The sequence below is a fragment of the Paraburkholderia caffeinilytica genome (assembly GCF_046030355.1).
Lineage (GTDB): Bacteria > Pseudomonadota > Gammaproteobacteria > Burkholderiales > Burkholderiaceae > Paraburkholderia > Paraburkholderia caffeinilytica_B.
In genome coordinates, this window is the sequence record NZ_JAQQCQ010000003.1 from 287,163 (window position 1) to 344,833 (window position 57,671).

The 57,671-nt window shown below is 61.8% G+C and carries 52 protein-coding genes and 1 pseudogene (2 of these 53 cut by a window edge); 19 read left to right on the top strand and 34 right to left on the bottom strand.

What is annotated here, in order from left to right:
* Positions 1-555: the 5' portion of a TetR/AcrR family transcriptional regulator gene (locus PQQ95_RS05990; protein ID WP_408435766.1), read on the bottom strand. 12 nt of this gene lie to the left of the window's left edge; the window shows 555 of its 567 coding nt (coding positions 1-555); the start codon lies at positions 553-555; its stop codon lies off the left edge, out of view.
* Between the two features lie 149 nt (positions 556-704).
* Here PQQ95_RS05990 and PQQ95_RS05995 point away from each other — a divergent pair, with 149 nt between their 5' ends.
* Both PQQ95_RS05995 and PQQ95_RS06000 read left to right on the top strand, forming a co-directional pair.
* Positions 705-1,094: a DUF6232 family protein gene (locus PQQ95_RS05995; protein WP_408435767.1), complete on the top strand. Its 390-nt coding sequence runs from the start codon at positions 705-707 to the stop codon at positions 1,092-1,094.
* Between the two features lie 288 nt (positions 1,095-1,382).
* Positions 1,383-2,498 carry a hypothetical protein gene (locus PQQ95_RS06000; protein ID WP_408435769.1) on the top strand — a complete coding sequence of 372 codons (1,116 nt, stop codon included), beginning with the start codon at positions 1,383-1,385 and terminating at the stop codon, positions 2,496-2,498.
* A gap of 94 nt (positions 2,499-2,592) precedes the next feature.
* On the opposite strand, the gene PQQ95_RS06005 is transcribed toward PQQ95_RS06000, so the two are convergent.
* Complete coding sequence (locus PQQ95_RS06005) at positions 2,593-5,046, bottom strand: glycogen/starch/alpha-glucan phosphorylase (RefSeq protein WP_408435771.1); 2,454 nt, start codon at positions 5,044-5,046, stop codon at positions 2,593-2,595.
* Between the two features lie 727 nt (positions 5,047-5,773).
* Here PQQ95_RS06005 and PQQ95_RS06010 point away from each other — a divergent pair.
* A complete protein-coding gene (locus PQQ95_RS06010) occupies positions 5,774-7,141 on the top strand; it encodes an MFS transporter (protein WP_408435773.1) in 1,368 nt (455 codons plus the stop codon).
* 177 nt (positions 7,142-7,318) lie between these two features.
* Here the strand turns inward: PQQ95_RS06010 and ltaE are convergent, their stop codons facing one another.
* From ltaE to PQQ95_RS06030, 4 genes are read right to left on the bottom strand one after another with little or no spacing between them, the layout of a single operon-like run.
* Positions 7,319-8,326: a low-specificity L-threonine aldolase gene (ltaE, locus tag PQQ95_RS06015; RefSeq protein ID WP_408435775.1), complete on the bottom strand. Its 1,008-nt coding sequence runs from the start codon at positions 8,324-8,326 to the stop codon at positions 7,319-7,321.
* A gap of 40 nt (positions 8,327-8,366) precedes the next feature.
* Positions 8,367-9,140: a peptidoglycan DD-metalloendopeptidase family protein gene (locus tag PQQ95_RS06020; RefSeq protein WP_408435777.1), complete on the bottom strand. Its 774-nt coding sequence runs from the start codon at positions 9,138-9,140 to the stop codon at positions 8,367-8,369.
* A gap of 23 nt (positions 9,141-9,163) precedes the next feature.
* Positions 9,164-9,349, bottom strand: coding sequence for a hypothetical protein (locus PQQ95_RS06025; protein WP_408435778.1), 186 nt, complete (start codon positions 9,347-9,349; stop codon positions 9,164-9,166).
* Positions 9,342-9,653, bottom strand: coding sequence for a cupin domain-containing protein (locus tag PQQ95_RS06030; protein ID WP_408436118.1), 312 nt, complete (start codon positions 9,651-9,653; stop codon positions 9,342-9,344). The genes PQQ95_RS06025 and PQQ95_RS06030 overlap by 8 nt, the downstream gene beginning before the upstream one ends.
* A gap of 248 nt (positions 9,654-9,901) precedes the next feature.
* Between PQQ95_RS06030 and PQQ95_RS06035 the strand changes: the two genes are divergently transcribed.
* A complete protein-coding gene (locus PQQ95_RS06035) occupies positions 9,902-10,222 on the top strand; it encodes a hypothetical protein (RefSeq protein WP_054041885.1) in 321 nt (106 codons plus the stop codon).
* A gap of 169 nt (positions 10,223-10,391) precedes the next feature.
* Complete coding sequence (locus tag PQQ95_RS06040; protein WP_408435780.1) at positions 10,392-11,144, top strand: DUF2968 domain-containing protein; 753 nt, start codon at positions 10,392-10,394, stop codon at positions 11,142-11,144.
* A gap of 186 nt (positions 11,145-11,330) precedes the next feature.
* On the opposite strand, the gene PQQ95_RS06045 is transcribed toward PQQ95_RS06040, so the two are convergent.
* The 7 genes from PQQ95_RS06045 to PQQ95_RS06075 form a co-directional block, all read right to left on the bottom strand.
* The gene (locus PQQ95_RS06045; protein ID WP_408435781.1) at positions 11,331-11,648 is read right to left on the bottom strand and encodes a DUF4148 domain-containing protein; all 318 of its coding nucleotides are present in this window, start codon (positions 11,646-11,648) and stop codon (positions 11,331-11,333) included.
* Between the two features lie 265 nt (positions 11,649-11,913).
* A complete protein-coding gene (gnd, locus tag PQQ95_RS06050) occupies positions 11,914-13,323 on the bottom strand; it encodes an NADP-dependent phosphogluconate dehydrogenase (protein ID WP_408435782.1) in 1,410 nt (469 codons plus the stop codon).
* A 280-nt stretch (positions 13,324-13,603) separates the two neighbouring features.
* Positions 13,604-14,254: a DUF938 domain-containing protein gene (locus PQQ95_RS06055; RefSeq protein WP_408435784.1), complete on the bottom strand. Its 651-nt coding sequence runs from the start codon at positions 14,252-14,254 to the stop codon at positions 13,604-13,606.
* Between the two features lie 12 nt (positions 14,255-14,266).
* Positions 14,267-14,872 (bottom strand): pyridoxamine 5'-phosphate oxidase family protein, encoded by a 606-nt coding sequence (locus PQQ95_RS06060; RefSeq protein ID WP_408435786.1) that lies wholly within the window; start codon positions 14,870-14,872, stop codon positions 14,267-14,269.
* A 113-nt stretch (positions 14,873-14,985) separates the two neighbouring features.
* Positions 14,986-15,855 carry an NAD-dependent protein deacetylase gene (locus PQQ95_RS06065; protein WP_408435787.1) on the bottom strand — a complete coding sequence of 290 codons (870 nt, stop codon included), beginning with the start codon at positions 15,853-15,855 and terminating at the stop codon, positions 14,986-14,988.
* Positions 15,856-15,904: 49 nt separating this feature from the next.
* A complete protein-coding gene (locus tag PQQ95_RS06070; RefSeq protein ID WP_408435789.1) occupies positions 15,905-16,144 on the bottom strand; it encodes an oxidoreductase-like domain-containing protein in 240 nt (79 codons plus the stop codon).
* A 153-nt stretch (positions 16,145-16,297) separates the two neighbouring features.
* Positions 16,298-17,062, bottom strand: coding sequence for an SDR family oxidoreductase (locus PQQ95_RS06075; RefSeq protein WP_408435790.1), 765 nt, complete (start codon positions 17,060-17,062; stop codon positions 16,298-16,300).
* 238 nt (positions 17,063-17,300) lie between these two features.
* Between PQQ95_RS06075 and PQQ95_RS06080 the strand changes: the two genes are divergently transcribed.
* Positions 17,301-18,158: a polysaccharide deacetylase family protein gene (locus tag PQQ95_RS06080; protein WP_408435791.1), complete on the top strand. Its 858-nt coding sequence runs from the start codon at positions 17,301-17,303 to the stop codon at positions 18,156-18,158.
* A 100-nt stretch (positions 18,159-18,258) separates the two neighbouring features.
* On the opposite strand, the gene PQQ95_RS06085 is transcribed toward PQQ95_RS06080, so the two are convergent.
* Together PQQ95_RS06085 and PQQ95_RS06090 are read right to left on the bottom strand one after the other, a co-directional pair.
* Positions 18,259-19,671 (bottom strand): DUF2252 domain-containing protein, encoded by a 1,413-nt coding sequence (locus PQQ95_RS06085; RefSeq protein WP_408435792.1) that lies wholly within the window; start codon positions 19,669-19,671, stop codon positions 18,259-18,261.
* 73 nt (positions 19,672-19,744) lie between these two features.
* Complete coding sequence (locus PQQ95_RS06090) at positions 19,745-20,758, bottom strand: hypothetical protein (protein ID WP_408435794.1); 1,014 nt, start codon at positions 20,756-20,758, stop codon at positions 19,745-19,747.
* Positions 20,759-21,002: 244 nt separating this feature from the next.
* Between PQQ95_RS06090 and PQQ95_RS06095 the strand changes: the two genes are divergently transcribed.
* Positions 21,003-21,686 carry a Pr6Pr family membrane protein gene (locus PQQ95_RS06095; protein ID WP_408435796.1) on the top strand — a complete coding sequence of 228 codons (684 nt, stop codon included), beginning with the start codon at positions 21,003-21,005 and terminating at the stop codon, positions 21,684-21,686.
* 376 nt (positions 21,687-22,062) lie between these two features.
* Here PQQ95_RS06095 and mctP read toward each other — a convergent pair whose 3' ends face one another.
* Together mctP and PQQ95_RS06105 are read right to left on the bottom strand one after the other, a co-directional pair.
* A complete protein-coding gene (gene mctP, locus PQQ95_RS06100; RefSeq protein ID WP_408435798.1) occupies positions 22,063-23,544 on the bottom strand; it encodes a monocarboxylate uptake permease MctP in 1,482 nt (493 codons plus the stop codon).
* Positions 23,541-23,738 (bottom strand): DUF3311 domain-containing protein, encoded by a 198-nt coding sequence (locus PQQ95_RS06105; protein WP_093634922.1) that lies wholly within the window; start codon positions 23,736-23,738, stop codon positions 23,541-23,543. Before PQQ95_RS06105 ends, mctP begins: the two co-directional genes overlap by 4 nt.
* Positions 23,739-23,985: 247 nt before the next feature.
* Here PQQ95_RS06105 and PQQ95_RS06110 point away from each other — a divergent pair, with 247 nt between their 5' ends.
* From PQQ95_RS06110 to PQQ95_RS06120, 3 genes are all read left to right on the top strand, one after another.
* On the top strand, positions 23,986-25,401 hold the full coding sequence (locus PQQ95_RS06110) for a cache domain-containing protein (RefSeq protein ID WP_408435800.1): 1,416 nt from the start codon (positions 23,986-23,988) through the stop codon (positions 25,399-25,401).
* The gene (locus PQQ95_RS06115; protein WP_408435802.1) at positions 25,398-26,045 is read left to right on the top strand and encodes a response regulator; all 648 of its coding nucleotides are present in this window, start codon (positions 25,398-25,400) and stop codon (positions 26,043-26,045) included. Before PQQ95_RS06110 ends, PQQ95_RS06115 begins: the two co-directional genes overlap by 4 nt.
* A gap of 96 nt (positions 26,046-26,141) precedes the next feature.
* Positions 26,142-26,684 carry a hypothetical protein gene (locus tag PQQ95_RS06120; protein ID WP_408435804.1) on the top strand — a complete coding sequence of 181 codons (543 nt, stop codon included), beginning with the start codon at positions 26,142-26,144 and terminating at the stop codon, positions 26,682-26,684.
* Between the two features lie 24 nt (positions 26,685-26,708).
* On the opposite strand, the gene PQQ95_RS06125 is transcribed toward PQQ95_RS06120, so the two are convergent.
* The 11 genes and pseudogenes from PQQ95_RS06125 to PQQ95_RS06175 all read right to left on the bottom strand — a co-directional run bounded on the left by PQQ95_RS06125 (position 26,709) and on the right by PQQ95_RS06175 (position 38,625).
* Positions 26,709-27,947: an HlyD family secretion protein gene (locus PQQ95_RS06125; protein WP_408435806.1), complete on the bottom strand. Its 1,239-nt coding sequence runs from the start codon at positions 27,945-27,947 to the stop codon at positions 26,709-26,711.
* Positions 27,948-29,480: an efflux transporter outer membrane subunit gene (locus PQQ95_RS06130; RefSeq protein ID WP_408435807.1), complete on the bottom strand. Its 1,533-nt coding sequence runs from the start codon at positions 29,478-29,480 to the stop codon at positions 27,948-27,950. It abuts the gene before it with no gap.
* 8 nt (positions 29,481-29,488) lie between these two features.
* A complete protein-coding gene (locus tag PQQ95_RS06135) occupies positions 29,489-30,511 on the bottom strand; it encodes a glycosyltransferase family 2 protein (RefSeq protein WP_408435809.1) in 1,023 nt (340 codons plus the stop codon).
* A 10-nt stretch (positions 30,512-30,521) separates the two neighbouring features.
* Positions 30,522-32,129 carry a DHA2 family efflux MFS transporter permease subunit gene (locus tag PQQ95_RS06140; protein WP_408435811.1) on the bottom strand — a complete coding sequence of 536 codons (1,608 nt, stop codon included), beginning with the start codon at positions 32,127-32,129 and terminating at the stop codon, positions 30,522-30,524.
* Positions 32,126-33,466 carry a glycosyltransferase gene (locus PQQ95_RS06145; RefSeq protein ID WP_408435813.1) on the bottom strand — a complete coding sequence of 447 codons (1,341 nt, stop codon included), beginning with the start codon at positions 33,464-33,466 and terminating at the stop codon, positions 32,126-32,128. The genes PQQ95_RS06140 and PQQ95_RS06145 overlap by 4 nt, the downstream gene beginning before the upstream one ends.
* Positions 33,467-33,475: 9 nt before the next feature.
* A complete protein-coding gene (locus tag PQQ95_RS06150) occupies positions 33,476-34,045 on the bottom strand; it encodes a methyltransferase family protein (RefSeq protein ID WP_408435815.1) in 570 nt (189 codons plus the stop codon).
* A gap of 158 nt (positions 34,046-34,203) precedes the next feature.
* Positions 34,204-35,022, bottom strand: a pseudogene (locus PQQ95_RS06155) (alpha/beta fold hydrolase); the annotation flags it as partial.
* A 542-nt stretch (positions 35,023-35,564) separates the two neighbouring features.
* On the bottom strand, positions 35,565-36,050 hold the full coding sequence (locus tag PQQ95_RS06160) for a hypothetical protein (RefSeq protein ID WP_408435817.1): 486 nt from the start codon (positions 36,048-36,050) through the stop codon (positions 35,565-35,567).
* A 22-nt stretch (positions 36,051-36,072) separates the two neighbouring features.
* Positions 36,073-36,885, bottom strand: coding sequence for an H-NS family nucleoid-associated regulatory protein (locus PQQ95_RS06165; RefSeq protein ID WP_408435819.1), 813 nt, complete (start codon positions 36,883-36,885; stop codon positions 36,073-36,075).
* Positions 36,886-37,064: 179 nt separating this feature from the next.
* Positions 37,065-37,403: a hypothetical protein gene (locus PQQ95_RS06170; protein ID WP_408435821.1), complete on the bottom strand. Its 339-nt coding sequence runs from the start codon at positions 37,401-37,403 to the stop codon at positions 37,065-37,067.
* A 148-nt stretch (positions 37,404-37,551) separates the two neighbouring features.
* On the bottom strand, positions 37,552-38,625 hold the full coding sequence (locus PQQ95_RS06175) for a DUF6765 family protein (RefSeq protein ID WP_408436120.1): 1,074 nt from the start codon (positions 38,623-38,625) through the stop codon (positions 37,552-37,554).
* Positions 38,626-39,038: 413 nt separating this feature from the next.
* On the opposite strand from PQQ95_RS06175, the gene PQQ95_RS06180 reads away from it, so the two are divergent.
* The gene (locus PQQ95_RS06180) at positions 39,039-39,269 is read left to right on the top strand and encodes a hypothetical protein (protein WP_408435823.1); all 231 of its coding nucleotides are present in this window, start codon (positions 39,039-39,041) and stop codon (positions 39,267-39,269) included.
* Between the two features lie 184 nt (positions 39,270-39,453).
* Here PQQ95_RS06180 and PQQ95_RS06185 read toward each other — a convergent pair whose 3' ends face one another.
* Positions 39,454-39,801 carry an FKBP-type peptidyl-prolyl cis-trans isomerase gene (locus tag PQQ95_RS06185; protein WP_408436121.1) on the bottom strand — a complete coding sequence of 116 codons (348 nt, stop codon included), beginning with the start codon at positions 39,799-39,801 and terminating at the stop codon, positions 39,454-39,456.
* A 269-nt stretch (positions 39,802-40,070) separates the two neighbouring features.
* On the opposite strand from PQQ95_RS06185, the gene PQQ95_RS06190 reads away from it, so the two are divergent.
* Positions 40,071-41,360: an NRAMP family divalent metal transporter gene (locus tag PQQ95_RS06190; protein WP_408435825.1), complete on the top strand. Its 1,290-nt coding sequence runs from the start codon at positions 40,071-40,073 to the stop codon at positions 41,358-41,360.
* Between the two features lie 14 nt (positions 41,361-41,374).
* On the opposite strand, the gene PQQ95_RS06195 is transcribed toward PQQ95_RS06190, so the two are convergent.
* On the bottom strand, positions 41,375-41,902 hold the full coding sequence (locus PQQ95_RS06195) for a MarR family winged helix-turn-helix transcriptional regulator (RefSeq protein ID WP_408435827.1): 528 nt from the start codon (positions 41,900-41,902) through the stop codon (positions 41,375-41,377).
* Positions 41,903-42,085: 183 nt separating this feature from the next.
* On the opposite strand from PQQ95_RS06195, the gene PQQ95_RS06200 reads away from it, so the two are divergent.
* The 4 genes from PQQ95_RS06200 to PQQ95_RS06215 all read left to right on the top strand — a co-directional run bounded on the left by PQQ95_RS06200 (position 42,086) and on the right by PQQ95_RS06215 (position 47,612).
* Complete coding sequence (locus PQQ95_RS06200) at positions 42,086-43,657, top strand: sulfatase-like hydrolase/transferase (RefSeq protein WP_408435829.1); 1,572 nt, start codon at positions 42,086-42,088, stop codon at positions 43,655-43,657.
* A 114-nt stretch (positions 43,658-43,771) separates the two neighbouring features.
* The gene (locus PQQ95_RS06205; RefSeq protein WP_408435831.1) at positions 43,772-45,106 is read left to right on the top strand and encodes an MFS transporter; all 1,335 of its coding nucleotides are present in this window, start codon (positions 43,772-43,774) and stop codon (positions 45,104-45,106) included.
* Positions 45,107-45,424: 318 nt separating this feature from the next.
* A complete protein-coding gene (locus PQQ95_RS06210; protein WP_408435833.1) occupies positions 45,425-46,813 on the top strand; it encodes an FAD-binding oxidoreductase in 1,389 nt (462 codons plus the stop codon).
* Between the two features lie 208 nt (positions 46,814-47,021).
* Complete coding sequence (locus tag PQQ95_RS06215; protein WP_408435835.1) at positions 47,022-47,612, top strand: BPSL1445 family SYLF domain-containing lipoprotein; 591 nt, start codon at positions 47,022-47,024, stop codon at positions 47,610-47,612.
* Positions 47,613-47,659: 47 nt separating this feature from the next.
* Here the strand turns inward: PQQ95_RS06215 and PQQ95_RS06220 are convergent, their stop codons facing one another.
* Positions 47,660-49,219, bottom strand: coding sequence for a methyl-accepting chemotaxis protein (locus PQQ95_RS06220; protein ID WP_408435837.1), 1,560 nt, complete (start codon positions 49,217-49,219; stop codon positions 47,660-47,662).
* A 220-nt stretch (positions 49,220-49,439) separates the two neighbouring features.
* A complete protein-coding gene (locus PQQ95_RS06225; protein ID WP_408436124.1) occupies positions 49,440-49,979 on the bottom strand; it encodes a YbaK/EbsC family protein in 540 nt (179 codons plus the stop codon).
* 211 nt (positions 49,980-50,190) lie between these two features.
* Between PQQ95_RS06225 and PQQ95_RS06230 the strand changes: the two genes are divergently transcribed.
* The gene (locus PQQ95_RS06230) at positions 50,191-51,501 is read left to right on the top strand and encodes a YihY/virulence factor BrkB family protein (RefSeq protein ID WP_408435839.1); all 1,311 of its coding nucleotides are present in this window, start codon (positions 50,191-50,193) and stop codon (positions 51,499-51,501) included.
* Between the two features lie 391 nt (positions 51,502-51,892).
* The gene (locus PQQ95_RS06235) at positions 51,893-53,080 is read left to right on the top strand and encodes a porin (RefSeq protein ID WP_408435841.1); all 1,188 of its coding nucleotides are present in this window, start codon (positions 51,893-51,895) and stop codon (positions 53,078-53,080) included.
* A gap of 356 nt (positions 53,081-53,436) precedes the next feature.
* On the opposite strand, the gene PQQ95_RS06240 is transcribed toward PQQ95_RS06235, so the two are convergent.
* Together PQQ95_RS06240 and rpoD are read right to left on the bottom strand one after the other, a co-directional pair.
* Entirely contained in the window at positions 53,437-54,309 is an 873-nt protein-coding gene (locus tag PQQ95_RS06240) for a proteasome-type protease (protein WP_408435843.1), read from the bottom strand.
* Between the two features lie 305 nt (positions 54,310-54,614).
* Positions 54,615-56,606: an RNA polymerase sigma factor RpoD gene (rpoD, locus tag PQQ95_RS06245; RefSeq protein ID WP_408436127.1), complete on the bottom strand. Its 1,992-nt coding sequence runs from the start codon at positions 56,604-56,606 to the stop codon at positions 54,615-54,617.
* 372 nt (positions 56,607-56,978) lie between these two features.
* Here rpoD and PQQ95_RS06250 point away from each other — a divergent pair, with 372 nt between their 5' ends.
* On the top strand, positions 56,979-57,671 hold the 5' portion of the coding sequence (locus tag PQQ95_RS06250) for a spermine/spermidine synthase domain-containing protein (protein ID WP_408435845.1). It continues 132 nt past the right edge of the window; 693 of the gene's 825 nt are visible here — the first part of the coding sequence; the start codon lies at positions 56,979-56,981; its stop codon lies beyond the right edge, outside the window.

The following is a 57,671-nucleotide window of genomic DNA, read 5'->3' on the forward strand; positions in this document are numbered from 1 at the left end:
CTTCACCGAAGCCTCGACGTCTTCGAGCCGAGCCTTGGTGTGAAACAACCGGCTTGCCAGCACACTGCCCTGAAAAGCCGCGTAGAGGGCGCGCGCCGCGGTTTCCGGTTTGCCGTTCACCGCCAGCGTATGTTCCTTCACGCCTTGCGCCAGAACCTTGGCCAGCCAGCTTTCGTTGGCCTTGAAAAAAGCCTGCACCGCTTGCCGGATGTTATCGGGCAACGACCCGATATCGGCAGCCAGCATGCCGCACAGACAGATCTGATCGCCGTCACCCAGGGTCCTGCCGAACAGCTTTCCGTACTTGTTGAGCTTTACATCGGCCGGCAACGAAGCGTCGATTGCATGGATGGCGTTGAGTACTTCCTTGCTGTACTCGTTGACCGCTTCCAGAACCAGATCGTCTTTCGACGGAAAGTAGTAATGGATGCTCGAGGTCTTTACGCCAACCAGACTGGACAGATCACGATAGCTAAACCCGTTATAACCCCGCAGCATGATGAGCGTGATTGCGTGGTCGAGGATCTGTTCGCGCACTGTCGTTGTCGTTTCCATGGATCGAACTATATCTACTCATAGATAGATTGTCAAGCGATTCCGTCATAGGGTTTCGCGTGGGCTGTCAGGAGGCTTATACGACCCGTAACTTCAGGCATTTGAAGTCTGGTACGCTGCGGCCTTTGCTACCGATTGCATTCGACTCAATGGAAAACCCCTTCAACGATCGCGGCGTGTCCGTCACGCGTAACGCACTCTCATCGGCCGGCCAGGTCTTTCCGCTGCGCGACATCGTCGACGTGCAAGTCGTCACCGTGCCGAAAAACAAGGCGCTGCCGCGCGCAATCTCGCTGCTTGGATTCGTCGGCGCTATTGTCGGCGGGGTGTTCCGCTCGCCTGTCGGCATGGTGTGCGGCACGATGCTGATCGTGGTCGGCTGGCTCACGTGGGCCACCCAGGACGTCACGCATCGTCTGATGGTGCAGACGGCGAATGGCCTGCGTGAAGCGCTCATGAGCACCGATCGCGACTTCGTCGAGCGCGTCGGCGCGGCCGTGCACGAGGCGAAGGCCGCCGCTGCGGCACCGAAGGCTTGAGCGGTCGCCAGTCGCACATCGATTGACATAGATCAATGCTTGCACGGGCACCTTCCCGGCCACCCCAAACCTTTACACATCTTTGCAACTGCCCGCGGGTGGCCGTGTAGAGTCGCCGCTCCTGTTATCGCGTGTTCCCTCCCGCAGGCCCCCGCAAGCGTCCCGGCTTCCCCGCCCACGCCGCGGCAATCCAGTGAGATTGCCGCCAGTGCTGTTCGAGTTATCCAACCCGCCGCTCACGATGCATCGCCTACGCCAGGGACCCGCCTTTTTGCAAAGCGTGATCCTATGTTCCTGTCGTCTCTCGATGCCGCGCGCCGGCGTGTCTGTCTTCATTTCCGTCTTCATTTCTGTGATCAATTTCGCCGTTCGGCCGCAGCGGCATTGATCGCCGCCGGTGCGCTCAACGCGCTGACCGGCTGCACCACCACCTTCCCCACCCCCACACCGCCCGCCCCCAGTGCCGCGCTGATCAACGGCGGCAACGACGGTCTGTTGATTCCGCTGCACGTGGAGCGTGCCGATGAAGATCACGCACGCCTCGGCTTGCCGGTTCAGCTCGACGGCAAGCCGGTTTACATGGCGCTCGACACGGGAACGCAAGGCGCGCGAGTGTTGAAGTCGGTGCTGCCCGGTTCGGGCTATGCAAGCGCGGGCGGCGTGACGTCGTTGTCGTTCGCGAACGGCGTGGAGATTCTCGGCTCAGCCGTGAAGGTGCCGTTCAGCCTCGCCGGCACCTCACCCACGCCAATCGCAGCCCAAGCGGTGGACGTCGTGCGTTGCCTGCCGAACGCGCGGAAGTGTGTCGGCATGGACGGCTACAGCGGTGAATTCGGCTGGGCGTTTTCCGGCATCGTCGGCGTCGGCGCCGCGCAGCCGGACGATAGCTGTTGCACCCAGCCGTTGCGCGCCTTGCCCGGCAATATCGGCCAGCGCTATCTGGTGCATGCGAACTTCGCGAAACCGTACATGGTGTTGAGCCCCTCGAACGCCATCACGAAGGACTACACGATGGTGCCGATGACGGTGTCGCAAGACGGCACGGCACAATGGCCGCGCGGTTGCGTGAATGTGGGCGGCAAGATGAACTTCTGCGCGCCGCTGGTATTTGCAACCGGCAGCACCGGCATGATCCGCATCGAAACGGACAAAGCGCCCAACTGGACCGGTGACGGCGAGGTCGGCAATGTGCTCGATCAGGGCAACTATGAAACGGCCATCGGCAGCGGACCGTGGGTGCACCGTTACGAGACCGCGCAGGTCACGATCGTCAAGGCAAAGCCGGACGCGAACCGCATCGTGGTCGGTTTGATGGCCATGCAGAACATCGATGTGCTGTTCGATTTTCCGCATGCGCAGTTCGGATTGCGTGCCGCGCAGGAGAGCGAACGATTCGCCCCGTGAGCGTCATCGATCGATAAACAAAGGCCGTACGAAATTTTTCGCACGGCCTTTTTCATTGGAATTTGAGCAAACGCGACACACGAACGTGCCTGCGTCATTCCATACTAAGCGGATTCACGTGCCAGATGTTGCGCGCATATTCGCCGATGGTGCGATCCGACGAAAACTGCCCCATGCCCGCAACGTTCTCGATCGCGCTCTCAGTCCACGCGCGCTTGTCGACGAAACGCGCATCCACCTCGTCCTGCGCTTTCGCAAACGCGGCGAAATCGGCGAGCACCATATAGTGATCGCCCCAATCCACCAACGTGTGGAAAATATCCGAGAAGCGCAGCGGATCATCCGGCGAGAAGTAGCCTGTGCGAATCTGGTCGAGCGCCATGCGCAGTTCCGGATTCTCCTCGTACACTTGCCGCGGCCGGTAGCCGGTCGCGCGCAGGTTGTCCACTTCGTCAGCGGTGTGGCCGAAGATGAAGATGTTGTCGCGCCCCACGGCGTCGCAGATCTCAATGTTGGCGCCGTCCATCGTGCCGATTGTCAACGCGCCGTTCAACGCGAGCTTCATGTTGCCGGTGCCCGACGCCTCGGTGCCGGCCATTGAAATCTGCTCGGACAGATCGGCCGCCGGAATGATCAACTCGGCCACGCTCACGCCGTAGTTCGGCACGAACACCACCTTGAGACGATCGCCGATCAACGGATCGTGATTGATTTTCTCGCTGACGTCGCCGATCAGCTTGATGATCGTCTTCGCCATGCGATACGCGGACGCGGCCTTGCCGGCGAACATCACCACACGCGGCACCCAATCACGCTCCGGATTCGCTCGAATCTGGTTGTAGCGCACGATCACGTGCAGTACGTTCAGCAACTGCCGCTTGTATTCATGAATGCGTTTGACCTGAAGGTCGAACAACGCCTCGGGATCGAAGTGCAGTTTGGTGTGATGCGCGAGCCGATGCACGAGCCGCAGTTTGTTCTGCCGCTTCGCTTCATGAAAGGCGTCGATGAACGCGCTGTCGTTGCGCAGATTGCGAAGTTGTTCCAGCTCGAACAGATTGCTGCGCCACTGTTTGCCGATCTGCTGATCGATCAGCGACGACAGCGACGGACTCGCCTGCGCCAGCCAGCGCCGCGGCGTGATGCCGTTGGTGACGTTGGTGAAACGGTCGGGATAGATATGCGCGAAGTCGGCGAAAATATCGCGCGTCATCAGTTGCGAATGCAGCTTCGATACGCCATTCACCTTGTGACTCGCGACAATCGCGAGATACGCCATACGCACACGCCGCTGGCCATATTCGTCGACCAGCGAAATGCGGCGGATCATCTCGCCGTCATGTCCCGATTGTTCGCTGACATGCTTGAGAAAGCCCGCATTGATCTCGAAGATGATCTCCAGATGCCGCGGCAACAGGCGCGCGAGCATCTCGACATCCCACGTTTCGAGCGCTTCGGGCATCAAGGTGTGGTTCGTGTACGAGAAGATCTTCGTGACGTGATGCCACGCCTTGTCCCACGGCTGATGGTGCACATCCACCAGCAAACGCATCAGCTCCGGAATCGCCAGCACCGGGTGTGTGTCGTTCAGATGCACCGCCACCTTTTCGGAGAAGCGGCCAAACGTGCTGTGCGTGCGCTGATAGCGGCGAATCAGATCCTGCATGGTCGCCGAGACGAAGAAGTATTCCTGCCGCAGCCGCAATTCGCGGCCGGCCGGCGTCGAATCGTCCGGATATAGCAGGCGCGAGACGTTCTCCGACATGTTCTTCGTATCGACCGCGTTGCGGTAGTCGCCCCGATTGAACGCGCCGAGATCGAGTTCTTCGGTGGCGCGCGCAGACCAAAGCCGCAGCGTATTGGTCGCGTCCGTCGCATAACCCGGAATGACGGTGTCGTACGCGGTGGCGTTCACGTGCTCGGTGTCGATCCATTCGACATGCTCGCCGCGCTGCACCGTACGCCCGCCGAAGTGCACCATGTACTTGATCTCGGGCCGCGGAAACTCCCACGGATTGCCCGCGCGCAACCAGTAGTCCGGCGCTTCGACCTGCTCGCCGTCGACGATCTCCTGGCGGAACATGCCGTACTCGTAGCGAATGCCATAGCCGAAGCCCGGAATACCGAGCGTTGCCATCGAATCGAGAAAACAGGCCGCGAGCCGCCCGAGACCGCCGTTGCCCAGCGCCGCGTCCGGCTCGATATTGACCAACGTCTCCATGTCGACGCCGAGACTCGCGAGCGCTTCCTTCATCTGATCGTGGATGCCGAGCGCGAGCAACGCGTTCGTAAACGTGCGGCCGATCAGGAATTCCATCGACAGGTAGTAGACGCGTTTGACGTCCTGTTCGTATTGCAGGCGCGTGGTCTTCATCCAGCGCGCGACCAGCCGGTCGCGCACGGCAAGCGCCGCAGCATGCAACCAGTCGTGGGGGTGAGCGGTGACGGCGTCCTTGCCGACGCCGTACATCATGCGATTGGAAATTGAGCGCCGTAGCGCGTCGACGGTACTGTTGAGCTGGTCGAATTCCAGATCGACGGCTGTCATCGAAGCCTCCGGGGAAAAAACGACGCGACATACGCGAACCGCATAGATGACGGACGGGAGGCGCGTGCCGGTCAGGCGGGTTAACAAACAGAGTACGACATTTTACGGCGCGCGGACATCGGCGAGCGCGAGCGGATGTTCACGCACATGCCATGCCCGCCTCCGTACGCCGCTTCGCGGGTTTTGCGCACGGATGCGGTGCAGGCAGCCTGGGCGCGGCACTGTGCGCGTGCATCGGCTCACAAAACAGGCAAACGGTGGCGAGCGGCGAAAGACGCCTGCATGAGAAAGACAACACGATTATCTTTTTCGATGTGTGACCTGGCGATGAATGTGTTGACCGGTTCGACGCGTGGTTAAAATCGGCGCGCCTCATCTGCTGAACGGTTGTGGGGAAAGGGTGCGACAAGGTGGGGCCGCACGGATTCGAAGATGCAACCCGGACTTGACCGTTAGTTGCATTACCAACGTCCGACCAAGCGTCTCCGCCCTGTTCGCCTCCCAGCACGATTTCCACGTCTCTGTAACAATCACTTCATTCGCTGCGCGCGCCGCCCTGACCGCTGGATTCTGGCCCCGCGCGCTTCACGCCACACAACCCTGCCGCTCGCGCGCCGCGCCGTCCCTCCGACGCGCCCGGCGCTGCGGCATGCATAACCCGACGAGCCACGCCTTGTCCGACAAACCCAGCGCCACAACCGCTCAGCCCTTTCCCGCGGACGGCCCGATGACCGCAGCCAACCGCCGCGCGATGGCCGCGATCATGCTCGCGGTCGCGCTCGCCACGCTCGATACCGCCATCGCCAATACCGCCCTGCCCGCTATCGCCGCGGATCTGCACGCCGCGCCCGCGGCGTCGGTATGGATCATCAACGCCTACCAGCTCGCGATGGTCGCGACGCTGCTGCCGCTTGCCGCACTCGGCGACATCGTCGGGCATCGCAGGATTTATATCAGCGGCATCGCACTGTTCACGCTGGCGTCATTAGCGTGCTCGCTCGCTCCGACACTGCCGATGCTGGCCGCCGCGCGCGTGCTGCAAGGCCTCGGTGCGAGCGCGATCATGAGCGTCAATACGGCCCTGATCCGCTATCTGTATCCGCCGCATCGGCTCGGGCGCGGCCTCGGCACCAACGCGCTGATCGTCGGCGTGTCGTTCGCGGTCGGGCCGACGGTAGCGTCGCTGATTCTGTCGGTTGCCGCGTGGCCGTGGCTGTTCGCGGTCAACGTGCCGCTCGGTCTGCTGGCGCTGGCTTTCGCGTGGCCCGCGCTGCCGCACACCGAGCGCGGCAAACACAACTTCGACCCGATCGCGGCGCTCCTCAACGTGATCACCTTCGCCGCGCTGATCTTCGCGCTCGGCGAGGCGGCCCAGCGCGCCTCGACACAACTGGTGCTGAGCGCGGCCGCGATTGCCGTGGTGTTCGGCGTGCTGCTGATTCGCCGTGAAGCCGGCCACCCGGCACCGATGCTGCCGGTCGATCTGTTCAGGCGGCCGGTGTTTGCGTTGTCGGCGGTGACCGCGGTGTGTTCGTTCGCCGCGCAAGGGCTGGCGTTCGTGTCGCTGCCTTTCTACTTCGAGGACGTGCTGCATCGCAGCCAGGTCGAGACCGGCTTCCTGATGACGCCGTGGCCCGTGGTGGTGGCATTGGCCGCGCCGCTGGCGGGCAGTCTGTCCGACCGCTATCCGCCGGGCTTGCTCGGCGCAATCGGTCTTGCGGTGATGTCGGCGGGGATGGCGTCTTTGGCGTTGTTGCCGGTGCATCCGCATGTACTCGACATCGGCATCCGGATGGCGATTTGCGGCGCGGGCTTCGGCTTCTTCCAGTCGCCCAACCTGAAGGCATTGATGGCGAGCGCGCCGCCCGAACGCAGCGGCGGCGCCAGCGGCATCGTCGCGACTGCCCGGCTGCTTGGGCAGACCACGGGCGCGGCGCTGGTGGCGCTGAGCTTCGGCATCGCCGGCCGGCATGGACCGACACTCGCGCTCGGCGCCGGCGCCTTCTTTGCCGGCGCGGCGAGCCTCGCGAGCGGACTGCGGCTGTTCGCCCCGTCGCATCGCGCGGGCATACACGCGAAAGCGTCGACGGAATAACGAAACGGGCGCACTGCTGTGGCGGTGCGGCCGTTTTTTCCCTATCGCCGTTGAATCATGGCTGTTTCGATACCGCCATTTCTGGCCAGGTGTTTCTAGTTTCTATTCAGGCATTCTGGCCGGCCCGCGCTCAAGCAACGCTATTCAAGCCAGTCTTCCATCCCGCCTGACCATCGATCAATGCGCGGCGAAATACCCCTTCACTGCGGCGATAAACGTGTCGATATCCGCGCGCGACACATCCTTATGCGTGACAAATCGCGACGCATACAGCATCTGCGTAAGGATGCCGCGCTCCTTCAACCACGCTTCGAGCGGCGCGCAATGCTGCTGCGGAAACTGTGCGAACACCATGTTGGTCGCGATCGACTGCACCTTGACGTGCTCGATCGCTTCCAGACCGGCCGCCAGATGCGCAGCGTGCGCGTGATCGTCGGCGAGACGTTCGACGTTGTGATCCAGCGCATACAGGCAGGCTGCCGCCAGCACGCCGGCCTGGCGCATCCCGCCGCCCAGCACTTTGCGCCAGCGATGCGCCACGTCGACCAGCGCCTGGCTGCCGACCAATACCGAACCGACCGGTGCGCCCAGGCCCTTCGAAAAACAGAGCGAGACCGAGTCGAACGGTTCGCACAGCGCCGCGACCGGCTTGCCCGACGCGACCGCCGCGTTGTAGACCCGCGCGCCGTCGAGGTGAGCCGACAAGCCGTGCTGACGCGCCAGCTGCACCGCCTCAGCCACGTAACCCGCCGGCAGCACCTTGCCGCCAATGGTGTTTTCCAGCGCCAGCAGCCGCGTGCGCGCGAAGTGGTTGTCGATCGGCTTGATCGCGGCGGCGATCTTCTCGAGCGGAATCGAACCGTCGGCGGCATTCTCGAGCGGCTGCGGCTGAATGCTGCCGAGCACCGCCGCGCCGCCGCCTTCGTACTTATAGGTATGCGCCAGCTGGCCGACGATGTATTCGTCGCCGCGTGCGCAATGCGCCATCAACGCGGCCAGATTGCTTTGCGTGCCGCTCGGGAAAAACAGGCCGGCTTCCTTGCCGGCACGTTCCGCGACAGTGGCTTGCAGGCGCAGCACGGTGGGGTCGTCGCCCCAGACGTCGTCGCCCACTTCGGCGGCCGACATCGCCGCGAGCATGGCCGGGGTCGGACGGGTTACGGTATCGCTGCGCAAATCGATCATGGTGAGAACCTTGTGTGTCCCTGTTGGTATGTGGATGACATCATCCGCCCGACTTCGGCAGCCACGCAAGCGGGTCGACCGGCTGGCCGTTCTGGCGGACCTCGAACTGGATCGACGCGACGCCCCGGCTATCCACGCCGACTTCGCCGATGGTTTGGCCTTGCGCGACCGCGTCGCCTTCCTTGACCAGCAGTGTGCTGTTCTGCCCGTAGGCGGTAATCAGCGAGTCGTCGTGCTTGATGATGATGAGCGGACCGTACGCCTCGATCCCCGTGCCGGCGTAAACCACCCGGCCGGTGGCGGCGGCCTTGACCGGATCACCCGCGTGGCCGCCGATCACGATACCGTTCGACTTGCCCGGCGCAAAGGCTTTCAGCACAGGACCGCGCAGTGGCCACAACAATACGCCTTGCTGCGGCACGCCAGCCGCACCGGGCGCGCCAGGCGTCGTGGCCGAACCATTCTGACCGGCAACATTGACCGGCGGCGTGACGACGCTGCCCGACGCCATCGGCGGCGCCACTCGCAACACCTGCCCTGGGTTGACCGCCGAATTCGATGCGAGGCCGTTCCATGCCGCAATCTCCTGCGGCTTGCGGCCGTACGCCGAGGCGATGCCCGCCAGCGTGTCACCCGGATTGGCACGGTAGTAACCAGCCGGCACAGGGACCGTGGCCAGGGTAGTCGGGTGGGACGGCGCGCTGCTGTAGAACGGCGTGCTTTCCCACGGCATCGACGTACAACCGCTGAACATCACGCCGAGCGCCGCCGAGATCAGCAACCGGGTCGCCGTGAATTGCCATTGTCTTGTCATGTGACTTTCCTCGACACGTTGATTCAATCGGATTCAATCAGCCCCAAGCATTCGCCGTGCCGGTGGGTACGGGCGCCAGGGTGCGTGCCCATTATGCCGCCGTGCGCATCGGCTTCGGCTTCGGCTTCGCCATTCGCATCGGCGTCAGCCTTGGCTACGGTTGTGGCTTCGGCTTCGACAACGGCATGCACCAGGAAACCGTCAGACACTGCCCTCGGCCTCGACCACCAGAATGCGCGCCACGCCGATCGGATGCGCAACGTGTTCGGTGCCCACCGACGCGTAGAACACATCGCCCGTTTCCAGAATCGCCGACTGCTCGACGCCACCTTCGCGGTAGCGCATCTCCACGCGGCCGTCGAGCACGGCGAACACCTCCTCGCCGTCGTTGACGTGCCACTTGTACGGCTGATCGGTCCAATGCAGGCGCGTCGTAATACCGCCCATGTTGGCGATATCGAGCGCGCCCCACGGGCGCGTCGCGGTAAAGCTCCTGCTGCGAATGATCTTCATGGTGAATAGTGGATTGAGGAACAGACGCTGTCGGCGCTCGATCCGTGTCGCATACCGAACCGCCCGGTCCGCCAGGATCATGCGTTTCGACCGCCCCCATTATAGGTGTTGCGGCACGCGCGGCCGGCAGGACGCGGCCGCGCCTGCGAATTCGTGTGACTATTGAATCCTTTCAACCCTCGCCTATACTCAGTCATGCTGCCGCAACGCACCGTAAGCAAACGCCTGGATCCTGCGAGGAGTTGAGGATGAACAAAGCCACGTTTCTGGCCGTGCAACTCAACGTCGACGATGTTGCGGCGTCGCCCGGTTTGGTCGAGTTGCTGAACACCCATCTGGTTTTCGCGGCAGACGTCGCCGAAGCCGCCGACGCGCTGGTCCAGCTGGCCAGCATCGCGGGACTGTCGAGCGGCGTCGAAGCCAGCGTCGAAATTCCGGCCCTGGCGATCGAACGGCTGCGCGAGGCGCTCGACAATCTCAGCGGTTACGACGAATCCTGGTTGCTTGCCCTCGAACCGAGCCGCGCGCTGTTCGATGAAATAGGCCGCCGGCATCGCACCCTGCATTAAAGCTGCGCTCGCGGAAAACGTATCCGCACTGCCGCGCACCCCCGGTGCTCAACCGCTAGCACCGCCGGTCCGCCAGTTTTCGCTCACCGTCCGAATCGCCAGATTGTCCGGCATGCTTGACTGTCGACGCCATCTGAAGATTCCGGACGAGTCAACCGGAGGAACCGCCGTGAAAAGTCTCCTGAACCGCCGTAGCGTGCTGGCAGGCCCATCGCATCTCGTGCAGGTCGCGCGAGAGAACGCCGCCGATCCCGTCGCGCCCGACGATCGCGAGGAAGCCGCGCTGAACGCGGCGACCGGCGTCACGCCCGGTGTCACCGCAGGTGCATCCGCCGAGCCGGCGCGGCCGGTGACGACGTTACGGCCGGTCCCGGTGGTGCCCTCGCAAGTCAGCGCGCGCGGCGTGCAGATGGCCGACACCGCCGAACTCGAATGGCTCGCCGAAGAAGAAGCGCTGACGCCATTCCGCGTGTTCCGCAGCTTCGCCTATTCGGTCAGCCTGCTGTTCCACGCGAAGGAACTGGCGTATTACGTCGCGCTATATCAGGACGGTTCGCTGTGGCACGCGCTCAAAGCCGCCGACCTCGAGGCCGCGGAGGCGGCCTTCCATCACTTCGAGGAACAGGCGACCCGGCTCTCGGAAGGCGAAACGCGCCGTGCGCAACTCGAGGCGCAAAACGAACAGCTTGCGCGCATGATCGCGCGCTCCGAAGCGCAGGCCGAACGGCTGCGCACGGATCTGCAGCGGCGCGGCGCGCAGGAACAAACGGTATCGAACCGGCAACATCAGGTACGCAAGGAGGTGTCGCAACTGGAGGCGCAGCGCGTGGCCGCTCAGGCGCATCTGAACAAGGCGCATCGGCAGATTCATCAGCTCAATCTGACCAGCAACGAAGGGATTCCGCATTTGCCGAATCGCTGAGTCGTTGGATCATTGGATCCCTGAGTCGCTGGATCGCTGAGTCGTTGGATCACGTTCTGAAATCGAACTGATAGCGACAACCCGACGAGAACCGTAAACGACAAAACGCCGCCCGGTAATCCGGTCGGCGTTTTTTATTACGTGCCGCCTGTCAACCAGGCGGCCCTTCCATCAACTTCGACGAAATTAGTTGCCGAAGTAAACCGAGTTACGGTCGTTGCTGGACACCGGGCGGCCGGATTGCGAAGTGCCTGCGATCGGTGCGCCGTAGCCGCTGTTCACAGCTTGAGCGGTGCCGTTCTGGGCATCGACGCGGGCTTGTGCAGCCTGCAGGTTAGCCGGGTAATCGGCGTGATCGCCAACCGGGTTGTAACCCGCCTTTTCGAGTTGCACCAGTTGAGCGCGCACTTCAGCGCGGGTAACCGGCTGGTTCGATTGAGCAAACGAGGCGACAGGAGCGACCAGAGCGGCAGCGACGACAACAGCAGAGATAAGAGTCTTCATGATGTAAACCTCCAGAACTTGTATTTAATGCGCTTTGGGCTCGTTGTCCCGTAGCGCTTAAGTAGAAGTTTAGGAGCGTCAACATCTAGGGGAAACCCCTAAAACGACGAAACTCTATTTCGAATTTCGCAATAGTAGACGACCTGGCGCGCGGCCACGCTATCTGTCCGATAGCTATCAGCAATAATCCTTTATCTCGATTTCAATCGCTCGCGCGGCCCGGCGCGCCTGACGGCAAGCGCGCGCCGAACCGCCGTTCAAACGCTCAGCTCCAGTTCGCGTGGAAGCTGCCCGGCTTGTCGATACGCTCGAACGTATGCGCGCCGAAGAAATCGCGTTGTGCCTGCACCAGGTTCGCCGGCAGGCGTTCCGAACGATACGCGTCGAAATACGCCACTGCGGACGCGAATGCCGGCACCGGCACACCCGCATTGATCGCGGCGATCACCACTTCGCGCAACGCCGACTGATAATTCTTCGCGATGTCGCGGAAGTACGGATCGAGCAGCAGATTGGCGATGGCCTTGTCTTTCGTATAGGCGTCGGTGATCTTCTGCAGGAAGCGGGCGCGGATGATACAGCCGGCGCGGAAAATCTTCGCGATCGTGCCGTAATCCAGATCCCACTTGTACTCTTCCGATGCCGCGCGCAATTGCGCGAAACCTTGCGCGTACGAAATCACCTTGCTGAAGTACAGCGCACGGCGCACCGATTCGATAAACGCGTCACGCTCGGCGCCAAGCGGCTTGGCCGCCGGCCCTTCCAGCACCTTGCTCGCCGCCACGCGCTGAACTTTCAGCGACGACAGCACACGCGCGAACACGGCTTCCGTAATCAGCGGCAGCGGTGCACCCAAGTCGAGCGCGTTCTGGCTGGTCCACTTGCCCGTGCCCTTCTGCGCCGCGCGGTCGAGGATCACGTCGACCAGATCCTTGCCGGTTTCTTCGTCTTTCTTCCTGAAAATCTTCGAGGTGATTTCGATCAGATAGCTGTCGAGTTCGCCTTCGTTCCATTCGGTATAGACCTTGGCCAGTTCCTCGTTCGACAGACCCACCACCTGTTTGAGCACCGCGTAGCTCTCGGCGATCAACTGCATGTCACCGTATTCGATGCCGTTGTGCACCATTTTTACGAAGTGGCCCGCGCCGTCCGGTCCCATGTAGGCGACGCACGGCTCGCCGTCCGGCGCCTTGGCGGCGATTTCGGTGAGGATCGGCGCAACCAGGTCATAAGCATCGCGCTGGCCGCCCGGCATGATCGAGGGGCCTTTCAAGGCGCCCTCTTCACCGCCCGACACGCCCGTGCCGATGAAATGCAGGCCTGCTTTTGCCAGTTCCTGATTGCGGCGGATGGTGTCGGTGAAATGCGTATTGCCGCCGTCGATCAGAATGTCGCCCTTGTCCAGCAGCGGCTTGAGTTGCTCGATGGTGGCGTCGGTCGGCTCGCCTGCCTTGACCATCAGCAGAATGCGGCGCGGTTTTTCCAGCGACGCCACGAAGTCTTCCAGCGTGAAGGCCGGCACCAGCTTCTTGTCCGGATATTCGGCGATGAGTTCATCGGTTTTCTCGCGGCTACGGTTGTACACCGACACCGCGTGGCCGCGGCTTTCGATGTTGAGCGCCAGATTGCGACCCATGACCGCCAGCCCCACCACGCCGATTGCCTGTTTGCCCATGTGAATTCTCCAGAGTCCAAAAATGTCGGGACGCCGCGCCGGAAAGTACGTCGGCGGGACGTCGAGGGTGAAAGGATAAAAGAAATGCGGGCTTGCCGCTCGTTGGCGCGCATTGACACTCAACTCAGCGAGCGGGCATTCCACCGCGTGCGTGCCTCACGAGAGGCTTTACGCGGCGCCCGGTGATGCGCTTGATGGCGGACCGCACGACGCACCACCCTGCGCACCCCATCACGCGCCGCACGACGCGACTCAGGCACCGCGCGTAACCGGCTGTCTCTCAGACTCGCGCCGCGTCCAGGCGTTTCCTGAAAACCAGACTGAAATTGTTAGCCGGCATCGCGATCGGCTCGTCGCACACGAGTCCGACCGATGCGCCCAACGCTACCACGGCTTCCATGTCACGCACGCCCCACGCCGGGTCGCGGCTGCGCAATTGTTGATCGAACGCATCGTTGCTCGGCGAGGTTTGCGCGCCGCCGCGTTTGTAAGGACCGTACAGATACAGTACACCGCCGTCGGCAAGTCGGCGGCTCGCGCCGGCGAACAGCGCTTGCGTCGCGCTCCATGGCGAGATGTGAATCATGTTGATACAGACCACGGCGTCGAGCGGATCGAGCGGATCGACTGTATTTGCGCCCCAATCCGGCTGATGCACATCGAGCGCGAGCGGTGCGCGCACGTTCGCCAGCCCTTCATGCGCGACCCACGCCGCAATCGACGCCCGCGCATCCGCATCGGGATCGCTCGGCTGCCAGTCGAGCCCGGGTAACGCGCGGGCAAAGCAGACAGCGTGCTGGCCCGTGCCGCTCGCGATTTCCAGCACGCGGCCGGTGGCCGGCAATACCTCACGCAATACAGCAAGGATCGGATCGCGATTGCGTTCGGCCGAAGGCGAATGTTGCCGCAGCGCCGGATGGGAATCAGTCATGTTCACGTTGTTTCAGTACAGGGTCGTGCGCACGCGTTCAGCGAGTTCACGGTCGTAAGTAGCGGCATCGAAACTCGCGCCGTTGATGCGCCGGTGGATCTCGCCGGCACTCGGCAGGCGCGAACGTTCGACATGATGCGCGGGATCCCACAGTTTCGAGCGCACCAGCGCCTTCGAGCAATGAAAGTACACCGCGTCGACGTCGATCAGCAGCACGGTGCGCGGCAGTTTACCTTCGACGGCAAAACTGTCCAGCCATTCCGGGTCGTTGGAAATGCGGCCGCGGCCGTTCACGCGCAAACTTTCACCGACGCCCGGAATGATGAACAGCAGCGCGAGATGCGGCTCGGCGATGATATTGCGCAGACTGTCGATGCGATTGTTGCCGATACGGTCCGGCAGCGCGAGCGTGCGTTCGTCGATCACGCGCACAAAGCCCGGCGAGTCGCCGCGCGGTGAACAGTCGAGACCTTCGGGACCGGCGGTGGCGAGCACCACGAACGGGGCGACTTCGATAAACGCGCGATAGTCTTCGTTGACGTAGGGAATCTCTTTCTTCACGGCGCGATCGTGGGGCTGACCGTAGATTGCTTCGAGCTGCTCGATCGTCGTCAACATCGGTGGTCCTTTGTGGTGCTTTTGCGTGGCGGTTGCTTTTCGTCGGCGCGGCGCTGCCTGGGATTGGGATTATCGGCGATTTACGCGAGCCGCGCGCCATGGCGGCGGCGTGCTCAATCCAGTGCCAGACGACCTGCCAGCGCAGTCAGCGTGTCGGCACAGGACGCGGCGATTTTCAGCGACAGCAGCGGATCGGCGCGCGTGCGCCCCAGATTGATCGCGACGATCGGCTTGCCCTGCTTCTGCGCCCACACGCAGAAGCGGTAGCCCGAATAGACCATCAGCGACGAGCCGACCACCAGCACCGCGTCCGCCGCGTCGAGCGCATGCGAAGCCGCTTCGACACGCTCGCGCGGCACGCTTTCGCCGAAGAACACCACCGCGGGCTTCAGCAAACCGCCGCAATTCGTGCACGCCGGAATGCGGAAAGCGTCGAGATCGTGCCATTCCAGATGCGCGTCGCCATCGGCGGCGGTTTCGGCGGTCACGTTCAGCAGCGCGGGATTGTCGGCTTCGAGCGTCTGCTGGATCGACGCGCGAGAATGCTGCATGCCGCAGTCCAGACACGTCACGCCGCCGATGCCGCCATGCAGTTCGATCACCGCGCGGCTGCCGGCCCGCTGATGCAAACCGTCGACGTTCTGCGTGACGAGCGTCGGCACATGGCCCGCCGCCTCGAGCCGGGCCAACGCCGTATGCGCGGCATTGGGCTGCGCGTCGGCCACCACCGGCCAGCCCACCATGCTGCGCGCCCAATAGCGCCGGCGCATCGCGGCGGTGCCAAGAAATTCCTGCAGCGTGATCGGCGGCGAACGTTTCCATTCGCCGTTGTCGTCGCGATAGCCTGGAATACCGGAGTCGGTGCTGATGCCCGCGCCGGTCAGCACGAACAGACGCGGATAACGCTGCACGAAGGTATGCAGATCGTCCAGCGTGTGCGATTCGTCGATGGGTTCGATGTTTGCGGGCTGAAGGTCGGTCATGACGGGGACAGGTAGAGCTGCGACGGAGGCGTAAGACTCGAAACGCCGTTCAGCGGCGCGTGCGCGGTTTGCTCTGCCGCGTTTGCGCCGTTCGCACCGTCGGCGCCGTTTGCGTTTTCAGCGCCGCCTGCCGCGCCTGCCATGCGGTGAGCGCTGACTGATAGCGCTCGAGCGCTTCATCGTAGAGATCGAAGATACAGGGATTGCAGCCACTGTGACAGCAATCGTCGAGGTCGGGCTGCACCGGCGGCATAGGCTGCGGGTCGTCGTCGGGTATGGCGCGGGGCACGGCGAATCGCTTTTCCAGAAGGCGGGAAGCGCTCAGTATAAGTTGATCTTCCGCGACGCGTGCGGCAACGGCGGGAGGCGTCAACTCGCGATATGAACGCGTGCCTTCACTCCACGCCTTGGGGCGTCCCTTTCTTTCCACCCAGCGCCGCCCTCAGCCCCGGCCGACGAACGGCATCTTGCTCGCCATGATGGTCATGAACTGCACATTCGCCGACAACGGCAATTCGGCCATATGCAACACCGCGTCGGCGACGTGCTGCACGTCCATCAGCGGCTCGACCGCGATTTCGCCGTTCGCCTGCGGCACGCCGCGCGCCATGCGCTCGGCCATGTCCGTCGCGGCATTGCCGATGTCGATCTGCCCGCACACGATGTCGTATTTGCGGCCGTCGAGTGAAACCGCTTTGGTGATGCCGGTGATCGCGTGCTTGGTCGCCGTATAGGCAATGCTGTTCGGCCTCGGCGCATGCGCGGAAATCGAGCCATTGTTGATGATGCGGCCGCCCCGCGGCGTCTGCGTTTTCATCAGACCGAAAGCGGCCCGTGTGCAGAGAAACACGCCGGTAAGATTGGTATCGACCACAGCGTGCCATTCGTCGACGTCGATTTGATCGATATCCACCGGTGAGCCGTTGCGGCCCGCGTTGTTGAACAGCACGTCGAGCCGACCGTGCCGCGCGCGAATCGTCTCGAACAGCACGGCGACGCTGTCGGCGTCCGTCACGTCGCAGGTCACGGCCAGCGCGTCGCCACCCCGTTGTTGCGCTTCTTCGACCACGGCGTCGAGCGGCGCCGGGCGACGGCCGGCAAGTACGACGCTGTAACCGTGTTCAAGCATCCTGAGCGCGCAGGCCCGGCCGATGCCGCTACCCGCGCCCGTCACCAGCGCGACTTTCCTGACTCCCGTTCCTGTCACAACACCCCTCCCGCTCCGTTTCTTTGGCCTTAGCACCATACAACAGCGCATCGCCCACCACAAATGCAACGGCGCGTCCATCGCGAAACATAGCGTCTTTCAGCGTGCTTTCATTATTTGCCGTTCCCGTCCGCGTCCACGTCGAGCGGCGCATCAATGGTATCGTTTGCTGTTGCGCGCCATGCGCGCGATTCAGGGCCTTCCCAGGACGGAGGAAGGAAGACAGGAAGCACGCTTGATGAACAAACTTTTCACGCCGCCGCAAGGCAATGAGGCGGCGCCGCAGCGCCGCTGGCCGCATACCGGCTATCCCGCGATGCTCAAGGCCACCGCCGCATGGCACGTATTCGTGCTGGCCGGATGGCTGCTGATGCCCGCCGCGTGGCCGTGGTGGCTCTGCGCGATCTTCGCGAATCATGCAATTTTTACGGTAGCCGGGCTGTTGCCGCGCACCTCGCTGCTGGGTCCGAACTGGACGCGCCTGCCCGCCGGCGCACGCAACACGGACGTGATCGCACTCACCATCGACGACGGTCCCGATCCGGTCGTCACGCCACAGGTGCTGGATCTGCTCGACGCCTTCAAGGTGCGCGCCACCTTCTTCTGTATCGGCGAGAAAGCGCAACGCTACCCCGAACTCGCACGCGAAATCGTCGCACGCGGCCATGCGCTGGAAAACCATTCGCAAGTTCACGTGCACACATTTTCGATCACGTTTCCGGGCGCGCTCACGCGCGAAATCGACGCGGCACAACGCACCTTCGAGGCATTGAGCGGCGAGCGGCCGATGTTCTTCCGCGCCCCCGCAGGATTGCGCAACATCTTCCTCGAACCCGTATTGCGCAAACTCGATTTGCGGCTCGCCGCGTGGACGCGGCGCGGCTACGACACGCGCGAGCGCGATCCGCAGGTGGTCGCGCACCGGCTGCTCGACGGCCTTGCCCCGCGCGATATCCTGTTGCTGCACGACGGCAATGCGGCGCTCACCATCGAAGGCAAGCCGTTGATACTCGCCGTTCTGCCGCGCGTGATCGACGCCGCGCGCCGCCAGCACCTGCGCTTCGTTACGCTGCGCGAAGCACGTATCGACGACTGAACTTCGAGCACGCTCTTCATGTGGCTCGCCGCGTCGACACGCGGCGAGCCGTGCAAACATTGCTCACGTGATTCAAGCGCAGCCCAAGCGCAATTGACTGTTACACGCGGAAATCCGCCGCCATGTCTTCGTCCGAGCGCGCCTCGAGCTCGCCGCTGCGGCAAGCCTTCAGGAACACGTCGTAATCACGCTCCACCAGGTCCGCGTAGCTGGCGGCATAACCGACGAGCGATTCCGCGAACTGGTCGCCACGGCCAATATAGGCGCTAACCTCGATCGCCTGGCCACTCGCCTTGGCATGCGCACGCGCCATGACCCAGCCGCACAGTCTCGCGTAACCGTCCAGCAAGTCCGTGTCGAACAATTCGATGTTCGCCGACAGCTTCATGTCACGCAGTTGCCGGAAGTAGAAATGACGCCCTAACGGCCCCGTCGCCCAACCGAGGAAGATATCGCTCGTGGCTTGCAACATGCGCTGCCCCTGCACGACGCGCTCACCCTCGTGCTTGACAGTCGGCGACTTGTAGAACTGGGCGACCACCGAAGGCCGCGCCTCCTTGAGTTGCAGGAACAATGGCTTGCCCATGTGATCCGTGTTCAACACGACCATACAGCGCGTGCCGACGCTCCCCACGCCCACCACTTTGAATGCGATGTCCTGCACGGTGAAGTGGTCGAGCAACTCGCGCCGGTCGTGCGACATCGTCTTCAGGTACTCACCCCACATGCGGTCGAGCATCTTGCGCCAGTTGGCGCCCCTGAATGCTTCGGTTTCCTCCGGCGTGAACAGCGTGTTATCCCCTAGCACGTGGAATAGCGCCGGCGGCGCATCACGGATCGTCCAGTGGTTGCCGTCGTAGTCGGCCATTTTCTCCAGCAGGCTTTCGTGGGTTCGGCTCGCCGCCTTCTCCATGCCGCGGCGCACCGCGCGGCGGCGCTCCGGTGTCAATGCGGTTTCGGCCATCAGATCGAAGGTGATCCGGTCGTACCAGAGTTCGAGCGCGCCGCATTGCGCGTATTGCGTCATACGGTCGCGATATTCGGTGACGGCGGTCATCACCAGACTCTCGGCCGTGCCACGACTCAAGCGCATATGACGCGCGGCGACTACGAGGCTCGCGGTCAGGCGTTTCAGATCCCATTCGAAGGGGCCCGTCGCCACTTCGTCGAAGTCGTTCAGATCGAATACGAGTTGACGCTCCGGCGTCGCGAAGCCGCCGAAATTCATCAGATGGCCGTCGCCGCAAATCGGCATGGTGAGGCCGGTGTCGGGAATCCGGCTGAGATCGTGGGCCTGAATGATCGCCGTGCCGCGAAAGAAGGTGAACGGCGAGACGGCCATGCGCCCATAGCGCAGCGGCACCAGGTTCGTCACGCGCCCCTCGCTGCTTTGCTTGAGCAACTCGATCAGATTACGATGCAACTCGCCTATCGTACGATGGCTCGAACGCTTCGAGTGCTCACGGGCGGCGCGGCCACGGGCCTCCCGTTCGGCGATGGTGCTGGCTTTCATGCTCTTCTCCGGTTTTTTTGTGTGAATCTTGCTATCGGTTCAAGAAGACTGCTTCTGCTGACACGGTGAGCCATCACCAACGGTAGCCCACACCGCCGAAAATCACATCCGAATCACGATCATAGCGTGTCACGATACGGTTCCATTCGAGCCGCGCATCCCAGTGATCGGTCAGGCGATACGCGCCCGCGATCGTCACGAGACCGGAGAACTTCCCCGCGCCCGGTCCTGGCGACGCGCTATTTTCGTTTTCGTTGATCGCATAGTAAGCGCCGAGTCCGAGCCCGAGCGAAACCTTGTCGTTGAGGAAGGCGCGCGTCGCCCACAGTTGACTGGTCACGCCATCGCGGCGCGCCACCTTGCTGCTGCCCTCGTGAAGATAGCCGAGGGTCACGTCGAGGTATTTCGCGAGGCCGTGCCGATACTCGATCGCGCCACCCAGCGCGCTCGGCGAGCTGGTCGAATTGACGATGGTTTCGCCGAGATATACCGCAACTTCGTTGTTGGTGACCTTGTGCGTGCTGCCGCTTGCCCAATCCCGCGGACCGGGCGTGCCCGGGGCATCGAGCTGATAGCCGACGCCGAACATCACACTGGTCGCATCCGGCCCGCGCTGCACATGCACACGATTCAACTGCAGCTGCGTGATCCACCGGCTCGACGCGTAGTACGCCGCGCGCACGCTATACACCACGCCCCAGCCATGCGTGTCCGAATAGCTTCCGCCTTGCACGGCCGTGGTGGTATCGAAGTAACGGTAGGGGCCGACACCCGCCTGCAGAACGAACTGCGGACTCCCGACTGGAATACGGGCCCACAACTGGACCATCTGGCCATCGCGATGATGATCGGGAATGTGCCCTTCATTGAGCCACGTGAAGCTCGCGGCAAAGTACTGCCCGAGCCCTTCCTGATAGTTGAACGCCCACGTGTAGGTGTTCGTGCTGCCCGCGCGCGAGCCGCCGCCGAATAGGGAAAACTCCTGGGCGTGAGCCGCGTGGGACGTGAACAGAAATCCGAGACCAGCAATACAGGAGGCCGCCTGGATCGCCAACCTACCACTCGCCGCAAAATTCAGATTCCGCATGCTATTCGCATCTCCCGATGGGCTGCAGTTGCTGCTGGAATTGATAATCCGACGAGGAGCCGGACGGCGGCTTCGAGCACCGGAACCGGCTGTCGTTACGAATTGATTGCCATGCTAGCAGACCACCCGGTAAAAATGTTACGCCATGCATTTTGGCGCGGCAGTCAGTTTCAGCTTCGGTTTCCGCTCATGCGATTTGTCGCACTTGCTGCAATGCGAATGCAGGGTGTATAGAATCGTTCGCATGCACCCTGCCCCTCATCGACACAACGAGTCCGAGCTACCGCTCCATACGCCCAGCGTTTCGTCCGTGACGCTGGCGGCGATCATTGCTGTCATTGCGTGGATTTCCATCACTGCCCAAGCCGACCTGACGATCGATCGCACGCTAGCCCGAGGACTTGGCGTGCTTGATGGAATTGCAAGGATGAGTAGTTACCTTACCAATCTAACGGTATTGGCATGCGCGATCTGTTTTACCTGCGTCGCGCTACGCGGACGCAGTTTGTCGATCGTACGTTTTTTCCGGCGGCCCACTGTCGTGACCGCTGTCGTTGTCTACATGACATTTGTCGGAATCGCTTATAACCTGCTTCTGCGCGGCATGTGGTCGCCTGCAGCGTACAGGCTGCTGCTCAACGAATCGATGCACAGCGTCTTACCGATGCTAACGGTACTCTACTGGGTGTTATTCGTACCGAGGTTTCATTTGTGGCTGCGGCATTGTCTGTTATGGCTGATCTACCCCGTTGCCTATCTTGCCATTACGTTCTGGCGCGGGAGCCTATCGGACTTTTACCCTTATCCTTTCATCAACGTCGACGTGCTTGGCGTCAGGCACGTCGTCGTCAATTCTGCCCTCTTGTTTGGCGGATTCTTGATGTTAATGGCGATATTCGTGGGGATTAACTTCCGGCGCAGACGCTAACAAAAAGCACACCGTTTCAGGACCAAGGCACCTCAACGAAGACAGGCTCCTCCAGATGACCAATGGTTTGTGAAGTACTCCTCGGCGCGCGCAGCGCCGCCGGAAGAATGACGCCTTTGTCACGCACGCCGAATGTGCGAGAACACAGATTCCAGATGCACCACTACCATGACTGTGCGGGGGACCCGCTTATAAGCTAGCGGTGTGAGCCGCTTTCTTTTGCCTACTTTTCTTTGCGGCATGCAAAGAAAAGTAGGTGCCCGCCCCGCACAGGGGCAACACTAATAGACCACTACCAACACAAGGAAAGGCCAGCACCGCCAGGACAACCACCCCAACCGCGCCAGCCCCCCCCCAAAAACATCAAACCAAAACATCAAACCAAAACCCCACCCCTCCGCGGCGACAAAACCGACACAACAAAACTAACCACCACATTCACAGCCAACGCAATCAACCCAATATAAACCGGATAAACCGCATCCCCCACATGGAAAGCGAACACCGGCTTAAGCCCTTGAGAAACCGCAAGCCCGCTCCCAAGCACAATCCCTACGAGCCACCCAAGAAACAACCCCGGCGTATTCAACCGCCGCGTATACAAGGAAAACACAATAGCCGGAAAAATCTGCAAAATCCAAACCCCACCCAGCAACTGCAGATCAATCGCATACTGCGTCGGCAGAAACACAATAAACAGGAGCGCGCCGAACTTAACGACCAGCGAAACGATCTTCGCCGTAGAAGCCTCAGCCTCCGGCGTGATATCCGGCGAAACAAGAGGACGCCACAAATTCCGCGTGAAAAGATTAGCAGCCCCGATCGACATGATAGCGGCGGGCACCAACGCACTAATCGCAATAGCCGCAGCCGCAAAGCCGACGAACCACGACGGAAACAACGTATTGAACAGTGCCGGCACCATATCGGACGCCGACTTCACATGCACACCGGCCGCAATCGCCATATAACCCAGCAACGCAATCAACCCCAGCAGGAGCGTATACGCCGGCAGGAAAATCGCATTCTTGCGCACGGTATTAGCCGACGACGACGACAACACCGCCGTCATCGTATGCGGATACATGAACGCCGCCAATGCCGAGCCCAAAGCAAGCGATGCATAAGCGGTGAACTGCGCCGGCTTCAGAATGATCCCGGTCGCGCCGCCCTTGGCCTTGAAATACGTATCGGCTGCATCGAACACATGCGCGTAGCCGCCGAGCTTCGCCGGAATCAGCCAGACCGCCGCGATCACGACGATATAGATCATGATGTCCTTGACGAACGCGATCATCGCCGGCGCCCGCAAGCCGCTTGCGTACGTGTACAGCGCCAGAATCACGAAGGCGACGATCAGCGGCATTTCGCCAGTCACGCCGAGCCCCTTGATCACCACCTGCATACCCACCAGCTGCAGCGCGATATACGGCATCGTCGCGACAATCCCTGTGATCGCCACCGCGGCGGGGAACCACTTGCCACCGTATTCACCCTGCACGTAGTCCGCTGCCGTGATGTGGTTCTTCGCGTGGGCGATCTTCCACAATTTCGGCATCACCGCAAACACGAACGGATAGACAATGATCGTGTACGGCAGCGCGAAGAAGCCATACGCCCCCACCGAATACACCAGCGCAGGCACCGCGATCACGGTATAGGCGGTATAGAAGTCGCCGCCCACGAGGAACCACGAAATTACCGTGCCGAACTGGCGGCCACCCAGACCCCACTCGTGCAATTGCGTCAGATCGCCCCGCTTCCAGCGCGCGGCAAAAAAACCGACCACGGTGACGAGAACAAAGAATGCGATAAAGACGGTCATCGCGACCGGGTTCACAGGATTGACTTCGCTCATTTGACACCTCGGTACACGACGTAAATCAGTAGCGAGGTCAACGGAACCCACAAGAACTGATACCAGTAGAAGAACGGAAAGCCGGCGAACGAAGGACGCGTGTCGTTATAGAACGGCAACCACAGCAACGCGATGTACGGGATCAGCAGGATGAGCCATAGCCATGAACGGCCGGCAGATTGGGAGGTCTCCACAAACTTCTCCTAAGTCTATTATTGAAACCGCGCGCCATGACTTGTGACCTGGCCCGCGGAAAACCGGTTACCTGATATTAGACGGCAAAACCGGAGTTTGCTTTTGCAATGTGCGCCGCACCATCGCGCCGGAAGGCGCGGTAGGTCGCGGGGATGTAGTATTCGCCTTCGTGAGCGCTCTCACAAGCGCGCAACTACGTAAGCCGGCTACGTAATACTACGTAGCCTGTCGGTCGTCCTGTCTACGATGAAACTCAAAGCAAAGATTGTCCTGCTGGCGATCGTGCCCTTTCTGGCGGCCATCGCCAGCATTGAAACCGGCGTGCGCCGGGAAGCGACGGCGCTCGCCGAGACGCAGCACGCGACCACCCAGGCCGCGTACCTGGCCAGCAAGGAAATCGAACTCAAACACTACGTCGAACTCGCGACCACGGCGATCGCCCCGCTCTACGACGCCGGCCACGACAACGCGCGCGACGATGCGATGCTGCGCACCCGCGCGCTCGACACCCTCGAGAAGATGGATTTCGGCAAGGACGGCTACTTCTTCGTCTACGACATGCACGGCCGTTCGCTGATGCACCCGCGCGAGCCCGATCTCGTCGGACGTGATCTCTGGGCGCTGCGCGACCCGCAAGGCAAGCTGACGATCCAGCAGTTGCTCGCCGCGGCCTCGCGCGGCGGCGGTTATGTGCGCTATGTGTGGCATCGTCCGTCGACGGGCAAGCTCGCGTCGAAACTGGGCTACGTGGTGCCGCTCGAACGCTGGGGCTGGATGATCGGCACGGGCATCTATCTCGACGACGTCGACGCCACGCTCGCCGACATCGATCAGCGCGCGGCGGCCAACATCGATCGCACCATGCAGTGGATCGACGCCATCGCACTCGCCGGACTCGCCGTGATCGCTTTGTGCGCACTGGTGCTCAACGTCACCGAATATCGCAGTGCCGATGCAAAACTGAAGCGGCTCGCGCAGCAGGTGGTCGATTCGCAGGAAAACGAACGGGCGCGCCTGTCGCGTGAATTGCACGACGGCATCAGTCAGATGATGGTCTCCGCGAAACTGCTGCTCGAATCGGCGTTGGCGCGCCTGGAACGCAGCGACGTACGCGTGCCCGCAGCGGAAGCCGCGCTATCGACCAGCGTCGCGCGCATCGGCGATACCTTGCGTGAAGTGCGCCGCATTTCTCACGCGCTGCGTCCGTCGATGCTCGACGACCTCGGCGTAGCAGCCGCACTGGAGCAACTCACGCGCGAGTTGAGCGACGAATCGGGTATCCAGATCGGTTTTACACAGATCGCCCACACCCATGCAGCGGCTTTACCGGAAGTGGTGAACACGGTCCTGTTCCGTATCGCCCAGGAAGCGCTGACGAATATCGTGCGGCACGCGCAGGCCTCCAGCGCAGCGCTCTCGCTGGAAGTATCGAACGACGCCGTCACGCTGACGATTTCGGACAACGGGCGCGGTTTCGACGTCGCGCACGCACTCGTCAATCCACACGCGGGCGTGGGCCTGCGCAATATGCGCGAGCGGCTGGACGCACTGGGCGGCAAGTTGTCGCTCAGCTCGCAGCCCGGTCATACGATCGTGACGGCGCGTGTGCCCGTCGTTGCGTCTGCGCTTCAATCGCCTGCTTTGCGGGAAACCTCACAATGAACGACACGCCACTCGCCATTGCACGTTTAATCCTGATCGACGATCACCCGCTCGTACGCGACGGTTTGCGCGCCCGGCTCGAAGCCGTGCGCAACCTCGAGATCGTCGGCGAAGCGGGCAACGCGCAGGAAGCGCTCGCGCTCGCTGCCAGCCAGGAACCGCATCTGGTGCTGATGGACGTCGGCATGAACGGGATGAACGGCATCGCGCTGGCCGGCATGTTTCACGAGCGCTTCCCCGCGATACGCGTCCTGATGCTGTCCATGCACGACAACCTCGAGTACGTGACCCAGGCGGTGCGCGCGGGGGCGAGCGGATATGTGCTCAAGGACTCGCCCGCCACTGAAATCATTCAGGCAATCGGCGCCGTGCTGGAAGGCAAGACGTTTTTCAGCGCGGGGCTGGGCGCGCGGTTGATTCAGGCATCGGCGACGCAATCGCCCATTGAGCGGCTCACGCCACGCGAGCGCGATATTCTCGATGCGCTGGCGGAAGGCCTCTCCAGCAAGCAGATCGCGCAACGCAACGACCTCTCAGTGCGCACGGTAGAAACGCATCGGTTGAATCTGAAGCGCAAGCTCGATATTGAAGGCCAGGCTGAATTGATCAAGTTCGCCGTCGAAAATCGTCGCAAGAGCCAGTGAGGTTCTGAGTCAACGCTGCATAATCTCGACTGGGTAGTCGAGAATCAAAACCGTCGATCCGTCTGCCCCACGCTCAAAATCCCGGAGCTCAAGACGATGAAGCGTCTGATCCAACTGCACCTGGCGAGTCTGTTGATCGGCATGGCCGCACCGCATGCTCATGCCGACGCGCAACGCATCAATCGCGGCCACGATCCATTCTTTCAGATATCCAGAGCCATCGCTGAATGCCCGGTTCCCTTGGGTCCGCTAGAGACCGAACAGGAATGGCTCGACGACAGTCATTACCGGATCGAGCGCGGCAATAGCTGCTGGGTGGAAGGCCGCTGCCGTCTGTCGAACGCGTACCTCTACGATACGGAAATTGCCGACGCAGTCCAACGGCGCCTCACCAATATCAACTACGCCACTCACTGGCGCGAACAGTCGACGCTGTGGCTCATCCTGCAACGCCGCTTCATTTACGTGCAAGGCTGCGTCGCGCCGGGCTTCGACAAACAGACATTCCTCACGGAACTCGCGAAAACCGCGGACGTGGATCGCGTGATCGACGACACCACAACCGACCCGCACGCGGCGTCGCTACCCTATAAAACGCTGGCAGATCCGGACAAACCCGTGATCGATCCGGGCAATTAGCCCCGCTAGTCCAGTGATGCCAATCTAGTCAGTAGCGCCACCACGGTCGCTGTTGTCGCGAATGATTTGCGCGATCAGCGCATCCGCATCGCGCGAGACGTTATCGTGAACGCGGGTACTTTGCGTGGCGGCCGGCGTGTCGTTGCCGATCAGATGACCGCTGCGCACATGCGTATCTACCGACACCTGCATCGACAACCCAAGCCGCAACGGATGCGCCGCGAGTTCGGCCGGGTCGAGTGAAATGACGATCGGCACGCGCTGCACGACCTTGATCCAGTTACCCGCCGCGTTCTGCGAGGGCAGCATCGAAAACGCGCTGCCCGTGCCTGCCGAAAAACCCTCCACGCGCCCCCGGTACACCACTTGCGAGCCATACACATCCGACACGATGCGCACCGGCTGCCCCACGCGCATGCTGCGAATCTGGCCTTCCTTGAAATTCGCCTCGACCCACAGACGCTCGAGCGGAATGATCGACATGAGCGCGAGCCCCGGCCCGACCTGCTGGCCGATCTGCACCGAACGCTGTCCGACCGTGCCGTCAACGGGAGAAACGACGGTTGTGCGCTGCAGATTCCGGTAAGCGAGCCGCAATTGCGCCGCGGCTTGCAGAACCGGCGGGCTGGCTTCGACCGGGAACTTCCCACCGAGCGCGCGGGCGGCGTCGAGCTGAACCTGCGCCGAGGCGAGGTTCGCTTGCGCGACCGCCACGGCTTCGCGAGCCCGCGCCAATTCTTCCGGCGACACGACTTCCACCGACGCATGATCGCGCGCCGCCAGCGCACGTTGCGCCAGCGCGAGTTCGGCGCGGCGCGCGTCGATCGATTGGACGTAGAGCTTGCGCGAGATCGTCGCGTTGGCGACTTGCCGCACGGCGAGCGTCAGTTGCGCTTTGGCCTGTGCGAATGCAGCCGCCGCCTCGGCGTCGTCGAGTTTCACGAGCGGCTGACCCGCGCGCACCTGCCGCGTGTTATCCACCAGAATATCGGTGACCGTGCCGGGTATCTGTGCGGCGATCTGCACGATGTTGCCCGCCACGTAGGCGTCGTCGGTTTCTTCGTAGAAGCGCGCGCTGACGCCCCAATACGTCAGCCACGCCACACCGGCAAGTGCCACTACACCGAAGAAAACGGCGAAACGGCGCCGGCGCGCCGCCCGTTTCGAATCGTGCGCGTCGCTCGTTATATCTGCCGCGTTTGCCGGGCTTGCCTGCCTCTCGGTCCAGCCCGCGGCATGTTGTGCCTGTTTATCGTTGTGCATTCAATCGAAGTGCGTATCCGTGATGCGTGCGTGAGAGGGAAAGGTGGTCTGATAGTGAGAGATTGGCGCGCCGGCCACCTTGCGTACGTCGAAGCCGCCACCGAGTGCGCCGACCAGCGCAACCTGCAGCATTCTGCGGCGGCCCTGCAAATCCACTTGCTGCGCGCGTTCGTCGAGCAACGACAGGTCGGCCAGCGTCACGTCCTTCTGCATAGCGATACCGCGGCGATGCCGCTCTTCAGCGATCGCAACGATATGCGTGGCGGCTTCCACCGCGCGGGTCTGCTCGGTGGCAAGCGTATCGACCGTGCGCAAGGATGTCAGTTGACGCGCGACCTCGCCGAGCGCCTCATCGACGGTCTTGTTGTAGAGGGCAATCGCCGCGTCGACATTGGCGTAATCGCCGCCTAATTGCGCGTGCAATCGGGTGCGGTCGAAAATCGGCAGCGAGATCGCCGGTCCCACCGAGCCGGTCAACGCCGCGCGCGAGAAAAGCGCGCCGGGTGTCAATGCTGTCAGCCCGGCAAAGGCCACCAGATTCACGTCGGGATAGAACTGGGCTCGCGTGGCGTCAGTGTTGGCGAGCGCCGCTTCAGCGCGCAAACGCGCCGCCACGATGTCGGGCCGGCGGCCCAGCAGATCGACCGGCAACTGTGCGGGCATCGGCGCGTCGGCGGCCGCGGCCAGTCGGGGACGATGCAGCGACAAACCCCGCTCCGCGCCGCGCCCGGTCAACACACCGATCTGCAACTCGGTCAGCTTGATGCGCTCGTCGTTGAGTGCCTGCTGTGAGGCGAGCCGGCTTCGCTTGAGTGTGGCGTCGGCCGAGTCGTACGCGTTGTCGATCCCGCGTGCGCCACGCTCGCGCAACACCGCATCGACGCTATCCGCGGCCTGCTGCTTTTGCAGCAGAATGTCCTGCATCGCAAAGGCGCGGTCGAGCTCACAGTAGAGCGTCACGAGCGCGACCGTCAGCGTGAGCCGCGCCTGCTCCGCATCGATTCGTGCGGCGTCGCGCGTGGACAGCAGACTGCCCGTCAGCGCGGCATTCTTGCCCCACAGGTCGAGCTGGTAGCTCAAGCCGGCAAACAACGCGGCCGGCGACACCACCGGATCGTTGAACAACTGCACCGGAATCTGCTGGCCACCGACGGATACGTTAGCCACATCGTCCGGCTGTGGTAAGCGGGCCTTGCTCACCGTCGCGCCCGCCGTGCCGGTGAGGCCGGTGAGCGAAGCAAACTGTTCGAGTTGCGCCTGCGCGGCGCCCACTCTCGCCTTGGCGATCTGCAGGTCAGGATTGTTTTGCAACGCTTCAGCGGTTAATTCATCCAGTTGCGGATCGCGATAGCGCGTGACCCAATCAGGCGCGGGCCATGCGCCGTTGGCGCCGGGTCCGATGGTCTGGACAAGCGCATCGGCGGATGGCTTGAGCGGCTTGACGTTCGCCTGCAAACCCGAATCGCTCACACAACCCGTCAGCGCCGCTGCAATCAGTAGTAACGGCCAGGCGCGCGGTATGGAAAATCGCATAGGCTGCCTCACGAGTGCCAGGGACGATGCATGGCGCGCTCCCCTGCCGGCTGCGTGCTCATCTCACCAAGCCTTGCCGGATCAGCCGCATTCGCACCCTTGGTGGTCCTGGCCACGTTGGCCGCGAGTCGCGGACGCGTCCGCTCAAGCGGTCCCATTCGTCCGAAGAGCCCGTCGAACAGACCCAGCGCAATCGCGCCGAGCTTGGTCAGTTTGTCCTTTTCAAGCAGCACGATCTGCACGATTTGCCAGAGCGTCAGTACGTTCGGTACGATTGCGACCGGCAGACGCATGCCATATTGCAGCGCAAGCTGCATCGCGTTTCGCGCACTGTAATAGCGGCGGAAACCGGGGTGATTCATTGTCGTCAATTCCAGAGAACCCAATTTGTGGCGCCGCCGTGAACCGATCCGATGCAACAGCACGAGTGACGGCACCACGTACACGGGCACATTACGCAGTAGCGCACGCAAGCAGTATTCGGTGTCGACGTGGTCGATGAAAAGCGCTTCATCGAAGCGGCCGAGCCGCGCGAATGCCTCGCGTGAAATGACACAGCCGGACGAAATCAGAAACGCGCAGCGCTGCAGCGCGGCGTCGACGTGTATCGACAACCGCTCCACCGCCAAACCGCTTGTCGCGAGCTCGGGCAGGAAGCGTTGATCGTTTTCATCGAAGATACGCGGACCCACTAGAAATGCCCGCCCACTCATCGACGCGCACCGGTCGCGCATCACAGGGAAGTAAGCAGCAGGCGCCTCGGAATCCTGGTCGAATAGCGCGACGGCATCCGCGCCTGCATCGAACAGCGCGCTCAGACCGCAGTTGAAGGCGCCGGCAATGCCGTTACGATTGCCGTGATGCAGCAACGCAACGCCCGCCTCGCCCAGCAGCATCGCGGCGCGCGCATCCGGCACCGGCGAGTTGTCGACCACTAGCAAACGGTCGCACACGGCGCGCATCGTCACCGCGCGCGCGAGCTGTTCTTCACTCGGATGGAACAGGATGATCAACGCGCCCAGGATCGTCATTCGAAGCTCCTCAGTGACCTAAAGCCATCGCCGCGCCGCGCTTGGGACGCGTGAGCCACATCATCGCGGCAAGTACGAGGCAGGTGATGCTTGCCATGTAGAACATGTCGCCGGTCGCCATCATGTAGGCCTGTTGCTGCACGACGTGATGCAAGGTGGTCAGTTCACGCGCGCCGTCGATGCCCATGCCGTGCAGACTCTGAACAAACCGCTGCGTGTTGCCGGACGACTTCGTCACCGACTGCGCAACGACGTCGTAGTGATACAGCGCGCGGTTATCCCATAGCGTGACGCTCATTGCCGTGCCGAACGCCGCGGAGAGCGTGCGCAAAAAATTCGACAGACTGGAGGCCGCGGCGAGCTTGTCGTCAGATACGCGTGAGAGCGTGGCTGCGGTCAACGGAATAAAAAAGCATGGCAAGCCAATGCCCTGGATCAGACCCGGCGTGATGATCTGCGTGAAGGTCATGGCCAGCGTGAAATGCGCATCCCACCACAGCACGGCCGCGAATACGAGAAAGCCGAAAGTCGCGAGTACGCGCGCGTCGAAACGGGCTGCATGGATGCCGACCAGAATCGAGAACACCAGTGCGAGCACCCCGAGCGGTGCAGTGGCGAGCCCGGCCTGGTACGCGGTATAGCCCATCACGGCCTGCAGCCAGAGTGGAAAGATCACGCCGACCACCGAAAAGGCCATCATGCCGAGCGAAATGATCAGCACACAAAACGAAAACGTGCGGTCGCGGAACAGGCTCAGATCGATCACCGGATGCCGCTCACCGGCCTCCCAGATCAACAGCGACACGATCGCCAGGCCGGCGACGATCGCGAGCGTCAGGATCAACGGCGAATCGAACCAGTCGCGGTCGTGACCGAGATCGAGCACCGTCTGCAGCGAGCCGACGCCAACGACGAGCAGGAGAATGCCCGGCAGATCAATCGGCGCAGCCTTGCCGGCGGATGCGTCGGGGCGCAACAGCGTCATGCACACCGCGAACGAGAAGATGCCGATCGGCAGATTGATCAGGAAGATCCACGGCCACGAAAAATTGTCGATGATCCAGCCGCCGACCACCGGGCCGAAGATCGGCGCGAGCAGCACCGTCATCGCCCATAGCGCGAGCGCCACGACACGCTTATCCGGCGGAAAAGTCCGCAGCAAGATCGTTTGGGACAGCGGCACCATCGGCCCGGAAAAAAGCCCCTGCAATGCCCGGCATACCACCAGAAGATGAAAATCGCCGGCCACGCCGCATAGCAGCGAGGTCAACGTGAAAAGGATCACCGCGCCGAGGAACAGCCGCGTTTCGCCGACCCGCCGCGAGAGCCAGCCCGTCAAGGGCACAGCGATGGCCGCGGCCACCGAATATGAGCTGATCACCCACGTGCCCTGGCTATTGGATACACCGAGGCCGCCGGAAATAGCCGGTACGGCGACGTTCGTCACCGTCGAATCCAGGACTTCGATGAACGTGGCCAGCGACAACGCGAACGTCAGCAAGGCGAGCCGCGCGCCGCGCATGCTGGGTCCGCTGCGCTCGCCGGCGGAGCCGGAGCCGGAGCCACGCGTCTCGTCAGCCGACGCGGTGCGCTCCGGCAGTGGCGTGGTCGCGCTCATACGCTATGCCCGCTGTCTGCGAATGCCGGCAAAGACAGGCTACCGACGGTTTGCGCGCGCGCGCCGACGGGCACAAAACCTTCGATATAGCGTGCAGCCGCCTCACAACCCTCCGGCGACGACGCTAGCCGGTCTTGCACGCGGCCGCACTGCGTCGCGATCGACGGGCTGCCGAGCAAATGCCTCAATGCACGTGCAAGCGCCTGCGGCTGCAGGGGCTTATCGAGCCGGATGCCGCAACCGCTCGCGACGACACGCTGCGCGTTATCGAACTGATCGTGCGCGAACGGCGTCACCACTTGCGGAATGCCCGCAGCATACGCAAGCGCCGCCGTGCCGATGCCACCGTGGTGCACCAGCGCCCGGCAGCGCGGCAACAGCTTCTGCAACGGGACGTAACGCCGCTTGAGAAGGACGCCCTGCGCATCTGTCCACGCGTCCGCCTGGGCAGCAGGCGCCTCGGCCTGAGGCGCATCCGGCGTCAGAAGAATGCCGCGCATCCCGCTTTCCATTAATGCAGCACTCACTGCATCCGCATAGCGCGCCTGATCGATCAAGGTCGAACCCGCTGTGAAAACCACCGGCCGCTCGCCCGCAGCGAGAAAGGCGTCGAGTTGCGGATCGGTTGCGTGCACGCCCGTGTCATTGAACAGCGGAAAACCGCTAAGGCAGCGCGGCGCCGGCCAATCCGGCTGAGCTTGCGCGAACCAGTCGGGAAAGAGACACAGCACGCCATCGGTCGAATGCAGCCATTCGCCGAAAATGCGCCGCGCCGGCGCAAGCCCCAGTTCCGCGCGCAACGCATTCAATGCGGGACCGCAGACCTTATCGAGCGCGTAGCGCTCGATCAATCGCAGCAGCGCTTTTTTTACAGCCAGCGGCAAGCCACGCGGAATCGTCAGCCGCGGGTGTGTCGGCGGCGCATGCGCGGAGAGCAAGGTCGAAGGCGACACCTGCACCGACACGAACGGCACGCGATACAGTTCCTGCATCAAGCGTGCGGAAAAGGCCCACAACGTGCCGACCAGCACGGTGTCGCTATCGGTCAACGCAGTCAGCGTGTCGAAATGCGGTCGCAGCGTCGGCGCAATCACCGCCCACAGCGTCCGGAATGACGTACGCGGATGCCAGAGCGCGGGGTTCGCCATCGCCGCTTCGTATTCGGCGGCGGTACCGATCGGCACGAATGCGAAACCCTGGCGCGAGACGGCCTCCGCGAACGGCGGATGCGTGCAAAAGACGACCTCGTGGCCGCGCGCAGCCAATGCCGCGCCGATGCCGAGCAAAGGATGCACGTCACCCGCCGAGCCGATCGCCGTGATGATGACTTTCGTCATTCAGGCCGCTCAGAAGAGACCGGGAATCAGCGCAGCGACGTCGCGACGATACTGCGAATACGCACGGCCGAAGTGACCGGTCAGCCAGCTCTCTTCGACCCGCACCTTGTACGCCAGCGACGCGAAAATCAGCACCAGCCCAGCCACCCCACGCCATTGCGCGCCGATCAGCACGGCCCCGACGAGCGCCAGCAGGCAGCCGGTATAGATCGGATGACGAACCAGTCCATACGGTCCGCTGCGCACCAGTTCATGCCCGTCCTTCAGCGTGACCGATACGCTCCAGTTGGTGCCGAGATGCAGCCGCGCCCACACGGAAAACGCCAGCCCCGCCAGCAGCACGGCGAAGCCGGCCAGTTGCAGCGCCCCGATCGCATGCGGATCGACGGACAACGCCGCTGTATTGAAGTCCGGCAGCACGATCAGCGCGCCTCCGCCAATCAACGGAATCGACTGCAACGTGCGCGATAGAGAGGCCTCTTTGCGCGTGGTTTCCTTGACGCGATTCGACGTCGCGATCCAATACAGCAGCCACAACATCCAGGGTACGACAATGGCGATGCTCTGAGCGATGTTCACGGTAGTTCGACCTGTTGGAACGAGTGATCGGCGGAGGCTTGCAACGCGACATTCGCGACGTTCGCGATAGCGGGTTGTGGCACGGGCATGATCGGCGAACGGGTGCCGAACGCGTCGAAGCCATCGAGCCCACGGCTTGCCGTTTGCACCGGCGCGGCGCCGAAGTAATCGAAAATGGCTGTCCGAACCTGGCGCAGCGCGGCGCGCCCTTCGAGATCGAGGAAATGCCCGGCCTGCTCGATCGTAAGAAACTCGGTGCGCTTCAGATGCGCGCTGAGCGAGCGGGCGTCTTCAGGCGTGGTGTAGTCGTCGAGTTCGCCGTTGAGGAATTTCAGGCCGCACTCGATGTTGCGAAACTCGTGCAGATAGTCCTCTGGACGGATAGCCAGAATCTGGTCGACGTGAAACGCCACCTGCTCCTGCTCATCGCGCGGCAGCGTGGAAAGGTAGCGGTAGTTATAGAGCTTCATGATGCGCGGCAGATGCTGGCCAACGGTATCGTTGAGCAGTTGCGCGGCCTTCAGATTTTCGCCGGCGGCGATGTGGTCGCGTGCCGCGGTCACGTACGCGGTCATCGCCTGGTTGAGCCGCGGCGAGAACGACGCAATCACCGCGCGCCTCACGCTGGTGCGCGCCCGCGAGAGCGCAAGCAGCGACGCCACCCCGCCCCACGACACCGACAACAGGAAGCTCGGTTCGAATAAGCTTATTAAATGCAGCAGAATGTCGACTTCATCGTCTTTTGTCAGAACGAAGTCACACACGTTATGCGCTTTCGATTGACCCGCATAAGGTAAATCGAAACAAATTGGGTTATAGCGTTCGCCGAGATATTTGATTGTCTGTCCGAACGACGCCGTGGTGGCCAGCGCGCCGTTGATCAGAATGACACTCTCGAAGGCCGGATCGAATACGTGACGTTCAACGTAGACTTTCAGGCCCGCCGGTAGCGGAACAAGGAGTTTTTCGATGGGCATGGCGTATTCGCATGCACTTGCAGGAAGCAAATGCGTACCGATACCGCGCCCGCACTCGCGGACGCCTTGCGGCCGTACTACCGGGGATCAGGCCCATGCGACTTGCCTTTACGTACCTTACGTATCTTTACGCCGGCAAATCCGATCCACGACGACCGCTGCTGCACCGAAAACACGTACCACTCGACGCGATACCTGCCGGCTCTCCGTGACGCGCGCCTGAACCCAGGTCCGCTTCAATCGAGCGTTCGATGCCTCGTAATATATTTATATGTAATTTCGAAAAAGCCGCTTCAATCTCTGCGGCACGCCATTCGTTGGAGCCAGTCTGCCCTCACTGCGTGAAGGCTTCATGTCAATATACGATGACGGAAAGCTTTTTAACATATTTCAAAAATAAAAGCTAAAAAAAGTCATTGAACATACGTTCGAAATTGAAGGGAAAATGTTATTGAAAGGAAAGAGCGTCGCGTTGCGCAGCCATTGCGTCACCGCTGCCTATTCAGCAGCGGTCCGAACTTCCCGGCAGGGCTGTCACAACACTAGCGGACTAGCGAGTATGCTTCCCGGCTGGCGATCTCACCCGCGCCATACACGCCGACCACCGTATAGTCCGACGCCACGCATTCGAACGTCGCGCCCTGAAACGTGATGACGAAATGGCGTTGTGCAGGCATGGGCGACGTGACGGCCGAAATCTCGGCGACCAGCGACGAATTCAGCACTTCGTGGACCGAGTACGCACTGAGTCCTTGCGACGCCAGTGGATGGATCTCGAGATCGGCTTCGCCGGGCGGCCCGAGCCGATGAAACACGGCGTCGGGAAAGAGCACCGTGCAAAAAGGATCGTCGTCTGCATCGAATGGTCCGAACCGTTCGAAGTCGGATTCAGCAATGGGATAAGCCAGAATCACCCGGCGGTCGCTGGCGACAATGAAGGGTTCAGCAGCGTCGGCTGCCGGATGAGGAACGGAGTCCAGCAGGACGATATGGTCCTCCTGCTGGGGTACTTCGAGCATGCTGGTCATCTACCTGGCGACTCCGTTACGCTCATGCGCCGGTTTGCACTGCCGAGGCTTGAGGCGCTGCGGCAGCGCTCGTCGCACCCGCGTTGCCTTTACTCCCCGCCTTGCGGCCCGGCGTTTTCCTGGCCGTTGCGGTTTTCTTCACCGCAGTCTTCTTTGCCGCGGTTTTCTTCGCAGCGGGCTTGGCCGCGGTTTTCTTTGCCGCAGCTTTCTTAGTCGCCGCAGTGCCTTTCTTCGCAGCCGCTTTGGACGCCACGGCCTTTTTCGCCGTCACGGCTTTTTTGGTAGCGACAGTGCCGGTAGCCGCGGCGCCATCGATCAGAAATTTAGTGCGGTCTTTGACCGTTGCGAGCCATGCCGGTGCCGGACCGCGTCCGCTCCAGGTGGCGCCGGTTTTCGGATTGAGGTACTTGGGCGGCTGTGCGCCTTTAGGCTGGCCTTTACTTTTGCCTTTGGCTTGAGTGACCGCGGCCTTTGCCGCGGACTTCAGTTCGCTTGCGCCTTCAATCAGGAATTGAGTCCGGTCTTTCACGGCAGCAATCCAGGCCGGTGCACGCCCGTGACCCGTCCATGTCGCGCCCGTTTTATGGTCGCGGTACTTCGGCAGCGACTTACCTGAACCGGCGGCTTTCACCTTGCCACCTGCCGCATGACCATTCAAGGCGTGCGCGGCGCGGCGCGCTTTTGCCTTTGCTTCGATATCTGCAGTAGTCAGGCCGTGCTTGAGCATCAGGTCGCGAATCTGGTCGACCGCGGCTTGTGCTTTCCTGGCAATAAGGACGTCAGCTTGCGCCTGGAGCTTCTTAAGCTTTGCTTGGATTTGCTCTAACGTGGGCATTTGATTGCTCCCTATGTGGTAATCGATCGAACTATGCCATGAATAGCGCGAGAAAGGCAGATCTACGCCACTATAAAGGCATCAGGCTGGCACAGGAATGCATCCAGTGGAGTACGAACCTTTCGGGTTCACTACTCGGCAGCCGCATTCTTTAACCATTCCAATTGCCGGCCAATCATTCAAATAGGAGTAAAAACGACAACCTGGCGATCAGCGATATACCTCACGCTCCGCATGAACCGGTACTGTTGATCGTCGGCGGTTATCCGGTTGAGTCCCAACTGCGTCAGCGCCAGCATTTCGTCGGCCTGCATGGCGGTTACGACACCGTGATCTGTTAAATCGTCCAGGGTGCCGGACGGATTACCCACGTAAACGCTGCGCACCTGCGTGCCGATCCGCATCAGAACGACGCTCTCTCCTTTGTCGAGCGCCAGTTCGAGATAGGAGGCAAGCGTTCGTAACGAATCCGGCGTATAAGCCTGGGCCTGATAGATCGCAGCATTCGATGGCGTCATTTCTATTTCCCCGTCACCCATGTCAAGAGAAGGCGGCCGCCGTGCAATGCGGCAATAGTCGCTTCTACTATAGGCAAGCATGCGGAGATTCAAAGGGCTGCGGTTCGTTTTTTTGCCGGCAACCCCACGCTGTCCATCTCGCAGCGCTTCACGCGATCCGCAGTCCACGAGCCGGCAGAATCTCCTGTGTAATCACGAAACGGTGTTCTTTGACGGCGTCGTGAAAGCGCCGGTAGTCGCTTTTCTCGAAGACATCGTTCCACAGGGGGCGGTCCCCGCTGTCGTCGTCGGACTGCAAACCGGTGGCTTTGTATTTCCAGGAGCCGAGCCCCTTGGCGACATAGTCCGGAATCGACTCCGACAGTCCAGGAATGGCGTCGGTCTTTACCGCTTCGCAAATGGTCTGCAGGCGCTTGTTGTCGTCCAGATTCCGATTAGTATCGAGAAGCTTCGTGAGTGCGGCTTTTACATCTTCCGGCAAACCGGGCTGACATTCAAAATCTTCCCGACCCGCGAGGTAAGCACGCACCGCGCGGCACGCCATCTCGGCAGCTTGTATGAACTCCGGCAGATTGTGCCTTTTGACGCGCATATTTCTGCCGTCGATGTAATGCCATTTCGCCCACGGCTGGTCGGGATAGTGCAATGCGGCACCGTGACCGACGGGCAGTGCAAGCGTCAGCACATCTTCCTCGACGTGCTGGACCAGATGCCGCGTAGCGCGGGTAAGACGGGCAAGCCAGCCTTCCCGCGTGCAATCTTCCGCCTCCAGCATATGAACCCGGTTCATCGGGCTTTCGATACCGGCGAAACCCTGGTGGGCCCATGTATCGACGTACGCGTGAAGCGTCACGCCAAGGCGGTGCAATGCCGTTTCGGCACCGCGCTGCCGGATCGCCCGGCGGACGACTTCGCGAGCCACCTCGCTATCCGGCCGGCACACGGCCTTCTCTTCAAGCGTCTCCCCCTCGCCGGCGGGCAGAAAATGAAAGGGCGTCCATACCAGGCGGTTCTGGTCGTCTTCCGTATTGGTATAGTCGAATAGCTTGTGGGCGGTGGCAAAACGTTCGAAAGTCTCGCCGCCGGAAAAACGCAGTATGCCTGCCGTGGTCGCGTCGTCGACATACTGGCAGGCATGGGCTACGGTGAGCGCCTCAGCCGGCTCCATTCCGCCAGTACGCGCGACGATATAGACCACCCCGTAGTGAAAGTCGATGTTCATGGCAGACGCTCCTGACGCGCGACGAATGACGGCTAGATCTTCTGGAATGCGCAAAACGGCCGTTGCAGTGTCGCCGCGCGCGCAGAGGGTAAACGACCGAGTGCAGTAGGACTTTAAAACCGGACTTTAAAAAAGACGCCGCAGCCTTTTGCGGAACGCGTACGCTGCGCAGCCCCCATACATGATCTGATTGCGTGTGCCGTGCTGTCGCCCGAGCGACATAATTTGCGCTGCCGAATAGCACTGCGACAACCCGGTGCTGAATTTTCAGGTTTGTTGTTTGCACAGCCTGGCGGCTCATATATGCTTCGGGTAATTGGAAAACCAGTCGCAATGCGAAACAGCATGCTTTGTCGCATTGTCTCTCATTCGAATCTGCTGTCCACCGAACACGAGTGGAAAAGGATACTGCAATGAAGCTCAAGGAGTGGAGAGAGGGTGCAAGTCCGGAGCGGCGTAGCCTGATACGCAGCAAAATTCACGTATTACTGGCCGCGATCGGCACGCTTTCTTCTGTCGTCGGCATTGGCGTGGCCATCAACGGCGGCCTTGAATTCAATCGCACCAAAGTCTTCGTCGGCGTCGGCATTATCGTCGTTTCCACAATCCTGTATGTGTCGATGCTATTCACGCCAGCCGAATAAGACCAGAACTTCTCTCCTTCCAGAAAATCCAGGCGATCGAATATACGTCGGGCTCGATCGCTGCGCGCGCATCCCAACGCTTCAGCGCGGATAGATTTCAGCGGGCAAATACGGTGCGCTGAAAAAGAAAAACCCCGCTGCGATCTCCAGAGCGGGGTTCAGTCTCAGCGCACTTCGCGTGGTATTACTTGACGATACCAACGAGCTCGACTTCAAACGTCAGATCGCTATTCGGCGGAATGGGGCCGACGCCGCGCTCGCCATAGGCCGTAGCCGCCGGGCAGGTCAGCTTGGCCTTGCCGCCCACTTTCATCTTTTGCACGCCTTGCGTCCAGCACGGAATCACGCGATTGAGCGGGAAGGTTGCCGGACCGCCATGCTTCGCCGAACTATCGAACTCGGTGCCATTCGCGAGCGTGCCGCGATAGTTGACCTTCACGACATCGTCTGCGGCCGGTTGGGCACCCGTGCCCTGCGTAAGGTGTTCGACGATGACGCCGGAAGGCAGTTTCTCGGTGGTAGAAGCGGCCATCGCCGTGGAAGAAAGAACAGCCGCGGCGACCAAAGCAACGATAGATTTCAAAGCGAGTCTCCAAGTGGGTAGTGCGCGTCATTGTAGCGGATGGCGTGTTGCATGCCGCCGCCCAGCGATGCCCGCCTATCGCAGACGCAATAGCAGTTGCGGCGAGGTGCGTGGCACAAAGAATGCTGCTTCAGGACGAGCGGCGCGTACTGCCGCCACCCGGCGCGCGCACGCGCGCTATCAGCAACTCGATGCGGCTCCCTTGCAGGCGGATGACAATGACCACAGAAAACCTGGAACCGGAGCTTGTCGTTGAAGATGTCGCCGAACGCTCCTGGATGAAACGGCTAGGCCCCGGTCTGATCACCGGCGCCGCGGACGACGACCCGAGCGGCATCGCCACCTATTCGCAAGCCGGCGCGCAGTTCGGCTTCGGATTGTTATGGACGTTGCTGATCACCTACCCGCTGATGGTGTCGATCCAACTGGTCAGTGCGCGCATGGGACGGGTGACGGGCAGCGGACTCGCAACCAATCTGCGCCGCCACTACCCGGCTCCGATTTTGTACCTTGCGGTACTGCTTCTGCTCGCGGCCAACACCATCAATATCGCGGCCGATCTCGCGGCAATGGGCGCCGCCACCAAACTGGTAATCGGCGGCCCGGTCCAACTCTACGTCGCGTTGTTCGGCACGGCGTCCCTGCTGATGCAGGTATTCATTCCCTACGAGCGCTACGCGAGCATTCTGAAATGGGCGACGCTCGTGTTGTTCGCCTACGTCGCCATCGTCTTCGTGATTCCGATCGATTGGAAAGCCGTCGGTTCGAGTATCGTAAAACCGCCGATTCAATTCTCCGGCGACTATCTGACCACCGTGGTCGCGGTACTCGGCACGACGATCAGCCCATATCTCTTCTTCTGGCAGGCGTCGCAGGAAGTCGAGGAGATCCGCTCGAACCCGGCGGAGCGACCGCTATTGCGCGCGCCGATGCAGGCGGCCGCCCAATTGAAGCGAATCAACCTCGATACGTGGGTCGGCATGGCCGTTTCGAACGGTGTGGCGTTTTTCATCATGCTCACCGCCGCCGCCACGCTGCACGTGCACCACGTGGAAGTCAAAACCACCGCCGACGCCGCCAGCGCACTCAAGCCAATTGCCGGAAACCTGGCGTTCGCGCTGTTCAGTCTCGGCATCATCGGCACGGGTTTGCTGGCATTGCCGGTGCTGGCGGGGTCGGCCGCCTACGCGGCTGCGGGCACGATGAAATGGCGCAACAGCCTGGCGTTGCAGGTGAATCTGGCAAAGCAGTTCTATAGCGTCATTGCTGTCGCGATTGTCGGCGGCATCGCGCTCACGTTCATGCGGCTCGACCCGATCAAAGCACTCTATTGGAGCGCGGTCATCAACGGCATCGCGGCCGTGCCGATCATGGTGCTGGTGATGATGATGGCGGGCAGCCCCAAGGTCATGGGCCAGTTCGCCGTGACCGGCTGGTTGCGCTGGCTTGGCTGGATCGCCACCGCCGCAATGGGACTGGCCGCGGTCGGCATGTTCTGGCCGACATGACGACCCGCGTGAGCTCATTCGTCCTCGCCGAGTAACGGCAACGGCCCGCTTTTGCCGATCTCGCGTTGCGTCAACTGCGCGGCTTGCTGTTCCATCCGTTTGAGCAAGCCGTCGAGTAAATGCGCTTCTTCATCGCTCAGGCAGGACGCGAATTCGGTGTTATAGCGCTGCCCGCTCACGCGTGCCTGTTCATAGGCAGTACGACCGGCCTCGGTGAGAGCGAGCACCGTCACCCGCTTGTTTTCCGGCAAGCGCGTTTTCGCAATCAAACCCTTCTTCACCATATTGGCGACGCAGCGGCTTGCCACCACCATGTCGAGCGCGGCGAGTTCGGCGAGCCGGGTCAGGCTGGCATTCGGGTACTTGCCGACGAACGCAAGAATGCGCCAGTCGCGCCGGCTAATTCCGAGTTCTCGCCGGAACATCAGACCGACGCCCTGGGTCGCCACCCGCGCCAGATTGTGAAGCCGGTAGAGCAGAAATTCGTCGATGTGCTCGGGATGCTTCAGCACGGGTATCGATTGAGGATCGGTCGCGGACACGAGGAGCGTACGTCTGTTAAGGGATTGGCGAACATTATGACGCGCTTTGGCGGCGACAGTCCCGGCGCATTGTGCGTCCGCACATTTATTTGATTAGGTCAATCGTCGGGTTCGTTTCTAGCATCGAAGCCTCTTCCCGGTTTCCCCTACTTCAGGCCGCGAGGCCACAGACGGTGCTTATAGATGGCGGACACCCGCAACGTTCTCTTCATCATGTGCGATCAGCTTCGCCGCGATCATCTCGGCTGCTACGGACATCCCTACCTTCGAACCCGTCATATCGACGCGCTGGCCGCGCGCGGCGTGCGTTTCGACAATGCGTTCGTCAGCTCCGGCGTATGCGGCCCGTCGCGCATGTCGTATTACACCGGCCGCACGATGAGCAGTCACGGCGCCAACTGGAACCGCGTGCCGCTCTCGATCGGTGAAATGACGCTCGGCGAATATCTGCGCCTGAATGGCCGCACACTCGCGCTGGCCGGCAAGACGCACGTCATGGCCGATGGCAGCGGCATGCAGCGGCTCGACATCGCGCGTCAAAGTCCACTGGGGCAGCGCCTCTCGACCGGCTCATTCGAGGAACTGGACCGCTACGACGGCCACCACGAACCCGGTAAGGAAAGCGGTTATCCCGCCTTTCTGCGCGCACACGGCTACGTCAGCGACAAACCGTGGAGCGACTTCGCGATCAGCGTGGAAGACGACAACGGCACCGTGCATTCCGGCTGGAAAATGCGCAACGTGCGCTGGCCGGCACGCGTGGCCGAGCCGCATTCCGAAACGGCCTACATGACGAATCAGGCGATCCGCTACATCGAAGCGCAAGGCGACACACCGTGGGCCCTCCATTTGTCGTATGTAAAGCCACATTGGCCTTATGTCGCGCCGCGTCCCTATTACAACCTGTATTCGCTCGACCAGTGCCTGCCGCTCGCGCGCAAGCCTGCCGAACTCGACAATGCCCATCCGGTTGTTGCCGCGTACCGCACCCAGGAAGAGTGCGTCAATTTCGCGCGTGAAGAAGTGTCGAACACCGTGCGGCCGGTTTATCAAGGCTTGATCCAGCAAATCGACGACCATCTCGGCCAACTGTGGGACACGCTCGAACGGCTCGGCCGCTGGCAAGATACCTTGATCGTATTCACCGCCGACCACGGCGACTTTCTCGGCGATCACTGGCTCGGCGAAAAGGAACTGTTCTACGACACCGTGCAACGCGTGCCGATGATCGTCTACGATCCGTCGACGCGTGCAGACGCCACCCGCGGCAGCGCCGAAGCGCGCTTCGTGTCGGGTATCGACGTCGTGCCGACGGTGCTCGACGCGCTTGGTTTGCCCGCCCATGAAGAGCGTGTCGAAGGAAGCTCGATCCTCGCGCTCACGCGCGGCGATGCGGAGCGTGCGGAGGATTGGCGCGATTACGTGGTCTCCGAACTCGACTACAGTTTTCGCGGCGCGCGTCTCGCACTGGGGCGCAAGCCCGACGAATGCCGAGGCTGGATGGTGCGCGATACGCGCTGGAAATACATACACTGGCAGGGCTACCGTCCGCAGCTCTTCGATCTGGCGAACGATCCGGACGAATACGTCGATCTCGGCGCCGACGCGAGTCACGCCATCATCCACGCGCAGATGCATGCCAAGCTCGCCGACTGGTATGGCTCGTTGAAACAACGCGTCACGATCGATAACCCGACGGTGGAAAGCAAGACCAACACGCACAAGGACTGGGGGGTCTTTTTCGGGGAGTGGTAATGCAAGAGAACTACCGATAACAGCGCGGACACAGCCTTGAGCCGAGCCTAAAACAGAGCCGCACAAAACCATCATATGCGCCCGGCGCAACGTGCCGGGCGGCGAGGAGACAACATGCAGCACCCGTCAGCCCTTACGCCCGATGACGCGATCTATCGCAAGATCGCGCGGCGCATCGTGCCGTTTCTGTTTGTCTGCTACGTGGTCAATTTCATCGACCGCGTCAATATCGGCTTTGCAAAACTTCAGTTCCCGCAGGATCTGAAGCTCGACGACGCGGTGTTCGGCCTCGCAGCGGGGATGTTCTTCGTCGGCTACCTGGTGTTCGAACTGCCGAGCAATCTATTGCTGGAGCGCATCGGCGTGCGCAAGACGCTCTTGCGGATCATGGTGCTGTGGGGCGGTTTGACGGTGCTGCTGATGTTCGTCAAAAGCGCAAGCATGCTGTATCTGCTGCGTTTTCTGCTCGGCGCTGCCGAAGCCGGTTTCTTTCCCGGCATCATTCTTTACCTGACTTATTGGTTTCCCGATCGGCAACGCGGACGCATCACGAGTCTGTTCATCATGGCGGTGCCGTTGGCGGGCATCATCGGCGGCCCGCTGTCGGGCTGGATCATGGTGCATTTCCACGACATGCTCGGTTTGCGCGGCTGGCAGTGGCTGTTTCTGATCGAAGGCGTACCGGCCATCGTGCTCGGCATCATGGCGATGCTCTATCTGGACGATCGCCCCTTGCACGCAAAATGGCTGAGCGAAGCGGAAAAAACCCACATCACCGCCGCGCTCGAGGCGGATCGAAAACAACGCGGCGCACGCCATGCACCACCCGCGCGTCTCGCCGAGGTACTGCGCAACCCGCGGATCTATCTGTTGTCGGCGATTTATTTCTGCGTGTTCATGGGACTCAATGCAGTCGGCTTCTGGATTCCGACGCTGCTGCGGCACGTCGGCGTGCAGCAGATCGGCAATATCGGCTGGCTGAGCGGCGCGATTTCGGTCTGTACAGCGATCGGAATCGTGGTGATCGGGCGCAGCTCGGATCGCCGCGCCGAACGGCGCTGGCACGTGGCGGGCTGCGGCTTCGCGGTGGCCGGCAGCTTTCTGCTGCTGCCGCTCGCCGCGCATAGCGTGCCCTTCACCGTCGCGCTGCTGGTGGTCGCGTCGATCTGCATCTACGCAACGCTGAGCATCTTCTGGACGATCCCCACGGCCTATCTGGACGGCGGCGCAGCGGCCGCCGGTATCGCGACGATTACCGCGATCGGCGCGATTGGCGGCGCCGTGAGTCCATCGCTTGTCGGGATGCTGAAGGCCGAAACTGGGAGTGTCTATGCGGGCTTTGCCGTGATCGCGGCGCTCCTGATCATGGGTATGCTTGCACTGTTGTGGGCCGTGCCCGCGCCACACCGCGATGCGATGGGCGCAGTGCGGCCCGCTGCGTTGAAATAACGAGCCGCGCGTGCGGCAAGTGTCGCCGCGCAGCCACCACCGCGGCGCACAACCAACACTTCTTCCCGCGGTCTTTTCCCGAAGCATTTCCACCATATGTAGCAGCGACGACGGCCATGACGCGCGCCGCAGCGCGCGGACACTTGCCGCACGCGCTTTTGCGCGGCATCGGTCGCGGACGCGGGTTTACCTTCGTTTGACTTAGGGAAGCAGAGCCGTTTACTGGACGCAGTTTGAATCTGTCCAGACGCTTTCAATTTACTTTGTTCAGCTGAATGGTATTCCGGGAGCGTCTCCCGTTATGTGTGGAGGTGTGTCATGGTTAGCGTGTCCAGCAGCGCTGCTGAAGAACTCAAAACCGCGATCCGGGGCGAACTATTAAGGCCCGGCGACGCAGGTTTCGACGAAGCCCGCAGCATCTGGAATGCAATGATCGACCGGCATCCGGCGATGATTCTGCGCTGCGCCGGCGTGGCCGACGTGCGCCGCGGCGTAGCATTCGCGCGCGACAATAATCTGCCGCTGGCGGTGCATAGCGGCGGCCATAACATCGCCGGCACCGCGCTGTGCGACGACGGTCTCGTGATCGACCTGTCGCCGATGAAATCTGTCCAGATCGATCCGGTAGCGCAGCGTGCGTTGGTCGAGCCTGGCGCTACGCTCGGCGATTTCGACCACGAAGCGCAGGCATTCGGGCTCGCCACGCCGCTCGGCATCAACTCGACCACCGGCGTAGCAGGGCTGACGCTCGGTGGCGGATTTGGCTGGCTAAGCCGCCGATACGGCATGACAGTCGACAATCTGATTTCAGCGGACGTGGTCACCGCCGACGGCGAACTGCTGCATGCGAGCGCCGATTCGCACGACGATCTGTTCTGGGCGATTCGCGGTGGCGGCGGCAATTTCGGCATCGTGACGCGCTTCGAGTTCGCGCTGCATCCGGTCGGCCCGCTCGTGTACGGCGGCCTCGTCGTGCTGCCGATCGATCAGGCGAAAAATGCCCTGCTCCAATACCGCACGGCTGCTGAACAGATGCCGGAGGCGTTGAGCGTATGGGCCGTTTTACGGCTTGCGCCACCGCTGCCGTTCCTGCCGCCGGACGTGCATGGCAAGCCGGTCATCGTATTCGCGATGTGCTACTCGGGTCCCGTCGCAAATGGACCGTCCGTGGTGGAAGCCGTGCGCGGCTTCGGCACGCCGGTCGGCGAACATCTCGGGCCAATGCCGTACGCCATGTGGCAACAGGCGTTCGATCCGCTGCTCACGCCGGGCGCCCGTAACTACTGGAAGTCGCACAACCTCGACAAAATATCGGACGGCCTCATCGATGCCCTGCTCGACGCGATCGGCAAACTTCCGTCGCCGCAATGCGAAATCTTCTTCGGGCAGATCGGCGCACAGACAAGCCGGGTGCCAGTCGAAGCCACCGCCTATTCCAGCCGCGATACGCAGTACGCGATGAACGTGCACGGCCGTTGGGACGACGCGAGCGACGACGAACGCTGCATTGCCTGGGCTCGCGCCTTCTTCGACGCAGCCGCACCGTTCGCGCTAGGCAGCGTGTACGTCAACTTCATGACGCAGGAGGAAGGCGGCCGGGTGGCAGACGCGTATGGGCCGAACTACGCGCGTCTCGTCGCCGTGAAGAACCGCTACGATCCGCACAACCTGTTCCGCCACAATCAGAATATCCGCCCCGCGGCATAGGGATCGAGGGATTCGCGGCGTTGAACGCCGCGAATCCCTCGCGAACGTCAGCGCATTATGGTTGTCTGAACCACAGGCCGTGACGTCGGGCACGCTAAATGCTGGTTAGCAGGCATACAGGCGACCGGCTTACGGGCGTGCCGGCATCATGGCACTCACTGTCATGGAAAAGAAAACACAACCTTCATTACGCACAAGGAGAACAATCATGCGCAGACGACAATTCATCATGACCACGAGCGCCGCTTTGGCTACGGCGGGACTTGGCCTCGCCGGCTGCACGACTACTTCGCCCTCGTCGAGCGCGTCGCCTTCGGCGAACGCCGGCAAGCGCGATACGATCAACGCAGGCGTCGATTCCACGTTGTCACGTCTCTACGCGAACGTCACCGGCTCGCGCGAACTGGTCTCCAAGGCGCGCGGCGTGCTCGTGTTCCCTTCGGTAATTTCGGCGGGATTCTGGGTGGGCGGCCAATACGGCGAAGGGGCGTTGCGCGTGGCCGGCCGCACGACAGGTTATTACAGCACCGTCGCCGGCTCGTTCGGTCTGCAGATCGGCGCGCAGTCCAAAGCGCTAATCTTCCTGTTCATGACGCAGGAGGCGCTCGACACCTTCCTCAGCAGCCAGGGTTGGGCCGCTGGGGCCGATGCAACGGTCGCCGTCCTGAAGGTCGGTGCGAACGGCGCGGTCGATACGTCGACCGCCACCAGCCCGGTCGAAGCGTTTGTGCTGACGAATGGCGGCTTGATGGCCGGCGTGTCGCTCGAAGGTACGAAGGTCTCGCGTCTGATCATCTGAGCGAGCGCCTGCTGCCGTGCAGTCAGGCGCCTGTCATACAACACGGTTCACGCGCCTTCGGGCAGCGTGAACACAGCAATCGCAGCCGCCAGTTGCCCGGTCTGTGCTTTCAACACATCGGCCGAGGCGCTGGCTTCCTCCACCAGCGCAGCATTCTGCTGGGTCGTTTGATCCATGCTCGCCACCGCGATATTGACCTGCTCGATGCCCGAGCTTTGCTCAACCGACGCGGCACTGATCTCGCCCATGATGTCAGTTACGCGGCGTACGGCGTGCACGACTTCCTGCATCGTTTCACCGGCGCGGCCCACGTACTGCGAGCCGCCTTCAATCTGCGCCGCCGACTCTTCGATCAAGGTCTTGATCTCTTTGGCCGCTGCGGCGCTGCGCTGCGCGAGACTGCGCACTTCGCCCGCCACCACCGCGAAGCCGCGCCCTTCCTCACCGGCGCGCGCCGCTTCGACGGCCGCGTTCAAGGCAAGAATGTTGGTCTGAAATGCAATGCCCTCGATCACACCGATGATGTCGCCGATCCGGTGCGACGACTGCGAAATGCCCCGCATCGTCTCGACCACCTGGCCGACCACTTCACCGCCGCGCGCCGCCGTCTCCGAGGCGTTATGCGCAAGCTGACTGGCCTGCTTCGCGTTGTCGGCGTTCTGCCTCACTGTTGCGGTGATCTGCTCCATGCTTGAAGCGGTTTCGCCAAGCGCGGTTGCCTGCTGTTCCGTGCGGCGCGACAGGTCCGCGTTGCCGGCGGCGATCTCGTTGGATACCGTCGAGATCAGTGTGGCGCCACTGCGAATCTGCGTGATCGCTTGTGCAAGACGATGCTGCATGCGCTGCATCGCGGCGAGCAGGCTGGTCTCGTCGCCAGCTTTCGTCTCGACGACCACGTCGAGATCGCCATCGGCGATACGTGAAGCGATTTGGGCCGCGTAAGCCGGTTCCCCGCCGAGTTGCCGCAAGATGCTGCGCAGGATCACGCCAATCACGAGCGACACCATCAGACACAAAATCAGCGCGGCGCCGACGTACTGCCCGAGGGTCGTGTAAAACGCGGCGTCGATATCGTCGGTGAACACGCCGGTGACGATCGTCCAGTCCCACGGCTTATAGAGCCGCACGTAGTTGATCTTCGGCGCCATCTGATTCGAACCCGGCTTCAGGAACTGCAGATGAATGAAGCCTTCGCCTTCGCGCTCGGCGAGATCCGAGCCGTCCTTGAACACGTGGCGGCCTTTCGGGTCCGTGAAGCCGCTCATGTCCTTGCCTTCGAGGTCGGCGCGCACGCCGTGCATCAGCACTTTTGCATGCGCGTCCTCGATCACGAGGTAGCCGCCGGCGCCGTCATAGCGCATGGCGCGCAGGTCGGCCATGGCCGTGCGTTGCGCGTCGGCAAGCGACATCGTGCCGGCCGCGGCAAGGCCGTTATAGCGATCCAGCACGCTGTAAGCAACGCTCACCACGCTTTTCAACTCGGCCTGACGGTCGGCGATCATCGTATCGCGCGTTTTGAAGGCGCCCCACAGGCCGATTGCCAGAATTCCCATGCACATCACGGCTAGCGCGAGCCAAAGCCGCACTTTCAGGCGAAAGCGTTCCATCCCCGTATCCCTTTTCCTTGTAACCGACGCGCTGCGCGAGCAGGCGCCGTCACCGTTCATGTCGATCTTCGGAATAACGGCGGAGCGGGGGAAAACTTCAGCGTTTGTTTGATGCGCGCGTGCGGAGGCCTACCGGGTTGGACTACAGGTTGGCCTATGGGCTTGGCTTACAAGGTTGACCTGGATTGTTCCGCCTGGCTGCGCAGCCGGCGCGTGAAACTCACTCGGCCGGCAGCGCAAGCGAGGCAACTTCACAACGCGGCCACTGCTGCAGCACCTCGGGCGCCAACAGCAACTTGGCCGCCCGCACCCCGGCTCCCATCACGATCTGAGCACGGTCCATGACCGATGCGTCGACGAGAATGCGCCAGTCGTCCGGCAAACCGAAGGCAGTAATGCCGCCGAACTCCATTCCGCTATGCTCCACGGCGGCCTCCCGCTTCGCGAACGAAAGGCGCTGCGCGCCCAGCGCCGCCTTCACCGCGCCATTGATGTCCAGACGCAGCGAACCCAGCGAGACCAGCGCCGCGTAATGCTCGGCGCCCTCCTTCTTGTAGCGGACCACGATCGTGTTGGCGCAGTCTTCAAGGCCAAAGCCGTAGCGTGCGCTGAATTCGGCGGTATCCGAGGCGTCGTCGCTAACGGCAAATACGGTCACGCCCTGGGTCGGCAGGCTCTCGACGACATGCGCAGGCAAATGCGCGCTCAATTGTTCCGCGGGAATGACATCCAGCTGCTTGATGCGTTCGTGCGAGTGCATAGTGATAAAAGTGTGAAGGTCCATCGGCATTCTAACGGCAGACGTGCTGGCGGCGTATCGCGCACACGTGCATGAAGCGCTTGTTATAGTGACAGGCACAAGGTTTGCGAGAGGCGTCGATGCGACGCTGCGTCGAGGCTGCCTCAATGGCACCCGCGCGGCACAAGCACGGCACACATCGGGCGCCAGTATTCCCTCGAGAAGAACGACCATGGACATCGACACGCTTTCCGCCGAGAACCTCCAGCTGGTAGCGCGCAAGCAGGCCAATTGGGCAATCGGCGCATTCAAACAGTTTGCCGACGACCGCTGTGCGGCCATGGCGGCCAGCATTGCCTTCTATGCGGCATTCTCGCTCGCGCCCACGCTGGTCATGGTGATTGCCGTGGCAGGCTGGTTCTTCGGCGCCGCCGCCGCGCGCGGTGAGCTGTTCACCCACATTCATGGCCTGCTCGGCGACCAGGCTGCCGCGGGCGTGCAAACCATCGTCGAGAACGCTCATCACAGCGGCAGCGCCGGCGGCATCGCGGCGATCATTTCGTTCACGATGCTGGCGATCGGCGCCTCGGCGACCTTCTCATCGCTCAATAGCGCACTCAATCTGGTGTGGCCGTACACCGGGCCGCGCTCGTCGAGCGTGATCGCGATGGTGCGCGTGCGCCTGATTTCGTTTGGCCTCGTGCTCGGTGTCGCGTTTCTGCTGATCGTCTCGCTGGTGCTCGATACGGTCATCACGTTCATCGGCAAATGGCTGTGGGGTGACTCGCCGTATGTGGTGATCGGCAATCTGCTGCAACTCGGCGTCGGCCTGCTGGTGCTGGCCTTCGCCTTTGCCGGCCTGCTGAAGTTTCTGCCGGACGCCAAGGTGCAGTGGCGCGATGCGTTCGTCGGCGGGATCGTCGCCGCCGTGCTGTTCTCGGCGGGCAAGAAACTGTTCGCGCTGTATATCGCACACGCCGGGATGGCGAGTTCATTCGGCGCGGCCGGCTCGCTGGCCGTGCTGCTGATGTGGCTGTACTTCTCGGCCGCGGTGCTCCTGCTCGGCGCGGAGTTTTCGGCGGCGCGCGGGCGCATGCACGATCCGCGTGGCGGTTGGGGCATGCAGGAAGAGTCGCCCCCTGGCAGCCGCGCCATGCTTGCTTCGGTGCTGGCGGCGTCAACGGTATCGGCCGATGCGGTGCCTCGCGTCGAAGAACGTGAAGCTCGTGCTGCGAGGTTTGCTCCGGCAACCGGAGCGGCTGCAGCGGCAGTGCGTGCTGGAGCAATGCCGGGGTCCGGTTTACCGCAAGGGGAACCGCGCAAGAAGATTTCCGCGCGGGCGACAGCGGTCGGGATCGGCCGCACGGTCGTCCTCGCCGAAGCGCAAGCGACACGCGCCGCCGCGGTTACGCTGGTCGAAGCAGGCCGCGCGGCCGTCGCCGCCGATCGCTATGTCAGACGGCATCCGTGGACCTCGGTGCTGTTTGCGGCAGCGGCTGGGCTGGCGGCCGCTGCCGTGGCGCGCCGCAATGGGGGACGATAACGGCCGGCCAAAGGTTGCACCCACAACGGTTGCGCCTGCTCACAACGCATAAATTCTGTCCAGCGCGTCCGTCAAGCAAAACGCGGCCCCATTTTTATATGGATGCTGCAAAGCGGCGGGGAAAGCTAGACGACTAGATTACAAAGACCATTCAAACAAGTGTCTAAATTGAAGATAGCAAGGCCTTCACTGTCGACAAAACAACAATAATGCCCAGTCAACGAATCAATATTGCTGAAATAGCAATAATCGTTAACGGGCTTTAAATACAAGGCTTTGCGCCGTTTGTCAGTTTTTGGAGACACTCTTTTTTTTCCGGTTCTTGCCGATTGAGGCAGTGAGCTATTCTCCTTTCCGCAACAACAAACTAATCATCTGCGTGGAGAATTGGATGAAACGAGTCGCACTGTCTACCCTCTCGCTGGCGCTTCTCGGCGTCACCGGCATGGCGCATGCTCAAAGCAGCGTTACCCTTTACGGCCTGATCGATGAGTCGGTCCAGTACGTCCACAACACGAAGGACTCGGCTGGCAACAACAAGAACCTGGTCGCGATGGTCGCCGGCAATCTGCAAGGCGATCGCTTCGGCCTGAAGGGCACGGAAGACCTCGGCGGTGGCCTGAAGGCAATCTTCCAGTTGGAAAACGGCTTTGACGTGAACAGCGGCAAGCTGGGTCAAGGCGGCCGTATGTTCGGTCGTCAAGCCTTCGTCGGCCTGACGGGCGATCAATGGGGCACGTTCACGCTGGGTCGTCAGTACGATCCGCTGGTCGACCTGGTTCAACCGCTGACGGGTGACAACTACTTCGGTTCCACCTTCGCAACGCCGGGCGACGTCGATAACAACGACAACTCCTCGCGCACGAACAACGCCATCAAGTACACCTCGCCGGTGTGGGGCGGCTTCCAGTTCGAAGGCATGTACGCTCTGGGCGGCGTGGCTGGCCAGACGGGTTCGGGTCAAACGTGGTCGGGCGCTGCAACGTTCGCAACGGGTCCGTTCAGCGTTGCTGCAGGCTACTTCCGCGCTGACAACGGCAATACGCTGGCTGGCCGCACGGCTGGCACGCCGCCGTCGGCAGGCTGGAACGGCAGCACGTCGGACGGTACGTTCGACGGTCAGGTCAACACGGCCTACGTGGCGGCAAAGTCGATCGGTATCGCTTCGGTCGCAGGCCAATACGTGGCAGGTCCGTTCACGGTCAATCTGCGTTACAGCAACGCGCAATACAAGCCGGATGCGAATTCGGGCTTCGGTTCGACCGAGAAGTTCAACGTCGGCGGCGTGTACCTTGGCTACCAGGCAACGCCGGCTATGCTGGTGGGCGTGGGCTATACCTACACGAAGGGTACGGGCGACGCGAGCGCAACGTATAACCAGGTTTCCCTGGGCGGCGACTACAACCTGTCGAAGCGCACGGACCTCTACCTGGTCGGCGCATGGCAACACGCAAGCGGCGAACAACGTAATTCGAGCGGCCAGCTGGTTGCAGCTGGCGCATCGATCGGTTCGTACGGCTACAACTCGGCTTCCAACTCGCAAGAAATGGTTAGCCTGGGCATCCGCCACAAGTTCTAATCGAACTTGACGGACTGCTGAAGCAACACGCAGTTGAAGACCAGCCACAGGCGCGAGCCTGTGGCTGGTTTTTTTTCATCTGCTGGTTTCATCTGCTGGTTTCCAGCCGTCTGGCTTTCCCACGCGGCCTGGATTGGCATGCTCCAGCCATGCCCGGGCTAGCTGACGTTCACGCGCGAATCGCACGGCCGGACGCAATCATCGGATGATGCAAAAGAAAAGGCCGCCAGCCAGCCTTTAACAGGCTCGTAGCGACCTTGGTGTAATGCGCCTAACTAAATGCGCCCAACTGCGGGGTGGCCCTCGTTGCCGGCTGCCAGCCCTCAGGCCCGATAGCCAACCGTCAACTGAGCCGACTAGCGCCGCTGCGCCTTCCCCTTCTCCGCCTGCGCCAACGTCTGGGCCGGCTTCGCGTCGAACTCATGCTCCACGCCGTCCGCGCCCACCGGTGCACGATGCAGCACCAGGGCACGCTCGCGTTGCAGCAGCGGCACATTGAGCGAATCCTGCCAGTCCGGATCGGGGATCTCGCCGAACACCTGACGCAGCCGCTCGCCCCACGTGCGGTGAATCATCTCGAAGTACGTATTGTCGTGGTCGATCGAAACGAAGCGTGTCACGCGCAGCGCATCTTTCTCGTAGACCAGCAGATCGAGCGGCAGCCCGACCGACAGATTCGAGCGCAACGTCGAGTCCATGGAAATCAGCGCGCACTTGGCCGCTTCGTCGAGCGGCGTGGACGGCGTCAGCACACGGTCGATGATCGGCTTGCCATATTTGGCCTCGCCAATCTGGAAATACGGGTTCACGGCCGACGCTTCGATGAAATTACCCGCCGCGTAGATCATGAACAAACGCGTCCGGTTACCGGCAATCTGGCCGCCAAGAATAAAGCTGCAATTGAAGTCGACGCCGAATTCCTGCAAAGCCTCGGCTTCGCGTTGATGCACGCAGCGCACCGCGCGGCCGATCACGCGCGCCGCATCGGCCATGGTGGGTGCATTCCAGAGCGTGGGCAGCGAGGGATCGGCGGGCTCGGAGAGTTCGTGCAGCACGGCTTGCGTGAGCGACAGATTGCCGGCGCCCAGCAGCACGAGCATGCGTTCGCCCGGCTGCTCGAACACCGACATCTTGCGCGCGGTGCTGATGTGATCGACGCCCGCATTGGTGCGTGTGTCCGAAAGGAACACGAGTCCGTCGTCGACGGACATCGCGACACAATATGTCATGACTCGTCCCTTAACATCCGCGGCCATCCGGCCTGAAGAAAATTTATCATTTAAAATCAACCACCTAGAGTATGCCACTATACCATGACATCCCATCGCATCATCCAGAAATACCGTGATATCACGCCTCTGGGCGATTGCTGGCGTGGTAGCTAGCGCCTATACCGGCATAACTACCATGGAGTCCTCTCCATCATGCGACGCATCTTCTACGCACTGATGCTTCTGCTCACGCATTGAACGCGCAGCGATAGATCTGGATGGGTTTGGAGGCTAGCGCGGTTTCGTCACATTGCGGCCGGCTTCTATTCCTCGCTTAGGAACGATTTCAAGCGCTCGGACCGGGCCGGATGCCGCAGCTTGCGAAGCGCCTTGACTTCGATCTGACGGATCCGCTCGCGGGTCAACTCGAACTGCTCGCCGAGTTCTTCCAATGTGTGGTCCCTGCCGCTCTCGATACCAAAACGCAGCCGCAGAATCTTCGCTTCGCGCGGCGTCAACGACATGAGCGCCTCGCTGACGGCGTCCCGCATGCTGGCGTGGAGCGCTGCATCGTCGGGCAAAATGGCGTTGGCGTCTTCGATCAGGTCACCTACCGATGTATCGTCGTTTTCCCCAACGGACGCGTCGAGAGAAACCGGCTCCTTGACGATCCGCAGCATCGCCCGAACTTTGTGCTCCTGCATGTCCATCTGCTGCGCCAGTACAGCGGCGTCGGGTTCACTTCCTGTCTCCTGCAGGATCCTGCGTGAGATCCGCTTCAGCTTGTTGAGCGATTCGATCATGTGGACGGGGACCCGGATGGTGCGCGCCTGATCCGCGACCGACCGGCTGACGGCCTGCCGGATCCACCACGTCGCGTAGGTGGAGAACTTGTACCCACGGCGGTATTCGAACTTGTCGACGGCGCGCATCAGCCCGATATTGCCTTCCTGTATCAGGTCGAGAAACAGCAGGCCGCGATTCGTGTACCGCTTAGCGATGGAGATCACCAGCCGCAGATTTGCCTCGATCATTTCGCCTTTCGCGCGCAGTGTTTTGGCCTCACCTGCGGTCATTGCGCGGCAGACCTCACGGAAATCGTCGAGCGGCAACACGACCCGCTTCTGCAGCGCAAGCAGCTTTTCCTGCTCCAGCTGGATCGCAGGGAGATTTCTTTCCAGCACGCTGCTGAACGGTTGCCCCGCCGCAACCAGTTGCCGAGCCCACGCAACGTTGGTCTCGTTACCACGAAAATGCGCGATAAACGTGTCGCGAGGCACACCACATCGCTCGACCGCGATCCGCGCGATTTCCCGCTCAATGGTTCGAACTTCGTCGGCGGATAGCCGCAATGCGCCGCACAAGCGTTCGATCGTGCGCGCCGTGAAGCGGATCGTCATCAGTTCGGCCTCGATCGCCGCCTGTGCGGCGCGATAAGGTTCCGAACCATAGCCCTCTACTTCGTATGCATTCCTCAGTTGCTCAAACCAGTCCGCCACCTTCGCAAACTTCGCGAGCGCGTCATGCTTCAGGGTCTGGAGGTACAGATCGCCGGATTCGGCGCCGTCGTCATCTTCGCTTTCGTTTTCATTTTCGTCACACGGATCATCGGCGAACGCGAGGGCATCATCGGCGATATCCTCCACGGCCGGGGCAAGCTCGTCCGTGTCTGCTGCTGTCGGGTCGATCAATCCATCGACGAGCTCTTCAATGGCCGTCTCGCCACCGGCCACGCCGTCAGCGATCGCCAGGATGTCGGCGATCGTTGCCGGGCACGAAGAAATGGCCCGGATCATGTCGTTGCGCCCTTCTTCGATGCGTCGCGCAAGGGCAATCTCGCCCTGACGGGTAAGAAGCTCAGTGCTGCCCATTTCCCGCATGTACATGCGCACGGGATCCGTGGTGCGGCCAAACTCCGCGTCTACGCTCGAGATAGCTGCGGCGGCCTCCTCCTCGACCTGTTCGTCGGACGAAACCGCAACCGCATGATCGTGCATCAGCATCGACTCGGCATCCGGCGCCTGCTCGAATACAGCAATGCCCATGTCGCTGAACGCTTTGATTACGTTCTCGATCGCGTCCGGTTGCGCGAGGTGCGCAGGCAGACAATCGCTGATTTCTCCACGAATCACAAAACCACGATCGGTTCCCAGCTTGATCAACGCCTTCAGGTCTGCGCGACCATTGTCGTTTTCTACGGCGGCTTCATCCGGCAGCGACGCAACCGCTCCTTGCACACGTGCTTTTGCTTTCGTCCGTCGCGAGGTGGCCCGCGGCAGAACTGCGCCCTCCGCTGCCGTGCCCTGCACCTGCATCTGCACCTGCACCTGCCCCTTCACAGCCCTCTTCGTCACGCCGTCGCTCCTCTTTGAGTATCACGTCCGGGTTCAGTGCGCAGCCGCGCCTCCTGTTTTCTTCACGTGGTTTGCTGTGCCAAAGGGGGCGCGCCACGCAAGCGGACCGGCTGGGCCCGTTCAGATACCAGAATCTCTTGCCGGACCTTCTGCCCATGACCCGTTGCATGGTGGCGGCTGAAACGGTTGACGTGATAATATCATTATCATCTTCTGCAAATTTAGTTAACCTCGCCGCGCCATCGGCGAATCCAGTTCAGTGAGGCTGCACGAAGCCTATCCCGAGTATCGCGAGGCTGAAGAGCCAAGCATCAACGTCGCCCAGACCACTGCATGGATCACACTCACACGTCCTTCAACGCTTATATGGAGTTTCTTGCCGCGCCGCCTGCAGACGGTACGCCCGTTGTGCTGGAAACCGCCAATGCGCTTTCGCTGCACTTCGATCTGCTGGCCACGCAAAGCTTCATGTCCCGGCGTGATCCGGACAAGTTGATGCTCGGCTATACGCGGACCATGATGGGATTTCTTTTGCTGCAGCCCACGCCCGGCAGAATTTCCATGATCGGTCTGGGCGGAGGGTCACTGCTCAAGTTCTGCTACCGGCATCTTCCGGATACACGGATAGTGGCTATCGAAATCGACCCCGGAGTCATCGCGTTGCGCGACACATTCCATATCCCGCCCGATGACGAGCGACTCGAGGTGATCTGCGCGGACGGTGCGGAATACGTCAAGAGCGGCGACGCGCGCCCTGACGTGATTCTGGTGGATGGTTTTCTGGCACACGGCATGCCCGCGCAATTGGGTAACGCGGCGTTTTACTCGGCTTGCCACGCGCGGCTCGCGGACGATGGAATACTCGTCGCCAATTTCGTCGAGGACGATCCTCTTATTCCCTATTATCTGGAAGAGGCACGTGCAGCGTTCGGTGAGTCGCTCTCCATATTCATGGCAGAGGACAGCTGCAACTACACGCTATTTGCGTGGAAGGGTGCGCCAAGGTTGCCATCCCGGGACGTGCTA

Coding starts and splice junctions, on each gene's coding strand:
- PQQ95_RS06115 (WP_408435802.1), top strand. CDS start 25,398: ATGAACGACACGCCACTCGCCATTGCACGTTTAATCCTGATCGACGAT.
- PQQ95_RS06010 (WP_408435773.1), top strand. CDS start 5,774: ATGACCGCAGCCAACCGCCGCGCGATGGCCGCGATCATGCTCGCGGTC.
- PQQ95_RS06180 (WP_408435823.1), top strand. CDS start 39,039: ATGAAGCTCAAGGAGTGGAGAGAGGGTGCAAGTCCGGAGCGGCGTAGC.
- PQQ95_RS06145 (WP_408435813.1), bottom strand. CDS start 33,466: ATGACGAAAGTCATCATCACGGCGATCGGCTCGGCGGGTGACGTGCAT.
- PQQ95_RS06200 (WP_408435829.1), top strand. CDS start 42,086: ATGGCGGACACCCGCAACGTTCTCTTCATCATGTGCGATCAGCTTCGC.
- PQQ95_RS06085 (WP_408435792.1), bottom strand. CDS start 19,671: ATGAAAGCCAGCACCATCGCCGAACGGGAGGCCCGTGGCCGCGCCGCC.
- PQQ95_RS06130 (WP_408435807.1), bottom strand. CDS start 29,480: ATGCGATTTTCCATACCGCGCGCCTGGCCGTTACTACTGATTGCAGCG.
- PQQ95_RS06030 (WP_408436118.1), bottom strand. CDS start 9,653: ATGAAGATCATTCGCAGCAGGAGCTTTACCGCGACGCGCCCGTGGGGC.
- PQQ95_RS06210 (WP_408435833.1), top strand. CDS start 45,425: ATGGTTAGCGTGTCCAGCAGCGCTGCTGAAGAACTCAAAACCGCGATC.
- PQQ95_RS06035 (WP_054041885.1), top strand. CDS start 9,902: ATGAACAAAGCCACGTTTCTGGCCGTGCAACTCAACGTCGACGATGTT.
- PQQ95_RS06225 (WP_408436124.1), bottom strand. CDS start 49,979: ATGCACTCGCACGAACGCATCAAGCAGCTGGATGTCATTCCCGCGGAA.
- PQQ95_RS06080 (WP_408435791.1), top strand. CDS start 17,301: ATGAACAAACTTTTCACGCCGCCGCAAGGCAATGAGGCGGCGCCGCAG.
- PQQ95_RS06045 (WP_408435781.1), bottom strand. CDS start 11,648: ATGAAGACTCTTATCTCTGCTGTTGTCGTCGCTGCCGCTCTGGTCGCT.
- PQQ95_RS06000 (WP_408435769.1), top strand. CDS start 1,383: ATGTTCCTGTCGTCTCTCGATGCCGCGCGCCGGCGTGTCTGTCTTCAT.
- PQQ95_RS06110 (WP_408435800.1), top strand. CDS start 23,986: ATGAAACTCAAAGCAAAGATTGTCCTGCTGGCGATCGTGCCCTTTCTG.
- PQQ95_RS06120 (WP_408435804.1), top strand. CDS start 26,142: ATGAAGCGTCTGATCCAACTGCACCTGGCGAGTCTGTTGATCGGCATG.
- ltaE (WP_408435775.1), bottom strand. CDS start 8,326: ATGATCGATTTGCGCAGCGATACCGTAACCCGTCCGACCCCGGCCATG.
- PQQ95_RS06205 (WP_408435831.1), top strand. CDS start 43,772: ATGCAGCACCCGTCAGCCCTTACGCCCGATGACGCGATCTATCGCAAG.
- PQQ95_RS06170 (WP_408435821.1), bottom strand. CDS start 37,403: ATGACGCCATCGAATGCTGCGATCTATCAGGCCCAGGCTTATACGCCG.
- PQQ95_RS06230 (WP_408435839.1), top strand. CDS start 50,191: ATGGACATCGACACGCTTTCCGCCGAGAACCTCCAGCTGGTAGCGCGC.
- PQQ95_RS06125 (WP_408435806.1), bottom strand. CDS start 27,947: ATGCACAACGATAAACAGGCACAACATGCCGCGGGCTGGACCGAGAGG.
- PQQ95_RS06215 (WP_408435835.1), top strand. CDS start 47,022: ATGCGCAGACGACAATTCATCATGACCACGAGCGCCGCTTTGGCTACG.
- PQQ95_RS06165 (WP_408435819.1), bottom strand. CDS start 36,885: ATGCCCACGTTAGAGCAAATCCAAGCAAAGCTTAAGAAGCTCCAGGCG.
- PQQ95_RS06090 (WP_408435794.1), bottom strand. CDS start 20,758: ATGCGGAATCTGAATTTTGCGGCGAGTGGTAGGTTGGCGATCCAGGCG.
- rpoD (WP_408436127.1), bottom strand. CDS start 56,606: ATGCAGGTGCAGGGCACGGCAGCGGAGGGCGCAGTTCTGCCGCGGGCC.
- PQQ95_RS06190 (WP_408435825.1), top strand. CDS start 40,071: ATGACCACAGAAAACCTGGAACCGGAGCTTGTCGTTGAAGATGTCGCC.
- PQQ95_RS06065 (WP_408435787.1), bottom strand. CDS start 15,855: ATGACCGACCTTCAGCCCGCAAACATCGAACCCATCGACGAATCGCAC.
- PQQ95_RS06055 (WP_408435784.1), bottom strand. CDS start 14,254: ATGACTGATTCCCATCCGGCGCTGCGGCAACATTCGCCTTCGGCCGAA.
- PQQ95_RS06060 (WP_408435786.1), bottom strand. CDS start 14,872: ATGTTGACGACGATCGAGCAGCTCGAAGCAATCTACGGTCAGCCCCAC.
- PQQ95_RS06185 (WP_408436121.1), bottom strand. CDS start 39,801: ATGGCCGCTTCTACCACCGAGAAACTGCCTTCCGGCGTCATCGTCGAA.
- PQQ95_RS06135 (WP_408435809.1), bottom strand. CDS start 30,511: ATGACGATCCTGGGCGCGTTGATCATCCTGTTCCATCCGAGTGAAGAA.
- mctP (WP_408435798.1), bottom strand. CDS start 23,544: ATGAGCGAAGTCAATCCTGTGAACCCGGTCGCGATGACCGTCTTTATC.
- PQQ95_RS06175 (WP_408436120.1), bottom strand. CDS start 38,625: ATGAACATCGACTTTCACTACGGGGTGGTCTATATCGTCGCGCGTACT.
- PQQ95_RS06235 (WP_408435841.1), top strand. CDS start 51,893: ATGAAACGAGTCGCACTGTCTACCCTCTCGCTGGCGCTTCTCGGCGTC.
- PQQ95_RS06160 (WP_408435817.1), bottom strand. CDS start 36,050: ATGACCAGCATGCTCGAAGTACCCCAGCAGGAGGACCATATCGTCCTG.
- PQQ95_RS06240 (WP_408435843.1), bottom strand. CDS start 54,309: ATGACATATTGTGTCGCGATGTCCGTCGACGACGGACTCGTGTTCCTT.
- PQQ95_RS06020 (WP_408435777.1), bottom strand. CDS start 9,140: ATGACAAGACAATGGCAATTCACGGCGACCCGGTTGCTGATCTCGGCG.
- PQQ95_RS05995 (WP_408435767.1), top strand. CDS start 705: ATGGAAAACCCCTTCAACGATCGCGGCGTGTCCGTCACGCGTAACGCA.
- PQQ95_RS06220 (WP_408435837.1), bottom strand. CDS start 49,219: ATGGAACGCTTTCGCCTGAAAGTGCGGCTTTGGCTCGCGCTAGCCGTG.
- PQQ95_RS06140 (WP_408435811.1), bottom strand. CDS start 32,129: ATGAGCGCGACCACGCCACTGCCGGAGCGCACCGCGTCGGCTGACGAG.
- PQQ95_RS06095 (WP_408435796.1), top strand. CDS start 21,003: ATGCACCCTGCCCCTCATCGACACAACGAGTCCGAGCTACCGCTCCAT.
- PQQ95_RS06005 (WP_408435771.1), bottom strand. CDS start 5,046: ATGACAGCCGTCGATCTGGAATTCGACCAGCTCAACAGTACCGTCGAC.
- gnd (WP_408435782.1), bottom strand. CDS start 13,323: ATGGGCAAACAGGCAATCGGCGTGGTGGGGCTGGCGGTCATGGGTCGC.